General features: G+C 71.4%; 20 protein-coding genes and 1 pseudogene (1 of these 21 running past the window's edge). 7 read left to right on the top strand and 14 right to left on the bottom strand.

The features are described 5' to 3' along the window. The coding region (locus J2Z30_RS25130; protein ID WP_245388436.1) for a polyketide synthase at nt 1–1,403 on the bottom strand (1,403 nt) is incomplete at its 3' end. Between the two features lie 310 nt (nt 1,404–1,713). Next, entirely contained in the window at nt 1,714–2,271 is a 558-nt protein-coding gene (locus tag J2Z30_RS25135; RefSeq protein WP_044580008.1) for a pyridoxamine 5'-phosphate oxidase family protein, read from the bottom strand. Between the two features lie 383 nt (nt 2,272–2,654). On the opposite strand from J2Z30_RS25135, the gene J2Z30_RS25140 reads away from it, so the two are divergent. Continuing rightward, nucleotides 2,655–14,456, top strand: a complete 11,802-nt coding sequence (locus tag J2Z30_RS25140) for a type I polyketide synthase (RefSeq protein WP_044580009.1) — start codon at nt 2,655–2,657, stop codon at nt 14,454–14,456. Between the two features lie 53 nt (nt 14,457–14,509). Next, complete coding sequence (locus tag J2Z30_RS25145; protein ID WP_044580010.1) at nt 14,510–18,583, top strand: type I polyketide synthase; 4,074 nt, start codon at nt 14,510–14,512, stop codon at nt 18,581–18,583. A 192-nt stretch (nt 18,584–18,775) separates the two neighbouring features. Here J2Z30_RS25145 and J2Z30_RS51780 read toward each other — a convergent pair. The 3 genes and pseudogenes from J2Z30_RS51780 to J2Z30_RS25155 form a co-directional block, all read right to left on the bottom strand. Beyond that, nucleotides 18,776–18,904, bottom strand: a pseudogene (locus J2Z30_RS51780) (MmyB family transcriptional regulator); the annotation flags it as partial. Nucleotides 18,905–18,962: 58 nt separating this feature from the next. Further along, nucleotides 18,963–19,085 carry a hypothetical protein gene (locus tag J2Z30_RS51030; RefSeq protein ID WP_281062760.1) on the bottom strand — a complete coding sequence of 41 codons (123 nt, stop codon included), beginning with the start codon at nt 19,083–19,085 and terminating at the stop codon, nt 18,963–18,965. 189 nt (nt 19,086–19,274) lie between these two features. Continuing rightward, nucleotides 19,275–20,108 carry an SDR family oxidoreductase gene (locus J2Z30_RS25155; protein ID WP_044580011.1) on the bottom strand — a complete coding sequence of 278 codons (834 nt, stop codon included), beginning with the start codon at nt 20,106–20,108 and terminating at the stop codon, nt 19,275–19,277. A gap of 381 nt (nt 20,109–20,489) precedes the next feature. On the opposite strand from J2Z30_RS25155, the gene J2Z30_RS25160 reads away from it, so the two are divergent. The 3 genes from J2Z30_RS25160 to J2Z30_RS25170 are packed head-to-tail and all read left to right on the top strand — an operon-like array spanning nt 20,490 to nt 23,156. After that, a complete protein-coding gene (locus J2Z30_RS25160; protein ID WP_044580012.1) occupies nt 20,490–21,671 on the top strand; it encodes an LLM class flavin-dependent oxidoreductase in 1,182 nt (393 codons plus the stop codon). A 10-nt stretch (nt 21,672–21,681) separates the two neighbouring features. Then, a complete protein-coding gene (locus tag J2Z30_RS25165; protein ID WP_044580013.1) occupies nt 21,682–21,933 on the top strand; it encodes a hypothetical protein in 252 nt (83 codons plus the stop codon). Beyond that, nucleotides 21,930–23,156, top strand: a complete 1,227-nt coding sequence (locus J2Z30_RS25170) for a cytochrome P450 (RefSeq protein ID WP_078957143.1) — start codon at nt 21,930–21,932, stop codon at nt 23,154–23,156. Before J2Z30_RS25165 ends, J2Z30_RS25170 begins: the two co-directional genes overlap by 4 nt. 466 nt (nt 23,157–23,622) lie before the next feature. Here the strand turns inward: J2Z30_RS25170 and J2Z30_RS25175 are convergent, their stop codons facing one another. The 4 genes from J2Z30_RS25175 to J2Z30_RS25190 form a co-directional block, all read right to left on the bottom strand. After that, a complete protein-coding gene (locus J2Z30_RS25175; RefSeq protein ID WP_245388428.1) occupies nt 23,623–24,000 on the bottom strand; it encodes a group II intron reverse transcriptase/maturase in 378 nt (125 codons plus the stop codon). A gap of 3 nt (nt 24,001–24,003) precedes the next feature. Beyond that, a complete protein-coding gene (locus tag J2Z30_RS25180) occupies nt 24,004–26,805 on the bottom strand; it encodes an AAA family ATPase (protein ID WP_044580016.1) in 2,802 nt (933 codons plus the stop codon). Between the two features lie 932 nt (nt 26,806–27,737). Further along, complete coding sequence (locus tag J2Z30_RS25185) at nt 27,738–28,007, bottom strand: hypothetical protein (protein ID WP_209468830.1); 270 nt, start codon at nt 28,005–28,007, stop codon at nt 27,738–27,740. Nucleotides 28,008–28,154: 147 nt separating this feature from the next. Further along, the gene (locus J2Z30_RS25190) at nt 28,155–28,748 is read right to left on the bottom strand and encodes a TetR/AcrR family transcriptional regulator (RefSeq protein WP_044580017.1); all 594 of its coding nucleotides are present in this window, start codon (nt 28,746–28,748) and stop codon (nt 28,155–28,157) included. Nucleotides 28,749–28,879: 131 nt separating this feature from the next. Here J2Z30_RS25190 and J2Z30_RS25195 point away from each other — a divergent pair, with 131 nt between their 5' ends. After that, a complete protein-coding gene (locus tag J2Z30_RS25195) occupies nt 28,880–30,070 on the top strand; it encodes a cytochrome P450 (protein WP_044580018.1) in 1,191 nt (396 codons plus the stop codon). 5 nt (nt 30,071–30,075) lie between these two features. Continuing rightward, nucleotides 30,076–30,291, top strand: a complete 216-nt coding sequence (locus J2Z30_RS25200; RefSeq protein ID WP_037953950.1) for a ferredoxin — start codon at nt 30,076–30,078, stop codon at nt 30,289–30,291. Nucleotides 30,292–30,313: 22 nt separating this feature from the next. Here the strand turns inward: J2Z30_RS25200 and J2Z30_RS25205 are convergent, their stop codons facing one another. The 5 genes from J2Z30_RS25205 to J2Z30_RS25225 form a co-directional block, all read right to left on the bottom strand. Next, complete coding sequence (locus tag J2Z30_RS25205; RefSeq protein WP_044580019.1) at nt 30,314–31,177, bottom strand: SAM-dependent methyltransferase; 864 nt, start codon at nt 31,175–31,177, stop codon at nt 30,314–30,316. Nucleotides 31,178–31,326: 149 nt separating this feature from the next. Further along, nucleotides 31,327–31,530: an MbtH family protein gene (locus J2Z30_RS25210; protein WP_044580020.1), complete on the bottom strand. Its 204-nt coding sequence runs from the start codon at nt 31,528–31,530 to the stop codon at nt 31,327–31,329. A gap of 116 nt (nt 31,531–31,646) precedes the next feature. Then, nucleotides 31,647–32,897 (bottom strand): MFS transporter, encoded by a 1,251-nt coding sequence (locus tag J2Z30_RS25215; RefSeq protein ID WP_044580021.1) that lies wholly within the window; start codon nt 32,895–32,897, stop codon nt 31,647–31,649. Then, the gene (locus J2Z30_RS25220) at nt 32,894–52,924 is read right to left on the bottom strand and encodes a non-ribosomal peptide synthase/polyketide synthase (RefSeq protein ID WP_044580022.1); all 20,031 of its coding nucleotides are present in this window, start codon (nt 52,922–52,924) and stop codon (nt 32,894–32,896) included. Before J2Z30_RS25220 ends, J2Z30_RS25215 begins: the two co-directional genes overlap by 4 nt. A gap of 11 nt (nt 52,925–52,935) precedes the next feature. Continuing rightward, nucleotides 52,936–57,671, bottom strand: partial view of a non-ribosomal peptide synthetase gene (locus J2Z30_RS25225; protein WP_044580023.1) — the final stretch only. Its footprint extends 14,080 nt past the window's final position; 4,736 of the gene's 18,816 nt are visible here — the last part of the coding sequence; its start codon lies beyond the right edge, outside the window — the gene reads right to left on this strand; its stop codon occupies nt 52,936–52,938.

Here is a 57,671-nt window from a genome sequence, read left to right on the forward strand (position 1 = left end):
GCCACATCCGGCCGCTCCACCACATGCGACCGCAAACGAGCAGCCTGACCACACAACGACCCCGACCCACGAGCCGACAACACAAACGGCAACACAAACGGCAACACCGCGGGTGACCGCCCGGAGTCCGCCTCACCGGTCTCAGGTTTCCGGCCCGAGGCGATCGGGCCGGATGGCGCATCACTGATGACCAGGTGACAGTTCGTGCCACCCATTCCGAAGGAACTGACGCCGGCAATCAACGGGCGATCGGGCGCTTCCCACGGACCGAGGCTCTGCTGAACTCGAAGATTGAGCTCGTCCAGCGCGATATCCGGGTTCGCCAGCTCGAAGTTGAGACTGGCAGGGAGTTCGCGGTGGCGAATCGACATCGCCACCTTGATCAGGCCGGCGATCCCCGCGGCCGCCCCCAGATGCCCCACATTCGTTTTGACCGATCCGACGAGCAGCGGTTGCGTTCGCGGGCGGGCAGAGCCCACGGCAGCGCCGAGGGCGGACGCTTCTACAGGGTCACCGGCGGGCGTCCCCGTTCCGTGCAGCTCCACGTATTGAAGTTCCGTGGCGCTGATTCGAGCGCGCTCATGAGCCCGGCGTAGGACGTCTCGTTGTGCGACCTCATTGGGCTGGGTCAGGGCGCGACCGCTGCCGCCATGATTTACCGCGCTCCCGAGAATCACGCATTGCACGGTGTCACCATCGGCGAGGGCGCTGTCGAGCCTCTTGAGCACCACCAGACCGCCACCTTCGCCTGGCACATAACCATTCGCGCGAGCGTCGAAGGTGTAGCAACGACCGTCGGGTGACAGTGGCCCCCAACGGTCTGCGATGTCCAAGGACTCCGGCAGCAGATTGAGCTGCACACCGCCCGCGACAACGAGGTCCGACTCACCGGTGAGCAGACTCTGGCAGGCCATATGGACGGCGACCAGCGATGACGATTGACCGCTGTCGATGCTCACACTGGGCCCATGTACATCCAGGAAGTGAGAAAGTCGGTTGGCAATGACCGCACGTTCGATGCCGGGGTAGGTGTGCTGCGACGCTGCGGTAGCACCGTTTCGGTGTACAAGATGAGCGTAGTCGTCGGCGAAGGCACCCACGAAGACACCGAGCCGGCCGCCGCGAATGCTGTCCGGCACGATCCCCGCGTCCTCTAGCGCCTCCCACCCCAGCTCCAATACGAGTCGCTGCTGTGGATCGGCGGACGCCGCCTCTCGGGCGGAGATACCGAAAAACTCGGCGTCGAACTCGTCGACGGCGTCGAGAAATCCACCCCATGGGGGCGCGACTGTCCCATCCGAGGCACCACGTCCAGGCGGGCCATCGGTGATCGCATGACGTCCCGCGGCCAGAAGTCGCCACAGTTGCTGAGGCCCGTCAGCGCCGGGGAAACGGCACGACATACCAACCACCGCAACGTCGCCACTTTGGGCCCGGACATCCACCTGGATCGTCCCCTTCCGCGTTAGCAAATTGCGTCTTCTGGGCCACGGCAGCTAGTGCCAGAAAATCAAGTTGAAGTTGCCAGAGGCCCGCCGGTGCGAGGGTCTGACACAACTAACACGCCGTGATTCCCATCGGCTGGGCCGCTACTGCGTCGAGTACCTCACGCAATTCGGCGACGGCGAGGCCCAGCTGCACAACCACCGTCGAGTACCGGATACGTCATGCCCCGCATCCAGGTGCACAGTGCAGGCGACGAACTCTCGAACCCTATCGGCCGGTTTGTTGCGTAGCCATTCCAGTTTCCTGGGACCGAGGGAAGTCCCATCTCGTCGCGGACTCCCATCCGGCAATACCCGCCCAGCCGTAGACCCGCTCGGGAGTCAGCCGAAACACCGGCGCGCTCTGGCCGAAACGCGTGTGGACACGATCCTCACTGATCGAGAGTTCCCAGTCGTACTTCACCCCTACGCCTTCGGCGAGCACGCTGATGTCGTCGACCCCGATCACTCGGGAGCAACTGCCCTCGACCATCACCACGTCTTCGCCGACCTGCAAATTCACAGAGGCCCGCGGGTTGACCTCCAGGAATCCACCGCAGCGGTTCTGGCTCGAGAACCAGAAATTGTCCTGCCGCCAGATACCCCACAGGGGCCTGCTGTGCGGGTCACCGTCCGGGCTGGTGGTGACCAGCCAGTACGTGGGCGCCGATTCGAGCAAATTCTCCGCCCAGCTCCATGGTTTTGTCGGCCCCGGCGCGGTTTGATTGAATATGAATGCCGACGTCCCCGTCGGCTCCTGTGTGTTCTTCAACACCTCGGCAGTCATGTTGCCGTCCCTTCGCTCGTCTGCTGTGGGCGACCAGCGAGACGTACCCGTCCAGCTTTCGCGGTCCATGCTTCCAGCGCGACTGCGACACCGACACCCCACAAAGATCGCGCGGCTGAGGTCGTTCCACTGGCATGGCGACTAGGGGAGTTAGGGGGTGCCCGCGCTGACGTCGTCAGACCATGGTTGTTCACGCGACCGGCCAGGGGCAGTTTTGATCGTGCCCCACCCAAGCCTTCCTTCGGCGCAAGCCTTTCGCCGGGCTGTCGGCCTCAGCAGACGCCTGCCATGTGTCCAGGGCACGTCACGTCCGGGGTACGTCGGGCCCCACTCCGGGGTCCCCCGGACCACTGGAACAGATAGAGACAGATGGGGTTGCTCCTATGGAGAACGAGGACAAGCTTCGCCAGTATCTCAAGTTGGTCACGAGCGACCTCTACCAGGCTCGCAAGAAGATCACTGAGATGGAGGCGCAGAACACTGAGCCGATCGCCATCGTCTCGATGGCCTGCCGTTTGCCCGGCGACGTCTGGTCGCCGGAGGACCTCTGGGAGCTGGTCGCAGGCGGAACCGACGCGATCGGCGACTCGCCGACCGACCGGGGCTGGGACATGGACAGCATCTACGACCCGGAGCCCGGCAAGCCCGGCAAGACGTACACCCGCGAGGGCGGCTTCATGTCCGGCCTGGCCGACTTCGATGCGGGCTTCTTTGGCATCTCCCCACGCGAAGCCCTGGCCATGGACCCGCAGCAGCGAATCGTCCTCGAGGCCGCGTGGGAGTCGTTCGAACGTGCCGGCATCGACCCGGAGACCCTCCGCGGCACCAAGACAGGCGTGTTCATCGGCTCGAACACCCATGACTACGTGCCGTTGACCGTCACCGCGCCCCGCGAGGTCGACGGCTATCTGCTGCTGGGCAACGCGCCCAGTGTGCTCTCTGGTCGCGTCGCGTACGTGTTCGGCTTCGAGGGCCCCGCTGTCACCGTCGACACCGCCTGTTCCTCTTCGTTGGTCGCGCTGGACTATGCCGTTCGGGCCTTGCGCCGCGGCGAGTCCACGATGGCCCTGGTCGGCGGCGTCGCGTCGATGTGCTCGCCACTTGTCATGGTCGACTTCAGTCGACAGCGTGGGATCGCGCCCAACGGCCGGTGCAAGGCGTACGCGGAAACCGCGGACGGCACCGGCTGGTCGGAGGGGGTCAGCCTGATCCTGCTCGAGCGGCTCTCCGACGCGCAGGCCAACGGCCACCCGGTGCTTGCCGTCATCCGTGGTTCAGCGATCAACCAGGACGGCGCCTCCAATGGCCTGACTGCTCCTAACGGCCCCGCCCAACAACGGGTCATCCAGGCGGCGCTGACCGACGGCCAGGTTCCGATGGAGCAGGTCGACCTGCTCGAGGGGCACGGCACCGGCACCCGGCTGGGCGACCCGATCGAGGCACAGGCCCTTCTCGCCACCTACGGTCGCAAGAAGACGGACGGCGAGCCACTGTGGCTGGGCTCGCTCAAGTCGAACGTGGGTCACACCCAGGCGGCCGCAGGCGTCGCCGGCGTGATCAAGGCAGTGATGGCCATTCGCCATGGCGTCCTCCCCAAGACGCTGCACGTGGATGAGCCGACGCACGAAGTGGACTGGTCGGCCGGTGGGGTCAAGGTGTTGACCGAGCACCGCCCCTGGCCGGAGAACGAGTGGCCGCGCCGGGCAGGTGTGTCGTCGTTCGGCATGAGCGGTACCAACGCGCACGTCATCCTCGAGCAGGCGCCCGCGCTGGAGGCGGTCGAGGCCGAGTTGGTGAGCGCACAGCCGACCGCCTTGCCTTTCCTGCTCTCCGCCCGTACTCCGCAGGCCCTGGCCGGTCAGGCGACGCGGCTCCGTGACTGGCTCGCCGACGAGGACGTCGCCCTGCTCGACGTGGCAAAGTCGCTCGCGCTGCACCGCGTAACGTTCGAGCATCGCGCCGCCGTGGTCGCGGGCGACAAGGAGGAACTGCTCGCCCAGCTCGACCTGCTGGCCGGCGGCGGCAGCGGTGCTACGGCGGTCGTCGGCACCGAGTGCCGCGGTCTTACCGCGGTGATGTTCCCTGGACAAGGCCCGCAGCGCATCGGCATGGGCGCCCAGCTCGCGGCCGCGTTCCCCGTCTTCGCTACGGCGTACTCGGAGGTGCTGGGGTGGCTTGACCCCGAGCTGCCGCAGATCATAGCCGGGGGCGGCCCGACGTTGGATCGGCCCGAGTACGCGCATCCCGCGCTGTTCGCGATCGAGGTGGCGCTCTACCGCCTGGTCGAGTCGTGGGGTCTGCGGCCCGACTATCTGCTCGGTCAGTCCTGCGGGGACATCGCGGCGGCGCACATCGCGGGTGTGCTGTCGCTCGAGGACGCGGCCACCATGGTCACCGCGCGGGCACGGCTGATCCAGACCACGCCCGCCGGCGTGATGGCCACGGTCGCCGCCGGCGCCGACGTGGTGGAGCCGGTCATCGCCGACATCGAGGGCGTCTCGCTCGCCGGTATCAGCAGCCCGAGCGCGGTCACCCTCTCGGGGCTGGAGGGCCCGATCGAGGCGGCTGTGGCGCGACTGTCCGAGCTCGGGTACTCGACCCGTACGCTGCGGGTTGGCGTCGCGGGCCACTCCGCCACGATGGAGCCGATCCAGGCTCAGTTCCGGGCCGTGGTGGAGACCTTGACCTATTCGGCCCCGACCATCCCCATGGTGGTGCCCGCCGAGGAGCTGTGCACCCCTGAGTTCTGGGTGCGGCAGATGCGCGACACGGTGGACCTCGTCGGCGGCGTGGCTCGGCTGCGCGAGCGCGGCGTCACCCGATTCATCGAACTGTCGCCCGCCGCGTCGATGACCAGCCATGTACGCGAATGCTACGGCGACGAGTCGGTGGTGGTCACGCCGTCCCTCCGCACTCGGCGCGACGAAGTGGAATGCGTCGCCGTGGCGATGGCCACCCTGCACACCGCCGGCGTTGGGGTGGACTGGGCAGCCTTCTTCGCCGGCACCGGCGCGCAACGCGTCGACCTGCCCACCTACGCGTTCGAGCACGAACGCTTCTGGCTCGAGACCAGCCACGTCGGAGGGCACGACCTCAGCTCGATCGGCCTGCGCTCGGTGGACGCCCCGCTACTGGGTGCCGGCGTCTCACTCGCCAACGACGGCGGCTTCCTGTGCACCGGCCGGCTGTCGCTCTCCACCCAGCCCTGGCTTGCCGACCACGCCCTGTTCGACCGCATCCTGCTGCCCAGCACCGCATTCGTCGAGTTCGCGCTGCGCGCGGCGGACCAGGTCGGCTGTGAGCTGGTCGAGGACCTGACCATCGAGGCCCCGCTGCTGCTGGAGCGCGGCGGCGTGGCGCTGCAGATCGTGGTCGGCGAGCCGGAGGAGTCCACCGGCCGACGGTCGATCACCATCTGGTCGCAGCAGCAGGACCCGGACTCACCCGACACCGACGCAGCCTGGACACGGCACGCCAGCGGCTTTGTCTCAGGGACCGCTGGGGTGAGCCGCGACGACCCTGAGATGGCCGAGTGGCCACCCGCCGGTGTCGAGGAAGTCGAGCTCAGTGATCTTTACGAGACCTTCGCCGCGGCTGGGTACGGCTACGGGCCGGTGTTCCGCGGCCTGAAGGCCGCCTGGCTGCGTGACGGGGAAGTCTTCGCCGAGGTGGCTCTGCCCGAGCACGTGGGCGACGCCGGCGCGTACGGCATGCACCCTGCCCTGCTGGACGCCGCTCTGCACGCGATCGCGGTTACCGGCACCACCCAGGGCGTCATCCCATTCGTGTGGGCGGGCGTCCGGCTGTACGCCGTCGGTGCTTCCGCGCTGCGCGTACGACTGACTCCTGTGGGGACCGACACAGTAGCGCTGCTGGTCGCCGACGGAACCGGCCGCTCGGTACTGTCCGTCGACTCGCTGACCCTGCGGTCCGCCACCGCGAAGCAGATCGCCGAGAGTGCCCCCCAGGCCCACGACTCCCTCTACGAGATCGAGTGGATCTCCGCGGGTGAGGTCGAGGCCTCGTCGCCCACCGGCTGGGCGAACCTGGGCGGCGGAGCGCCCGCGATAGGCACGGCGTATGACGGCTTCGCCGCGCTGCGGGCCGCCCTCGACGCCGGGGCCGAGATGCCCACTCTGGTGCTGGCCGCTCCCGGTCACGACCACAACCACGACGTAGCCGCGAACGTGCACTCAGGTGTCAACCAGATGCTCGAGCTGGTGCGCCACTGGCTGGCCGACGAACGGCTGGCCACCTCACGGCTGGTCCTGGTCACCCGTGGCGCGTTGGCCACGTACGACGGTGAGCACGTCCGTGACCTGATCGGCGCGGCCCTGCACGGCCTGTTCCGCTCGGCGCGTGCCGAGAACCCAGGCCGGCTCGTCCAGGTTGACCTCGCGCCCGGCGAGCCCGACTCGGCCGTGGTGGCGGCGCTCGGCGCCGGGGAGGACGAGATCGCTGTACGCGCGGGCACGATCCTGGTGCCGCGCCTGGTCAAGGTCTCCTCCTCGACGACTCTCGCCGTGCCGGCGGAGTCGGCTGCCTGGCGCCTGTCTGCCCCCCACCCCGGCACTTTCGACGGGCTCGCCTTGGTCGAGTCACCGGAGGCGGTCGCCCCCTTGGCCGAGGGTGGGGTGCGGGTGGCCGTCCGAGCCGCCGGCCTGAACTTCCGGGACGTCATGTCCACCCTTGGACTGGTCCGCGGTCAAGAAGTGCTCGGCGGCGAGGCGGCCGGCGTGGTGACCGAGGTCGGCCCAGGAGTCGTCGGTCTCAAGCCCGGGGACCGGGTGATGGGCCTGTTCTTCGGGCCGTTCGGGCCCGTGGCCGTAGCCGACCATCGGATGGTGGTACCGATCCCGGACGGGTGGTCGTACCTGCAGGCCGCGACAGTCCCGATCACCTACTTGACCGCGTACTTCGGGCTCGTCGACGTGGCCGACCTGCAACCCGGCGAGTCTGTGCTCATCCACGCCGCCGCCGGTGGCGTCGGTATAGCGGCCGTGCAGCTGGCTGCCCATCTGGGCGCCGAGATCTTCGCCACCGCCAGCCCCGCCAAATGGGCGGCCGTTCGCGAGCTCGGCATCCGCCGCGAACGCATCTCCAACTCCCGCACCGCACAGTTCGAATCCGATCTGCTCGACGCCACCGACGGCCGCGGCGTCGACGTGGTCCTCAACTCGCTCACCAACGAGCTCGTGGATGCCTCGCTACGACTGCTGCCGCGCGGCGGCCGGTTCGTCGAGATGGGCAAGACCGACATCCGCGACGCCGACTGGGCGGCCGACACGTTCCCCGGTGTGCGCTATCAGGCTTTCGACCTGCTCGGGGTGGCGCCGGAACGGGTGCACGAGATGTTGGTCGAGCTGCTGGAACTGTTCGACCGTGACGCTCTGACCCTGCCGCCGACAACCACCTGGGACGTCCGCCGGGCTCCGGATGCGTTGAGGTTCCTCAGCCAGGCTCGGCAGATCGGCAAGATCGCCCTGACCATCCCGGTGCCCACTGATCCAGCCGGGACCGTGCTTCTGACCGGCGCCTCCGGCACACTGGGCGGCCTGGTCGCCCGGCACTTGGTCGCCGAGCACGGCGTACGCAACCTCGTGCTGGCCAGCCGGCGCGGCCCGGATGCGCCCGGCGCCACCGAGTTCGCCACTGAGCTGACCGAGCTCGGCGCCTCGGTGACGACTGTTGCCTGTGACGTCTCCAACCGCGAATCGCTGCTTGGGGTGCTGGCCGCGATCCCCGCCGAACATCCGCTGACCGCGGTTGTGCACATCGCGGGCGTCAGCGACGACGGCGTCATCGGCTCGCTGACGACCGAGCAGGTCGACAATGTGTTGCGTCCCAAGGTGGACGCCGGTTGGCTCCTTCACGAGCTGACCAAGGACCTCGACCTCTCTGCCTTCGTGCTGTTCTCCTCTGCCGTCGGGGCATTCGGCGCGCCGGGCCAGGCCAATTACGCCGCCGCCAATGCGTTCCTGGACGCTCTTGCCCGACACCGCCGCGCGTTGGGGCTGCCCGCCGTCTCGCTCGACTGGGGTCTCTGGGCCGCCGCGAGCCACATGACGACCTCCCTGCAGGAGGCCGACTGGGAACGGATGGCACGCGCCGGTATCAAGGCGATATCTGACGAGGAAGGTCTGGCCCTCTTCGACGCGGCCCTCACCGTCGGCGCCCCGGTGGTGCTACCGGTCCGGCTCAACCTGGCCGCGTTCCGCGGCGAGGTGCCGCCCCTGCTGCGCAATCAGGTCTCCGGGCGGGTGCGACGTACCGTCGTCGCGAGTGGCGGCGATGCCAGCTCGTGGACCCGCCGTCTGCTTGCCCGGACGCCGGCCGCCCGGCATCGGATTGTGCTGGATGCTGTCGCCGCCGAGACCGCGGCCGTGCTCGGGCACACGTCGGCGTCGAGTCTCTCGCCGGACCGGACCTTCAAGGACATCGGCTTTGATTCGCTGGCCTCGGTGGAGCTCCGAAATCGGATCACCGCGTTCACCGGCCTGCGGCTGCCGGCAACGGTGGTCTTCGACTATTCGGACCTCACTTCGCTGGCCGAATACGTGCTTGGCGAGGTGGTCGGCGCCAGCTCCTCCGCGCCGGCGGCACCCGCGATCGTCACGGCGGACACCGGCGGCGACGCGGTCGCCATCGTCGGCATGGCGTGCCGCTACGGCGGCGGGGTCGACTCGCCGGAGGCGTTGTGGGCGATGGTCGAGGAGGGCCGGGACGCCGCCACGGAGTTCCCGTCCGACCGCGGCTGGAACCTGGCCGAGCTCTTCGATCCCGAGCCCGGCCGGTTGGGCACGACCAACGCCCGAGCGGCCGGCTTCCTGTCCGGGGCAACTGAATTCGATCCCGAGTTCTTCGGCATTTCACCACGTGAAGCCACCGCGATGGACCCGCAGCAGCGGCTGTTGCTCGAGTCGGCGTGGGAGGCGTTCGAACGTGCTGGTATCGACCCGTCGGCGCTGCGCGGCACGAAGACCGGCGTGTTCGTCGGCCTCAGCGCCCACGACTACAGCAACTTGCTCGCGCGCGAATCGCGCGGTCTGGACGGCCACCTGCTGACCGGTACGGCGGCCAGCGTGGCCTCGGGCCGCATTTCCTACGAGTTCGGTCTGGAGGGATCCGCGGTCACGGTCGACACCGCCTGCTCGTCCTCGCTGACCACGGTGCACATGGCGGCGCAGGCGCTGCGGACCGGTGAGTGCAACCTCGCGCTGGCCGGCGGTGTGGCCGTGATGTCCACACCGGTGGTGTTCCAGGAGTTCGCGCTGCAGGGCGGCCTCTCCCCGGACGGCCGCTGCCGGGCGTTCGGCGCGGACGCGGACGGCACCGGCTGGGCTGAGGGCGTCGGACTGCTCGTGCTGGAGCGCTTGTCGGACGCCCGCCGCAACGGCCACCAGGTCCTCGCGGTGGTCAAGGGCTCCGCGGTGAACCAGGACGGCGCCTCCAACGGGTTGACTGCGCCCAACGGCCGCTCGCAACAGCGTGTGATCCGAGAGGCGCTGGCCAATGCCGGCGTCTCAGCTGCCGATGTGGACGTCGTGGAGGGACACGGCACCGGCACCAAGCTCGGCGACCCGATCGAGGTGCAGGCACTACTGGCGACGTACGGGCCAGAGCACACCGAGGAAAGCCCGCTCTGGCTTGGCTCCTTGAAATCGAATCTGGGCCACGCGCAGGCGGCGGCCGGCGTGGCCGGGGTGATCAAGATGGTCCAAGCGCTGCGACATGGCCTACTGCCCCGGACATTGAACGCCGACGAGCCCACCCCGCACGTGGACTGGTCGGACGGCGCGGTGAAGCTGCTGACCGCGGCACGGCAGTGGCCGATGCGCAACCAGCCCCGGCGCGGCGCCGTCTCCGCGTTCGGAATCAGCGGCACCAACGTGCACGTGGTGCTGGAGCAGGCACCGGAGCTCGAACAGCCGCCCGCTCCGCCCGCGCCCGATCGGATGCTCGCGCAATCCGTCAAGCCGTTCGTCATCTCAGCACGCGGCGCGGCGGCGCTGCGGGGTCAGGCAGCCAGGCTCAGCGCCTACCTTGCCGAGCACTCGGAGGTGGACCTCGACGCGCTCGGCCGCTCGCTCAGCGGTCGAGCCACAATGGAGCATCGCGCCGTGGTGCTCGCCGAGGACATGGGCACGCTGACCGCGGGGCTCACGGCGATCGCCGCCGACACGGCGGAGTCGAACGCGGACGTCGTGCTGGGCAACGGCGGTGACGTGGACCGGCCGGTCTTCGTCTTCGCAGGTCAGGGTGGCCAGTGGCGTGGTATGGCCGTCGACCTGTGGAGTACCAGCCCGCTGTTCGCCGCGGCCATGACCGAGTGCGACGCTGCGCTGGCCCCGCACGTCGACTGGAACGGCGCCACCCTGTTGGACGTCCTCACCGGCACTCCGGGCGCGCCGAGCCTGGACCGGGTGGACGCGGTGCAGCCCGCGCTGTTCGCGGTGATGGTGTCACTGGCCCGGCTGTGGCGGTCGCTCGGGGTCGAGCCGGCCGCGGTGGTCGGTCACTCCCAGGGCGAGATCGCGGCGGCCGTGGTGGCCGGTGTCCTCACTCTCGCCGACGGCGCCCACATCGCCGGGTTGCGCTCGCGCTTGATCGCCGGCCTGACCGAGCGCGGCGGCATGGGCTGGATCGGCCTGCCGGTCGCCCAGGTCCAGGAACGGCTCGCCGACTACTCGGGGCTCGGTGTCGCCGCGGTCAATGGGCCGCGGTCGGTGGTCATCTCCGGCCCCGCCGACGAACTGCAGAGCATATGCGCAGCGCTCGCGGCCGAGGAGGTCCCGGTGCGCAAGCTCCTGGTCGATTACGCGTCGCACTCGCACGGGGTGGAGGAGCTCCAGGCCGAACTCATCGACGCGCTGGCCGGCGTCGCGCCTTCTGAGGCAGAAGTGCCGTTCTACTCCACGGTCACCGGCGAGCGGGTCGACGGCGTCGAGCTGAACGCCGACTACTGGTACCGCAATCTCCGAGAGACGGTGCGGTTCAGCGCAGCCGTCGAGGCCCTCCTCGACGACGAGCACAGCTGCTTCGTGGAGCTCAGCGCGCACCCGGCGCTCGTCGACGCGGTCGAGGCGGTTGCCCAGGCCCGAAGCGCCGATGTCACCGCGTTGTGGTCGTTGCGGCGGGACGGCGGTGACGTCGAGTTCACCCGCTCGCTGGCCCAGGCCTTCGTGCACGGGGCATCGGTACGCTGGGGGACGGCGTTTCCCCCCGGCGCGCGAATCGACCTGCCCACGTACGCGTTCCAACACCGCCGGTTGTGGGTCGAGGCCGCCGGCGCGACGACCGCGAGCGCCGCCGACCTCGGGCTGATGTCCGCCGATCACCCCCTGTTGGGCGCCGCCGTGGAACACGCCGGCGATGACCAGGTGCTGTTCACCGGCAGGTGGTCGCTGGCGACCCAGCCGTGGCTGGCCGACCACGTCGTGCTCGGCACCCTGCTGCTGCCTGGAGCCGCCTTCGTCGAGCTGATCACCCACGCCGGGCGGCACGTCGACTGCGCCCGCTTGGAAGAGCTGGCCTTCCGGGCGCCGCTGGTGCTCTCAGAGAAGTCGGGTGTGGCCGTGCAAGTCGCGGTCGGCGCCGCCGACTCCACCGGTCGGCGTTCGGTCACGGTGCACTCGCAGCGCACCGAATCCGGCACCGGCAGTAAGTGGATCCTGCACGCGGAAGGCACGCTCGCCCCTGTCGGTACCGGCCCGGTGCCGGGCAATCTGACGGCCTGGCCGCCAACCGGTGCGCAGGCGGTCGACGTGACCGACATTTATGCTCGACTCGCCGAGCGCGGATACACCTACGGGCCTGCCTTCGCCGGGATCCGTGCGCTGTGGCGGGACGGCGAGGACATGTACGGCGAGGTCGCGCTGCCGAGCATCGTCCACGCCGAGGCGGGGCGGTTCGGCCTGCACCCGGCGCTGCTGGACGCCGCCCTGCAGGTGCCGGTCACCGGACTGATCGACAGCGAGAGCGAGGCAGTGATGCCGTTCTCCTGGAGCGGCATCACTGTGCACGCCCAAGGAGCAAGCTCGCTGCGGGTCGCTTTCCGACGCAAGGGCCCTGACTCCGCCACGATGCTGCTCACCGACGACGCGGGCCGGCCTGTCGCCTCATTCGACTCCATCGTCGCGAGGCCGGTCAGCCGTGAACAGCTGCGGATCGCCGTGGATACCGCGACCGACACGAACGTCGATGACGAGCACTACCGCGTGGAGTGGCGCACGCTGCCCAGCGGCACGCACCCGCCGATCGGCGGTACCTGGCTGGCGGTGGTGGCCGAGGGGCAACCGGCCGACAGCTGGGCCGCGGAAACCGTGCGCCGTCTCGCTGCCCACGCACCCAGCCTGGTGACCTGGGCCGTACCGTGCGGGCACCTCGACCGGGCGGCGCTGGCCCAGCGGCTGCGCGAGCTCGCGACGAACGGCACGAACCCGGTCGGGGTGCTGTCGCTGTTGGCCGAGAACGAGACCCCCTGCGACGACTCGGCGGCGCTGCCACAAGGGCTCGCGGGCACGGTCGTGCTCACCCAGGCCCTGCTCGACGCCGAACTCGACGTCCCGCTCTGGGCGGTGACCCGGGGTGCGGTGGCGGCCGGTCCCCAGGACCGCATCGGCTCGCCCACCCAGGCGCTGGTCTGGGGTTTCGGGCGGGTCGCCGGCCTCGAACACCCCCGGCTCTGGGGTGGCCTGATCGACCTGCCGGAGACGGTGGACGACCACGCGATAGCCGAACTGGCCGGTGTGCTCGCGGGCAGTGGCGAGAACGAGGTCGCCGTACGATCGCAGGCCGTCCTGGCCCGCCGTCTGGTCAGGGCGACGATGCCCGAGCAGGAGCCGACCCACTGGCGGCCGAGCGGTACTGTGCTCGTGACGGGTGGCACGGGTGGCCTCGGTGCCGAGATGGCCCGCTGGCTCGCCGACCGCGGTGCCGAACACCTGGTGCTCGCCAGCCGCAGCGGCGCCGACGCGGCCGGTGCGCAGCGCTTGGTCGAGGAACTGGCCGCCAAGGGCGTGTCGGTCTCGGTGATGGCCTGCGACGTCACGGACCGGGCCGCCGTGGTCGAACTACTGGCCTCCGTTCCCGCCGAGCGCCCGCTGACCGCGCTCGTGCACGCCGCCGCCAGCCTCGATGGCGGGCCGATCGCCGACATGACGCCGGCCGAGTTCGGCGACATCTTGGCTGCCAAGGTGCTTGGCGCGGCGCACCTCGACGAGCTGGTCGACCACGACAGCATCCAGACGGTGCTGCTGTTCGGCTCCATCTCGGCGACCTGGGGCGTCGGCAACCAGTCCGCGTATGCGGCTGCCAACGCCTACCTCGACGCCCTGGCCCGGGAGCGGCACGACCGCGGCGGCCACACCGTCTCGGTGGCGTGGGGCCCGTGGGAGGCCGGCATGCTGACCCACGACAAGGAGATGGCCAACTCGCTGCGCCGCGGCGGTCTGCCCCTGCTGCCGGTGGACTCCGGACTGGCGACCCTGGACCGAATCGTCGCCGAGGACGAACCGTGCCCAGTGGTGGCACGAGTCGAATGGGCCCGGTTCCATCCCCGATTCACCTCGCTGAGGCCCAGCCCGCTGCTGGCCGACCTGCCGGATGTGCGCGCGCTGTCGACGGCGGAGTCCCCGATCTCGGCCACCCGCGGCGCGGCCCTGATCGAGAAGCTCACCGCACTGCCCGAGGAGGATCGGGAACCGGCGGTGCTCGACCTGATCTGCTCGCACGTCGCGGCGGTGCTCGGCTACGACTCCGCGGAGCAGGTCGATCGCAAGCGGGCTTTCAAGGATGTCGGCTTCGACTCGTTGATCGCCGTCCAGCTGCGCAACCGGCTCAATGCGGCAACCGGGTTGCGGCTGCCGGTGACGCTCGTGTTCGACTACCCGAATCCGACGAGCCTCGCATCGTTCCTGCGCTCCGAGGTGGCCACCAGTGTGCCGTCGCCGACGGACGCAGCACTCGCCGAGTTCGACCGGCTGGAGGCGTCGCTGTCCTCGATACCGTCCGAGGACACGGAAGTACGCGACGTGCTCGTCAGCCGGGCGCGAGAGCTGCTCAGCCGGCTCTCGGGCCCGGCGCCGGCCGCGAACGCCGAGGGCGACGTGGCGACGCTGACAGCGGCCTCCGACGACGAACTGTTCAGCTTCATCAACACGCAGCTCGGCCGCCCGGACGAGTGATCCGCGCCCCCGCGGCGAACGTGCTGTTGTGTCAGTGAGAGGTCGAGGAGCAGATGGACAACGAGGACAAGCTACGGCGCTACCTGAAGTTGGTCACTGCAGACCTCATGGAGGCCCGCAAGCGGTCGGAGGAGCTCGAGCGGCGGGCCGGCGAGCCGATCGCGATCGTCGGCATGGCCTGCCGCTATCCGGGCGGAGTGCGCTCACCAGAAGATCTCTGGGAGCTGGCGGTCACCGGGCGGGACGCGATCACCCCGTTCCCGCGTGATCGGGGTTGGGACCTCGACTCGCTCTACGATCCAGACCCGGAACACCCGGGCACCAGCTACACCCAGCAGGGCGGCTTCCTGGCCGACGTCGCGGACTTCGACGCGCAGTTCTGGGGCATCTCGCCGCGCGAGGCCATCGCGATGGACCCACAGCAGCGACTGCTGCTGGAGACGTCGTGGCAAGCCCTCGAAAAGGCTCGAATCGATCCGCACTCGCTGCACGGCAGCGAGACCGGGGTGTTCGTGGGCCCGAGTGTGACCGACTATGCCGCCCTGCTGGCGCGCTACCCGACCGGGTTCGAGGGGCTCCTGCTCAGTGGCCTGGCCGGGGCCATCATCTCGGGCCGGCTTTCCTACCTCCTGGGGCTGGAGGGGCCGGCGGTGACCGTCGACACCGGTTGTTCCTCGTCGCTCACCGCCCTGCATCTCGCGGCGGGCGCGCTGCGGGCCGGAGACTGCTCACTCGCCCTGGTCGGTGGCGTTTCCGTGCTGGTCACGCCAGGCTCGTTCGTCGAGTTCAGCACCCAACGCGGGCTTGCCCCGGACGGCCGGTGCAAGTCGTTCGGCGACGCCGCGGACGGTACGTCCTGGGCCGAGGGCGTCGGCATGGTGGTGGTCGAGCGGCTTTCCGACGCCCGCCGCCACCGGCACCCGGTCCTGGCGGTGCTGCGCGGCTCGGCGATCAACCAGGACGGGGCATCGAACGGGCTGACCGCACCGAGTGGCCCGTCCCAGCAGCGGGTGATCCGGCATGCGCTGGCCGCGGCCGGGCTCACCTCCTCCGACGTCGACGCCGTCGAGGCACACGGCACCGGCACGACGCTGGGCGACCCGATCGAGGCCCAGGCGCTGCTGGCCACGTACGGGCGTGACAGGCGGCCTGGTCGTCCGCTGTTCCTGGGCTCGCTGAAGTCCAACCTGGGCCACAGCCAGTCCGCCGCCGGAGTCGGTGGTCTGATCAAGACGGTGATGTCGCTGCGGCACGGCATGTTGGCACCCACGCTGCACGCCGACCCGCCGTCCACCGAGGTCGACTGGACGGCCGGCGACATCGAACTCCTGCAGGAGTCGCGGTCATGGCCGGAGACGGAGGACCGGCCCCGGCGGGCGGCCGTTTCCGCCTTCGGCATCGGCGGCACCAACGCGCACGTCATTCTCGAGGCGGTGCCCGAAGAGGACGCCGGACGGGAAGGCGATGGCGTCGCGCACCGCACGCTCGCGGCCGTTCCCTGGTTGGTCTCCGGACGCACCGCGTCCGCCATGCGCGCCCAGGCCGCGCGGCTGGCCGCTTTCCTGACGAACCGAACCGAGCCGGCCGACCCCACCGACATCGGATACTCACTGGCCACCACTCGCGCCGCCCTGGAGCACCGCGGCGTAGTCGTGTCCACCGATCGGGATGGCCTGCTCGCCGGGCTCGACGCACTCGCTCAGGGCACACCGGACGCCGCGGTCACGACAGGCGCCACGGCACGCGGACGGCTGGCCTTCCTGTTCACCGGCCAGGGGGCGCAGAAGCTGGGCATGGGCCGTGAGTTGTATGCGGAGCAACCCGTCTTCGCCGAGGCGTTCGATGCTGTCTGCGCGCATCTGGACGGTCCGATCGGCCGTTCGCTGCGTGACCTGACCTTCGCCGAGGACGACACGCTGGGCCTGCTCGACCGCACCGGATTCGCCCAGCCGGCCCTCTTCGCTGTCGAGAGCGCCCTGTTCCGGCTCGTCGAATCATGGGGTGTACGCCCAGATTTCGTCGCGGGGCATTCCATCGGCGAGGTCACTGCCGCGCACGTGGCCGGGATACTGTCGCTCGAGGACGCTTGCGCGTTGGTCGCCGCGCGGGCCCGGCTTATGCAGAGCATGCCGCCCGGCGGCGCGATGGTCGCCGTACGTGCGGCCGAAGAAGACATCCTGCCGATGCTGGATCAGCTGGCCGGCCTCGTGTCCGTCGCCGCTGTGAACGGTCCCACCTCGGTGGTGCTCTCCGGCGACAAGAAGACGCTCACCACACTGATGGAGAGATTGGCCGACAAGGGTCTCCGCTCGCGCGAACTGCGGGTGAGCCACGCTTTCCATTCACCACAGATCGACCCGATTCTGGCCGACTTCCGGTCGGCGATCGAGGGCATGTCGTACGCCGCGCCGCGCATCCCGATCGTGCCGCTCGCACCGGGCGATGCGGACCGGGGCGAGCGGATGCGTTCGGCGGACTACTGGGTCGCCCAGGCCCGTGCAGCGGTGCGGTTCCGCGACGGCGTGGTGCGCCTGAGCGAGGCCGGTGTCACCACCTTCCTGGAGCTTGGGCCGGGCGGGGTCCTCGCCGCCCTCGGCCGGGACTGCCTGCCGCCGGCCGGTCCGGACGTACCGGAGCGGGTCTTCGTGCCGACGCTGCGTCAGGGCCGGGCCGAGCCGGCCGCGCTGATGGACGCGGTGGCTGCCCTTTTCGTCCGCGGTGTGCCGGTCGACTGGCGCGCGGTGTACGCGGGCACCGGCGCAGCCCAGCTCGACCTGCCCACGTACGCCTTCCAGCGCCGCCGCTACTGGCTGGTCGATCACCTGCCGGCGGGCGCGAGCTTGCTGGCCAACCAGGGCGTCGTCGGCGGGACGGGCGCCCCGCCGCCGGACGCCGTGCTGGCCGAGGCGATCCCGGAGATACCCTCCGTACGTGGCAGGTTGGCCGATCGCCCGCGCCAGGAGTGGGCGGAGATCCTGCTCGCCGAGGTGCGTAACCAGGCGGCGCAGCTGATGGGCTACGACGCGCTCGAGGACGTGGACGCCCAGCGGGGCTTCGCCGAGCTGGGCTTCGACTCGCTGACCGCGGCCTGGATGACCGAGCGACTGGGGGCGGTCACCGGTCTGGAACTGTCCCGCACTCTGGTGATCGACTGGCCGACGCCGTACGCGGTCGCCACACACCTGGCCGACCGCTTCGCCGCGCTCGACGACCTCGAACCACCCCCGGCCGCCCCCGCCGCCACACCGGCGGGTCCGTCGCCGACGGGCGAGGGCCCGGCGACGCCGCCCGCGACCGAACCGCTGCCGGCGCTGTTCGCCCAGGCCTGCGCGCAGGGCCAGGTGCAGGACGGGTTGGAACTGTTGGCCGTCGCCGCCCGGCTGCGTGTGGGTACCGGCTCGCCGCCGATGCGGGAGCCAGTCAGTTTCTCCCAGGGGCTTGCGGGCCCGACTCTGGTCTGTATCCCGTCCGTGCTCGCGCCGTGCAATGTCTACCAATACGCGCGGATGGCCGGCGCGCTGCGCACGACGCACAACATGGCCGTGCTGCCGTTGACGGGCTACGCCGACCACGAGCCCCTTCCCCCGACCCGAACCGATCTGGTGGCCGCGGTCGCCGAGGCGGTCCGCTCCAGTGTGACCGGACCATACGTCCTCGTCGGCTACTCCTCCGGCGGCTGGATAGCGCACGCGGCAGCCGCCCGACTCAAGGAGCTGAACACCGCACCGGAGTCACTTGTGCTGCTGGACAGCCACCTGCCCGGGAGCACAGGTTTGGCCGAGATCCAGTTCGACCTGCTCGGCGAGGCGTACGCCGAATGGACCGCGACGCAACCGCTGCGCGGCGCCGAACTGACCGCGATGGCACACCACCTACAGCTGTTCAACGACTGGGCACCCACCGAAATCAGCGGCATATCGACACTGCTGCTGCGCGCCACCGAACGAATGGGCGGCCGGCCCCGCACAGGCGAGCACTGGCAGGCCCACTGGGGTCCCGACCACGACGCCATCGACGTGCCCGGCACGCACCTGAGCATGATCGACGATCACGCCGCGAGCACCGCCTCAGCAATCATCGGCTGGCTGGCTCGACGGCCCGCTCATCCCCAACATGCAGACACCTGAGCTGCGGTCGCGACCCACCGGCCTTGGTGATGGCCGAGCAGGTCTGCGGGGGTCGGCGATGTCGACGACCCACCGGGGTGGCGCGCCCCGCCCGGCATGGGTCCCCTGGTCAGCCAGGAACGTCTCTCGTGTCGACGCCGTCGTGCTGGATACGTCTGCGGAGAACCCGCGGTTCACCCGCGGGTTCTGCGTGATGAGCTCGCTGAGCAGCGGGTCGTCGGGATGGCGACCGGCGTCGAGACGTAGCATGGCCACCGTCTCCGCGGCCACGGTCTCCGCGGCCACGGTCGACCAGTCGCGGTAGAGCTCGCGGGCGTTCGGGACGGGTCGACCTGCTGCCGGGCCTGCTCGCGCCGGCGGGGTCGGCTTGTCAACGACATCAGGTCCTGCGGACCCGGCGCCGAGGGGCAGCGTCGTCGATGCCGACGAGCGCCGGATCGACGCGCTCACGGGCGGCTCGGAGGAACTCGACGAGCTCGCCGGCTCCGCGGGCGCGGGCCATCAGCGGTCGTCCTTCCGGTTCATCGGTGTCCCTGTGCGCGACAGCCGCCGACCGTCATGCTCGTTCAGACTGCCTGGGCAGTGGGCAGGTTCGTGGTCTCGGCGATGGTACGTGGCGCGGTAACGCGGCCAAGGTGCTCGCGGGGCCGAGCAGAGCCCGGCCCCGCGGCGCGCTGCGAAACGGGCAGGCTCAGTCGCGGTGCGCGGTGGCCAGCGACCTGCTGCGCCAGGGGGCGATGTGCTCCGCGACCATCGCGTTCTTGACCTCGAGACGCTCGTAAGCGTCGCTGCCCACCAGCAGGTGCGAAGGCAGCGTCTCGCCGTCGGTCACCTCGACGATCAGCGCCGCGCCCTTGACCGGATCCCCGGGCTGGGCGTGGTTGGCCGCGTCGATCCCATCGAGCACGTGGTGGGCGGGGGTGCCGTCGTAGGCTGCCAGCCGCGCCCCGGCGACCGACAGGGAGCTGGCGTCGAAGAGGTCGGTACGGAACGCCCCGGGCTCGACGACCATGCTCTGGATCCCGAGCGGACGCAGCTCGGCGTCGAGGGCTTCGCTGATGCCGGCGACCGCGAACTTCGAGGCGCTGTACAGGCTCACCCCGGGCTCGCCCTCGAACCCCGCCCGGGAGCCGATGTGCACGATCTTGCCGTTGCCGGCGGCACGCATAGTCGGCAGGACCGCTCGCGTCACATTGATCAAACCGAAGACATTGACGTCGAACAGCGACCTGGCCTCGGCGTCGGTGACCTCCTCCAGCGCACCCACCAGCACGCGACCCGCGTTGTTGACCAGCACGTCGATCGTGGCGAACCGGTCGAGGATCTGCGCGACGGCACGGTCGATCTGGGCCTGGTCGGTGACGTCGAGGGTGACCGGATGGCATCGCTCGGCGCCGCGCAGATCGTCGGGCAACGCGTCGACACGCCGGGCGCCGACGGCGACGTCGTGTCCCGCCTCCAGGGCGTGCCGGGCTATCTCAGCGCCCAGCCCTCGGGCGGCTCCGGTGATGAACCATGTCGCCATGACGGAAACGTCTCCTTCTGCAGGCATCGGTGCTCGCTCCCGGACCGTGGTCCGCTCGCTGGCGCCCATCCCTCCACATATTCACAGTCTCGGCCTCAGTTTCACGCGTATCGAGACCCCAGAGATGTCGGGTAAAAATTAGGGGGGTGCTTAGCGTCGAAGATGGTCTACCTTGGGCCGCAGTTCGCTTGCCGGAGGTAAATTCATGGCTAATGCCGACCACGCGCCAATCCTGATCCCTTTTCCGCCTGCGCCATCAATCTTTCATCCCTCGCCGGAGCTGAATGAGTTGCCAGTTCGTCGACCGGCAGTTCGTCGACCGGTCGTGGCGGGAGAGTCGCTCGCGCGAACCCCCGACGTCGAGTTCTTCGTGGTACTGGCGTGACTAGCCTGCGCTTCGGTGCGTTCCTGCCCCCGATCCACCCGCTGGGGGAGAGCCCGACGTGGTGGCTGCGCCACGACCTGGACCTGATGGCGCACCTCGACCGGCTGGGCTTCGACGAGGCGTGGATCGGGGAGCACCACTCGACCGGCCGGGACATCATCGCCTCGCCCGAGATCTTCATCGCGGCGGCCGCGGAGCGCACCACCCGGATCCGCCTCGGGACCGGCATGACCTCGATCCCGTACCACCATCCGCTGTGGGTGGCCGACCGGATGGTGATGCTCGACCACCTCACGCAGGGCCGGGTAATGCTCGGGGTCGGTCCCGGCTCCCTGCCCGCCGACGTCGCCATGATCGGCATGACCCCCACCGAGAGCCGCGAACTCCTCGAGACCCATCTCGACATCATCCAGCGGCTGCTGGCCGGTGAGTCGGTCACCACGACGGTCGGGAGCCACACACTGGTCGACGCGACGCTGCAGCTGCGCCCGTTCACCGAGCCGTGCTTCGAGATCGCGGTGGCCGCGACGTCGTCGCCGACCGGCGCGCGCCTGGCCGGCAGCCGCGGTGCGAGCCTGATCTCGCTCGGGGCGACCATGAGCCAGGACGGATTCGACGCGCTGGCATACCACTGGGGGATCGCCACCGAGCGCGCCGCCCACGCGGGACGGCCGGCGCCCGACCGGGCGACCTGGCGGCTGGTCACCAACGTGCACGTCGCCGAGACCCGGGAGCAGGCATACCGCGACGTCGAGTTCGGGCTGCAGGACTGGTTGAGGCACCTGAACGACAACGCGGCCGTGCCCGGGTTCGCGCTGCCCGACGGCAGCACGCGGGAGCTGATCGAGTTCGTCAACGACTCGGGCCTGGGCGCGATCGGCACGGCCGACGACGTCCGCCGCCAGATCCAGCGCATGGTCGACCAGTCCGGCGGGTTCGGCACCGTGCTGCTGCTGGCGCACGACTGGGCCGACCCGACGGCGGCGTGGCGCTCGTGGGAGCTCATCGCCCGTCAGGTCGCCCCGCACTTCCAGGGACCGGGGAAGACCCACGCCCAGTCGTCCCACGACGCCCGGAGCCGGATTCTCGCGCGGCACGAGGAGGCGAGCATCGCGGCCGGCGCGGCGCTCGAGCACATGAACCGCAAGTACGCCGACGAGGTGGCCGGGGGGTCCTGACCGTGCCGTCGTGACACGCCTGTCCGTGGTGTGCGCCATGACCAGGGTCAGTCAACAGGAGGGTGCGGCCATGGACGCCGGCCTTGAAGTGAGCTGCCCGATGTGCGGAGGTCTCATCGAGGCGACTGACAAAGATGAGCTCATCCGCTTGTCCCAGCTACATACGCTTGATGCCCACCGCTACAACGTTCCCGCTGAACACGTTTTGGCCGCAATGACGCCCGGCGATATCGATCCCGGCCAGGGAGAGGACGTGCAATGAACTCTGCAGTGGCGGAATGTCCCGCCGTGGACTTCAACATGCTTGATCCGGACTTCGCGCAGGACCCCTATGAGACCATGGATGCATGGCGAGCTCTGGGCCCGGTTGTCTATAACTCTCATCACGATCAGTATATGATTACGTCACATCACAACTGCGTGCGAGTGCTTGGTGACGTTCGCCATTTCAACTCCGCAAAAGTGCTCTCGGAGATGGAGAAAGCATTCGGCGGACCGACTTTTCTTGGCACTGATGGTCCCCGGCATCAGACGGTCCGCGAAATCTGGGCGCCAGGATTTGAGCGCAAGGCTGTCGAGGCCGACTGGGCGGCGCAGATACAGCGAGTTGTGGACGTATACGTGGATCAATTCGTTGAACGCCTTCGATCCGGCGAATCTATCGACGCTCTCGCGGAGATGACGCGGATTATCCCCACTATTGTTACTGCCAAATTGCTGGGCGTCGAAGAGGGCGTGTATAAGGACTTTATCGAATGGAGTGACGCAACGGCGGCGGTTCTTGGCGCACGGCTGGACCCGACTCCGAGAGGTCGAGAGATTGTCACTGAGGGCGCTGCGGCGGCAGCTGCTTTGAACTCGTACATCGGCGGCCTCATCAAAAAGCAACGTGCGCTGGGGGTGTCCGATGGAACGCTTATGGCCCAGATGGTATTCGACGATTTCGCGCCGTCCATGCCTGATCGGGAAATATTGGCAAATGGGACGATGCTGACGGTTGCGGCGAATGAGAGTACGGCGCAGATGATGGCGATGGCCTTGTATGCGCTGGGACGCCATCCTGACCAACGTCGCGCGCTGGTCGCCGACAGGTCGCTTGTTCCGGCTGCACTCGAGGAGGTCCACCGCTGGTTGACTCTCACGCAGTTGGTTTTGCGCCATGCATGTAGCGACGAGTCGCAGGTCGAGGGTTTTACGATCCCCGAAGGTTCCGCGGTCGTGTCTCTTCTGGGTTGCGCGAATCGCGATCCCGCTCGCTGGGACAACCCACACTCCTTCGACATCTTCCGTGTCCGTAAAGCACATCTTGGCTTTGGTTTTGGGCCTCACATTTGCCTTGGAATTCATCTGGCTCGAATAGAGATGAGCATTTGGTTGAATCGGCTGTTGGACAAGTTGCCGGAGTACGAGCTCGCGGGCGATATCGAATTTGGCTCCGACTTCACGCTGCGCGGCCTTCGGGGGGTCCCGATCAAAGCGGCATGATTGATCTTCAGAGAGCGGCAACCTGTCTCATTGGTTGGCGAGGTGCACCTACTTCTAGTACTCCAGCAGGACTTTGATGCTTGACCTGGGGAAACGCCGAGCGGTGGGGGAGTAGCGGCCGGTCGGCGGTCACGGGCGGGTTCCGTGCGCCCACCCCTCGAACGAGTGCCCCCGCCGCCGGTAGTGGCAGCGGCGGGCGACGGCTTGGCGTCGTCGCCGCCAGCCTGGTGAGCTCGATGGCCTCGGTATTCTCGCCGGTTCCGCCCCCTTTTCGGGCCCGCTTTCCGGGAATCCGGCTCTCCGGTGACTACTGCGTGAGTTGGAGCCGGTCGATCAGTTCCCGACGGGGGTAGGTGAGCCGGCCCGGGTGGCGGTCGGTGATGACCGCATGCTTTTGCCGTCGCAGCGGAATGCCGCCGAACCTGGCGACCAGTGGTCTGCTGCCTTTCCCACGCTCAACGATGGCTTAGAAGCACGTGCGCGCCTTGTGCTTGGCCGCGATCCTACGGACCGACGTGTGGTGCTTGGCGGCCGGCGTTTTGAGCATGGAGGTCAGCATGACCCACCGCACCCGGTGTGGTCGTCGGACATCACCGGCGAGCAAGTAGTACTGGACGACGCCTCGGTACTCGGCTCCGTAGATCCGAACGATGTCGTGGTCGCTAAAGTTGATCACTTGGGAGCGGCGCGCAGGTTTACCGCGCTTGGAGTAGAGGGCGATCTTGGCCTTGATCACCCCCTCCCCGGCGGCGGGGGCACTCGTTCGAGGGGTGGGCGTACGGGGCCCGCCCGTGGCCGCCGACCGGCCGCTACGCTCCCACCGCTCGGCGTTTCCCCAGGTCAAGCATTAAAGTCCTGCTGGAGTACTAGCGGAGGCCTCGCCGTGAGCCGGGCGCGGGAGGGCCGGTTGGGGCCCGAGCCGGGCCAGCAGCTGCACCCGTGAGCTGACACCCAGTTTGCGGTAGATCCGGGTCAGGTGCTGCTCTATCGTGCTGGTGGTGAGGTAGAGCCTGCCGGCGATCTCCCGGTTGGTCAGGCCCTTTTCTGCGAACTTGACGACTCTGCGCTCCGCATCGCTGAGCATGAGCATGTCGACTTCCGTCTCCTCCGGCACGTCCAGCGCGTCCGGCGCGCCGACCCGCCGAGCGGGCTGTTCCGCGAAGAACGCCTGCCTGAGACTGTTGGCCTTGCGTGCCGCTGACCGCGCCCGGCCGGCCTCACCGAGTTGGGTGTACGCATCGTGCAGGGCGACGAGCGCACTCGCCAACTCAAACTTGTCCCCGCTTCGGTGCAGGACGTCCACAGCATCGCGCAGCACCGGTGGCCGGAGGGGCAGTTCGCGGGTCGCCGCCAGCAGCCGCAAGGTGCGCCCGCGCACCCGCAGGTGGCCGTCTTGGCCGATCCGGCGTAGCTGCTCGCGAGCATAGCGTGCGGCCACCTCGCGGTCCCCGAGCTGCAGGTGAGCGGCGGCCATCTCGGTGCGCCAGGGCAACGCCTCGGTCTGCGCCATCCCCCACCGGTCGAGCAGGTCACCGACGGCCTGGAAATCGTCGATAGCCACCTGCGCGAGCCCGCGCTCAACGTAGTGACGGCCGCGCGCCAACAGATAGAACAAGCCGAACGGCGTCTCGAACATCACGTCCGGTACTGGCAGGGCGAGCGTGCGCGCCGCTTCATCGTGTTTGCCCTGCAGTGTTTGCGCCGTCAGCAAGGTGCTCAACGGCACACCGGCCAGCACGCCCAATTCGGCGACCGGGATGAGTTCGAGCGCGGCGACGGCCCGGGTGGCCGCGATGCTGAGCGAGCCCCTGCGCAAGGCAATTTCCGCCGCGATCGCGCAAAACAGCGCATGCCAAGTGGGCGCCTGGAGTTCGAGGCAGGTCAGCATCAGTCCCCGGCACCGCCGTTCCGCTTCCTCCAATCGCTCGGCGTAAACCATCGTCAGCAACGCGAGAATGACCGGCAACAGATTGATCTCGGTCAGCGGCTGTTGCCAAAGCGCCTCGTCCGCTTGGACCAAGCGTTCCGCGGTTGCCCCCTGGTGGTGGGTGCTCCGAAAGTGTTCGAGCAAGCGATAACCGATAGCGCCCGGAGGCATGATCGGCGTGCCGTTCGTCCTGCTCTCGCCGGCCGCTCGACGGAAGATGCCCGGATACATGTCGGCCAGCCACATCTGCATCATCTCGAACTCCCATGAGGGCTGGGAGTCCGGCGGCAAGTCGGCCGCCAGCCGGGAGAGCACGGAGCAAACATCGGCCACCCGCCCCTGGACCGACATGATGATGATGGGCATCGTCGCGTGCCGGCCCCGAAGCCGACCGCTCAGCATCGCGTCGGTCAGCTCGGACAGACGGCCGACCGAGGCTCCCAGATCGACCCGCCACTCCGCCCGCAGCAGCAAGGCCAGAATCTCCACCCTGCGCCGGGCATCGGTGTCTACCTGGTACGCCAGCCGCAGCAGCTCTGTGGCCCGCTGCGGGTAGCCCTCCTCCAGCGCCTGCTGCGCCCCCTCGACCAGGTTCGGTACGGCCGACGGGTCGTCGAGACGGCCGGAGGCGACGAAGTGGTCCGCGATTGTCAAGGAGTCCGCGCCGCAGGCCTTGAGCAGATCCGCTGCGCGCCAGCGCAGCTCGGATCGGTCAGCGGCTGAGAAGGTGTTGAGCACGGCGCTGGCGATGATCGGGTGCCGCATCCGGCCGGCTTCCACCAGACCGATCTGGGCCAGCACACGCATTGCTACGGCGACCCGGTCCGGTTCGGCGCCGACGAGCCGGCCGAGCAACGCGAACCGCGACGGCTCGCCTATCACCGAGATCGCACCCGCGACCCGCAGCGTTACCGGATCGCACCGGCGCAGGACGAGCTGGACTGCCCGCTCGAGCTCGGGCCCTGTGTCCAGCTCGGCCGGCGGGCCATCGCCGCCAGTGGCAGCCCAACTGTCCTCCAGCAACGCGTGCAGGAGCAGCGGATTACCACCGGTGAGCTGGTGTGCCTTCGCGGCCAGTTCCGTCGCACCGGACTCGGGGAGTCGCTCGGTCATCAGCTCAGCGACGCCGCTCGACGAAAGCGGAGTCAGCAGCAGCCGCCGGAAGTAGGCCTGCTGGTAGAGCTCGGCGCAGAGCAGCCGGGAGTTGCTCGGGGACATTTCGCTATCGTCGCGCCAGCCAAGGACGATCAGGATTCGGGCGAGCCCGGCACGGCGGATCAGATAGATGAGCCAGTCCTGGGAGAACGCGTCGAGGTACTGCGTGTCGTCAATGGCGATCACCACTGAGCTCTGGCCGGCCAGCTCCAGTACCGCCGTCGCCAGCCCGTCCAGCACCCGAGAACGACTCACCCCGTCGGATGCCGCATCGGCAAGCAGCTGATGGTCGAGCAGATCGCCGACGATCACCGCCGTATCGCGGTCAAAGACCTCACCGGCAAGCAATTGGCGCACGATGCCCAGGGAAAGCGAACATTCGGTCGGCGCCCCACTGGCGCGGAGCAGTCGCGCCCCGGCGCCACGGGCCCGGTCGCCGAACTCATCGATCAGCGCTGTCTTGCCGGTCCCGACAACCCCCTGGAGCGCGACAACGCGCACGCCCTCGGTGGCGGACTCGGCAAAAGCTGCAGTCAACTCAGCGAGTTCAGACTCTCGTTCGATCATGCACGATCCCTCTGTCTTACTGTCTTGCGGAGCGGTTCATTACGAGGGCGTTGCGCGTACTCCTGGTCCATACGGTCCCGCGCCTGCCACAGCCGGACGAGGTCATCCAGATTCACCGCCCCAGCGTCACGCGTCACCCCAGACGGCCTTCAGGTCCTTCACAGGGGAGTCGAGATGGCACTCATCTGTGCGGCCATTTCCTTGGCCTCGGGAACCTGCCGGACCGGTTCATGAACTCCACGAGCGCGGCCTCATTCTCCGGATCCACCTCGAATGGGATAACCATCGTCAGCGGATCCTTGCTCGGCATCTGCCCGATACTCCTTTGGTTCTATCAGTTCGATCTGGCGCGGCGCGTATTCTGAATGTGTCCCGACCAAAACCTATAGAAGACTGGTAGACATTCGCTTGACGTTACGTCCACACAGAATTTACGCACCACAAGACAACGCCAGAGTCGCAACACTGGAGTGGAGGCCGACGGGTCTCACGAAGCGTTCTCCGCGCCTTGTGGCACGGGAGCTGTCCGGCGCTACACGCACCTGGACCGCGTCCTGCTGCCGCTGGCTGCACACGCCGTCGCAGCACGCCTGCGCGAGCTGGAGGCATGCGCCGCGCAAGTGGAGGACCTGACGGAGGCCCGTGCCATCGCCGCCGAGGTGTCCGCCGTCCAGACCGAGGCGGCGGACGAGGCGGGTGTCGACCGGCGGGCCGGCGGGTGACCGGCGAGAGTGGGTACTCGACCACCGTAGTGCCGTACGCTATCTCCCCGCGACCGATTGCCTGTTCCAGAATCCACAGCGCAGAACGGTCTTTGCTACTTTCCGTGGGATTGTAGAATTCCAGCTTGGCGACAATGTCACACTGCTCGTCCGTCAGGGGAATCAGCGGGGTTCCCATAAGGCCCCTGCGAATTTGCCTTGCCCGTTCGATCAGAGATTGATCAGCACGCCTGTGGAGCATGGGCCGAGTCTGGCACGGCACCGGTCGAGGCGGCTCAATCGCGGCTCAAGCGCGTTGCGACAAAAGCTTGGCGGACAAAAAGAAAGGGGCTGTTCAACCGTCCAGGACGGACCCGGGCGAGGTGGGCGGCCGAGGTGGATGCGCATCGCCTCGGCGGCCAGTTCGATCCCGCTGCTGAGGTGGACGAGGTGGTGCATGAAGCCCCCGCCGCCGATGCGCGCGCCCATCTCCACCAGCACCGGCCGCACCCCGCGCAGCCCCGGACCGACCTCTGCCCAACCGATCAATAGCAACGGTCCGACCGCATCAAAATCGCAACGCCAACGTCCACACATTCCCGCACCACGGGTTGGTGTTTTGGGTCAAGCCCCCTCCGACCTGGTCTCCTACCGCCTGCCGTCCGCCGCCGGAAGGCCGTCCAGGAGGGTGCCGAGCGCGGACGTGACCAGCGCGCACACCTCGTTCGGATCCGCGTCCGCCAGCGGCTCCTTGCCCACCAGCACCCGCATCATCCCTATGCCGAGCAGCCAGGACAGGGCCAGATCCGCCCGTAGTTCGTGGTTGTCGGCGCTGGACAGGGAGGCCAGCACCCGCGCGTAGTCGTCGCTGATGGCGCGCACCGCCGTACCGATCTCGTCGCCGCTGTCCACCGAGCGCAGCAGCGTGGCCAGCGCGCGGCTGCCCGGTTCCCTGCCACCGTGGCCCAGCAGCCCGCGCAGGGCGGCCTCCAGCAGCTCATGGGGCGGGGTGGTGCGCAGCTGCTCCTCCCCGTTGTGCGCGATCACCTCGCCGAACAGCGCTCTTTTCGAGCCGAAGTAGCGGAACAGCAGCGCCTGGTTGACCCCCGCGCGATCGGCGATGTCCCGGACCGTCGCCCGTTCATAGCCCCGCTCGGCGAACAGCGCCGCCGCGGCCTCCAGCAGCCGCCGACGTGTGTTCCGCGCGTCCCGGCGCTGCCCCTCGGACACGGTCGTCCCCATCACGACACCCCTCTCGTCTGCCTCCGGCGATTCCCTTCGGCCCGTCAGATCAACGGCGCAAAGGGGCCGTTGACCGTACCAGCCGCCGCCTCCTAGCTTTGTAAGCACGTGCTTACGCAAGGGAGATCACGGTGACCACAGCGGAGACCACACCCATCGACTATCCCTTCAACTCCGCCGAGGGGCTCGCGCTCAGCGAGGCGTACGACCAGGCCAGGAACCACACCGGATTACTCCGGGTGCGCTTGCCGTACGGTGAGCCCGCCTGGCTGGCCACGCGGTACGCCGACGCCCGGCTGGTGCTCGGGGACCGGCGCTTCAGCCGGGCCGCGGCGCTCCACCACGACGAGCCACGGCAGTCCGAGGGCCGGCGCGACAGCGGCATCCTGACCATGGACCCGCCCGACCACACCCGGCTGCGCACTCTCGTCGCCAGGGCGTTCACCGTCCACCAAGTGGAGAAACTCCGCTCGTGGGTCCGGCAGTTGACCCATGACCTGCTCGACGACCTCGAGGCCGCGGGGCCACCCGCCGATCTCGTGGACCGCTATGCCCTGCCCATTCCGGTCGGGGTCATCTGCGCCATGCTCGGCGTCCCGGAGGAGGACCGGCCCAAGTTCCGCACCTGGAGCGACGCCGCGCTCTCCACCAGCTCCCTGAGCGCCGAGGACCTCAGCCGCAACACCGATGAGCTGCGCGCCTATATGGCCGGGCTGATCGAGGAGCATCGCGTCAGCCCGCGGGACGACATCATGACCTCGCTGATCGAGGCGAGGGACGCGGGCGACCGGCTGTCCGAGCTCGAGCTCGTCGATCTGTGCGTGGGCATCCTGGTGGCCGGGCACGAGACCACGGCCACCCAGATCCCCAACTTCGTGCTGACGCTGCTGGACCACCCGGACGAACTGCGCCGGCTGCGCGAGGAGCCCGCACTGCTGCACGGCGCCGTCGAGGAGCTGCTGCGCTTCGTCCCGCTGGGCATGGCCGCGTCCTTCCCCCGCTACGCCACGGAGGACGTCGAGGTGGGCGGCACATTGGTGCGCGCCGGGGAGCCCGTGCTCGTCGCCGTCGGCTCGGCCAACCGCGACGCGCTGCGCTTCGATGAGCCGGGCACTCTGAAAGTCGCCCGCCCCGCCACCCAGCACCTCGGCTTCGGTCACGGTGTGCACCACTGCCTGGGCGCGCCCCTGGCCCGGCTGGAGCTCCAGGAGGCGCTCGGCGCGCTGATCGCCCGCTTCCCGAATCTGCGGCTGGTGGGGGACGTGGAGTGGAAGGGCAAGATGCTGGTCCGCGGGCCCCGCGTCATGCCCATCGGGTGGTGAGCCGGATGACCTGGAAGGCGGAGGTCGATGGCGGCCGGTGCATGGCGTCCGGCATGTGTGCCGGCATCGCCCCCGACCTGTTCGCCCTCGACGAGGAGCACGCCCGGCCGCGACGCGAGGAGGTCCCGGAGGAGGAGCGGGTGCTGGACGCGGCGGACTCCTGTCCCGCGCTGGCGATCACCATCCGCGACGGCACCACGACCGTCGGACCGCGTCCCTGAACCCTGTCCGGGAGACCCCGCGTCAGGACTTCTGCGCGACGCCCGCCCAGAAGGACACCTCTTCGTCGGTCACATCGCCGGTCTCCACATGGGAGTCCCTTTCGGCCAGGTCGGCCCGCCAGCGGTGCGGCACCTCCAGGCCCGGTTCGACCAGCTCCAGACCGGTGAAGAAGCGCTCCACCTCGTCCCTGGTGCGGATTTTCCCCTGGATGCCGCCGCTGTGGTAGATCTGCACGGTCTTCTGGGTGGCCTCGGGGTCGAAGTCCGGGGTGATGTGGCTCAGCACCAGGAAGGAGCCGGGGGCGAGCGCGTCGACCAGCCGCTGGACGAGGTCGTACGGGGCCCACTCGTCGGGGACGAAGTGCAGGAGCGAGACCAGGCTCAGCGCGACCGGCTGGGACAGGTCCAGCACCTCGGTGAGGTCGGGCGAGGCGAGGACGGCCTCGGGCTCGGTGATGTCCCCGTGCACATAGGCGGTGCGGCCCTCGGGGTGGCTCGTGAGCAGGGCCTGGGCATGGGCGAGCACGATGGGGTCGTTGTCCACGTAGACGACCCGGGACTCCGGGGCGATCCCCTGGGCCACCTCGTGCAGATTCGGCCGGGTGGGAATGCCGGTGCCGATGTCGAGGAACTGGCGGATGCCCCGCTCGTCGGCGAGGAACCGGATCGCGCGGTGCATCCAGGCCCGGTTGGTCCGGGCGGCGATCATGACACCCGGCCACAGGGTGAGCACCTTGGCCGCGGCCTCACGGTCGGCGACGTAGTTGTCCTTGCCGCCCAGGAAGTAGTCGTACATCCGGGCGCTGTGCGGTCGCCCCTGGTTGAGGGGGGTGTTGGGGGGCTCCGGCCCGCTTCCGGTCTGGGATGCTACCCCTTGCGCGGTCACGTGGTGTTCTCCTCCGTATCCGGGCGCGATCCCTCACGCCGCGGCCGACTGTTCAAAGGATGGTAACCGCGTGACCGTACGGGGAAGTTGAGGGGCCCGGTGCGGCCGGCGCCATCACGCGCCGGCCGCGCCGCGTTACGAGGCCCGGGTCAGGAGGCGGCGTTGTCCATGCGTTCGCGCAGGCTGCGCGGCCGCATATCGGTCCACACCTCGTCGACGTACGCGGAGCACTCGTCCTTGGTGCCCTCCTTGCCGACGGTGTGCCAGCCCTCGGGCACCTCGAGGTCGGCGGGCCACAGCGAGTACTGGTCCTCGTCGTTGCGCAGCACCTGGTAGCGGGCGGTGTCGTCCATGGTCGGTCTCTCCTGTCGGTGATCGGTCAGGTCGGTCAGATCGGTCAGGTCGGTCAGGTCGGTCAGGTGGGTCAGATCGGTCAGGTCGGGAATGGTCGGGAAGCGCCGGACGGCGGTCAGTCGGTCGGCCGCCCGGCCTCATGGCGGCGGGACAGCGTGCGCAGGGTCGGGCTGACGGTGGCGAGGACGGCCGCGGTGGACATCCCCGCCGAGCAGAGCAGGATCGCCCGGTCGCCCGGCAGGGCCTGGGCGAGCGATCCGCCCAGCGCGGGGCCCGCCGCGCCCGCGGCACCGCAGGCCAGGACGAGTGTGCTGGTGAGCCTGCCGCGCAGCTCGTCCGGGGTGCGCAACAGTTGGTCGGTCATGATGGCGGTGTTCGCCGTCGGCGGGAACAGCGCCATCAGGGCGAACAGCACCCCGATGAGATAGCCGCTGTCCATCAGCACGGTGACCGGGGCGAGCACGGCCAGAGCCCAGAACACCGCGATGATGCCGCCGTACGGGCCCAGCCGCCGGTGCAGTACGGGCGCCAGCAGCGCACCCGCCACCCCGCCCACCCCGAGCATGGCCGCCATCACGCCGACCTCCCCGGAGGGCACCCCCCGGGACTCGGCGAGCACGATGACGACGAGGTAGAAGGCGCTGAAGAACAGGTTGAGCACCACCGCGCACACCACCGTGACCCGGATTCGCCGCTCCCCCCACACCCACCGCAGCCCGTCCAGCGCCTCCCGGCCCAGCGGGCCCATCCCGACGGCGGGCCGCTCGCGCCGGGGCAGCCGGACGAAGAGCAGCGCGACGAAGGAGAGCGTATGTGTCACGGCGTCCACCAGGAAGGGCACGAACCGCCCCACGGCGAACAGGAACCCGCCGGTCGCGGTGCCCGCCAGCTGCCCCATCGAGGCCCGTGCCGTGTTCATCGCCACCGCCGTGGGCAGATGCTCGTCCGCCACCAGGGCGGGCAGCGACGAGCTCTCGGCCGGTTCGAAGAGCGCCGCGCTCGCCCCGAACACCGCCGCCACGACGACCATGTGCCAGACGGTGGCCGCGCCCGCCCACACGGCGGCCACCAGGCTGATGGCGGAGACCGCCTGGGCCGCCTCACAGCCCAGCATGATGGCCTTGCGGTCGTAGCGGTCCACCAGGACACCCGCCGGGAGCCCGGTCACCATCTGTGCGGCGGCGATGGTGCCCATGACCAGACCGGAGGCGGCGCCCGAGCCGGTGAGCGCGAGGACCAGCAGCGGAAACGCGATCAGCGCCGTGTGGAAGCCGAACTCCGAGAGTGCCTGACTGCCCCACAGCAGCCGGTAGTCCCGGTTGCGCGACAGCGGAACCGGCGGCGACACCGGCGGGGCGGCGGTCATACGGAGCCCCGGCAGTCCACGGCGATCCGGCGCAGCGCCTCCGCGAAGTCCCCGGCCACCGCCTCCACGGTCGCCCTCTCGTGCACATCGGGGCGGTAGCGCCAGGTGAAGCCGAGCCGGGCGTCCTGCACCGCGCCCACCACCTCCAGCAGATGGGAGCCGCCCTCGCGCGGATCGTGGTCCTGGCCGAACGAGCCGTGCTCGGCGTGGACCAGACCGCCCTGGGACTCGGCCGAACGGGCGTCCCACTGGCCGAGGTAGTTGAACACGATCTGCGGCCCGGCGCCGTGCCGGGACAGCCGCTCGCGCAGCTCGGGTGGGCCGAAGGCGCGCAGCGCCCCGAAGCCGAAGCCGTTGCCGGGGACGGTCCGCAGCCGCCGCCGCACCGACTTGACCAGCCCCCGCCAGTCGGCCGCCCCGCCGTCGGGGAGGTCCGGCAGCTCGAAGGAGACCGGATACATGGTGGTGAACCAGCCCACCGTACGGGAGAGATCGACACCGTCCAGGACGTCCTCGCGCCCATGGCCCTCCAGCTCCACCGACACCCGCTCCTGGCCCGTCCAGCGGGACAGCGCCACCGCGAGGGCGGCGAGCAGCACATCGTTGATGCGGGTGCGATAGGCGGTGGGCGCCGAGCGCAGCAGCGCCTCGGTGTCCCGCTCGTCGAGCTCGACCGGCACCGTACCGATCTCGGGCCCCGGCGTGGCCACCTGATGGTCGACCGGCAGCGGCCGGGCGTCGAGAACCTCGCACCAGTGGTCGGCCTCATGGTCCAGGCCGCCCTCGGACACATGCTCCGCGAGCCGCCGCGCCCAGTCGCGGAAGGCGGTGGTCCTGGTGCCGAGGTCCACCGGTTCGCCCCGCACCCCCTGCTGATAGGCGATGTCCAGGTCGTCCAGCAGGATCCGCCAGGACACCCCGTCGATGACCAGATGGTGCGCGGTCAGGAAGAGGAACGGCCGCCGGGCCTCGCCGAAGCGGAAAAGCGCGGCCCGCAGCAGCGGCCCGCGGCCCAGGTCGAAGCCAGCGTGGAGCGCGTCGGCCGCCTTCTCCATCGCAGCGTCCGCCTCCCGCGCCGGCAGACCGGACAGGTCATGGCGGTCCAGGACGGCGCCGTCGCCATCCGGTTCCGGGACGTGGCCGTGCCACTCGCCGCCGTCCTCGGTGAACCGGGTGCGCAGCGCGTCATGGTGGACCAGGAGCGCCGCCAGCGCCCCCTCCAGCGCCTTCTCGTCCGGCTCCTGGTGCAGCTCCAGCAGTGTGGACTGGTTGAAGTGGCGCGGATTCACGGTGTGGGTGGCGAAGAACCAGCGCTGGATCGGGGTGAGCGGAAGCGACCCGGTCCCCGGCTCCGCACGGCCCTCGTCCCGTTCGGCGGTGGCCACGGTGGCGAGCCCCGCCACCGTCTGATGGGTGAACAGGTCCTTGGTGGTGAGCCGCAGACCGGCCTGCCGGGCGCGGGAGACCACCTGGATGCTGAGGATGGAATCCCCGCCGAGCTCGAAGAAGTTGTCCTCCACACCCACACGTTCCAGACCGAGCACATCGGCCCAGATGTCCGCGATCCGGCGCTCCATCGGGGTGCGCGGGGCGACATGGCGCGCCCCGGAGGCGATGGGCACCGGATCCGGATCGGGCAGCGCCCGGCGGTCCACCTTGCCGTTGGCGTTAAGCGGAAGGGCGTCCAGGGTGGCGAACGCCGACGGCACCATATGGGACGGCAGGGTCCGCCCCAGGACGTCGCGCAGCGAGGCGGCGGTCGGCGAGGTACCCGGCGCCGGGACGACATAGCCCACCAGGCGCTTCCCGCCGGAGGGCTGCTCCGGAGTCGGGGCGGTCTCCCGTACGGCGACCACCGCTTCCCGTACCTCCGGGCTGCGCCGCAGCGCGCTCTCCACCTCGCCGGGTTCGATCCGGAAGCCACGGACCTTGACCTGGTCGTCGGCGCGGCCCAGGAACGCGAGCTCGCCGTCGCCGGTCCACCGCACCACGTCGCCGGTGCGGTACATCCGCCCGCCCGCCGGGCCGAACGGATCGGCCACGAACCGTGCGGCGGTCAGCCCCGGACGGCCCAGATAGCCCCGCGCCAGCCCCGTGCCCGCCACATACAGCTCCCCGGCCACGCCCACCGGTACCGGGCGCAGCGCCTCGTCCAGTACGTAGACCCGGGTGTTCGGGATCGGCCGGCCGATCGGCGGCACCCCCGACCCGGCGGTCAGCGCCCCGGACCAGGTACTCACCACCGTGGCCTCGGTCGGGCCGTAGGAGTTGACCATTCGCCGCCCCGGCGCCCAGCGGTCCACCAGTTCGGCGGAGCAGGCGTCGGCGCCGACGATCAGGGTCCGCAGATCCGGCAGCCCCGTCCGCCGATCCGCCTCCGGCACGGTGGCCAGCGCGGCCGGCGGGATCAGCGCATGGGTGATCCGCTGTCCGCCGAGCACCTCGGCCAGCCGCTCGCCCAGCAGCGGGCCCTCGTCACCGATCACCAGCGCCGCGCCACGGGGCAGCGAGACACACAGCTCCAGGACGGAGGCGTCGAAGCTGGGGGAGGAGAACTGCAGCACCCGGTCCCCGGCCCGTACGTCGTAGTGCGCGGCCGCGGCGGCCGAGAAACCGGCCAGCCCGGCATGGGTGACCACGACCGCCTTGGGCACACCGGTGGAGCCGGAGGTGTAGATGACATACGCCGGATGGTCCGGCGTCAGGCCACGGCGTGGGGGTGGCGCGGCGGGGCCCGCCTCGGCCCACACCGAGGCCGCGTCGTCGAGCACCACCGAGGGCGCGGCGTCGCGCAGCATGAACGCCACCCGCTCCTTCGGATAGCCGGGGTCGACCGGCAGGAACGCACCGCCCGCCTTCGCCACGGCCAGCTGCGCCACCAGCATCTCCACCGAACGCGGCAGCACCAGCGCCACCAGCCGCTCCGGCCCCACGCCCCGGCCGATCAGCCGGTGCGCCAGCCGGTTCGCGGCCACCTCCAGCTCGGCGAAGGTGAGATCGCCCTTCCCGTACCGCACGGCCGTGGCATCCGGCGAGACGGCCACCTGCCGTTCGAACAGCTCGCGCAGCGTGGCCCGCTCCACCTCCAGGCGGGTGTCGTTCCACTCGACCAGGGTGCGCCGCAGCTCGGCCGGGGTGGTCAGGGGCAGCGCGCCCACCGGCAGTTCCGGATCCGCGGCGATCCCGGCGAGCAGCGCCCGCAGGGCCGTGCCCATCCGCTCCACGGTCGGGGCGTCGAACAGATCGGTGCTGTAGCCGATCAGAGCGCGCAGCACACCCTCCTCGGCCTCGGCGAACTCGAAGGTGAGGTCGAAGGCGGCGGTCTGCGTGTCGAGTTCCACGTCCGCCAGCTCCAGACCGGGCAGCTCCAGTGCCCGGCCCGGGGCGTTCTGCAGCACCACCATCGCCTGGAACAGCGGTGTCCGGCTGGTGTCCCGCACCGGCCGCACCTCGTCCACCACCCGTTCGAACGGCACCGCCTGATGGGCGAAGGCGTCCAGGACGGTGCCGCGCACCTCGGCCAGGAAGTCGCCGAAGCGGGCGTGCGGATCGACGGTGGAGCGCAGCACCAGGGTGTTGACGAAGAAGCCGATCAGCCGCTCCACCTCGGGGCGCTCCCGCCCCGAGGTGACGGTACCCACGGCGATGTCCCGCCCGCCCGACAGCCGGGCCAGCAGGATCTGGGCCGCCGCCACCAGCGTCATGAACAGGGTGGTGCCCCGCGTCTGCCCGAACTCCTTGAGGCGCGAGCTCACCCCGGCGGGCACCGTGAACTCCACGGTGGCGCCGTGCTTCGTCCGCACCGCCGGGCGGGGCCGGTCGGTGGGCACCTCCAGCGGCGGCACTTCGGCCAACTGCCGTGTCCAGTAGGCAAGTTCCTCATCCGCTCGGGGAGCGGTGAGTTCGGTGCGCTGCCAGGCGGCGAAGTCCGCGTAACTCACCGGGAGCGGGGGCAGCGCCGCGGGCTCACCGCTCAGCGCCGCCCGGTACAGCTCCCGCAGATCGCCGATGAGCACACCGGTGGACCAGCCGTCCGTGATGATGTGATGCAGTGTCAGGCTCAGCACGTGTTCCTGGGCACCGAGCCGGATCAGCCCGGTCCGCAGCAGCGGGCCGCGCCGCAGATCGAACGGGCGCGCCCGTTCGTACGCCAGCAGCTCCCGCAGCTCCGCCTCCCGTTCGGCGGCGGGGAGAAGGGACAGGTCGTACGGGTCGAGCCGGATCTCCCGTGGGGCGTGCACGATCTGCACCCCGCGGCCGTCCACCGCGTCGAAGGTGGTCCGCAGCGACTCGTGCCGGGCCACCAGCGCGGTCAGCGCCGCGCTGAGCGCGTCCACATCGAGGGCTCCCCGCATCCGCAGCGCCAGCGGGGTGATGTACTCGGCGCTGTCGGGGGCGAAGGAGTCCAGGAACCACAGCCGCTGCTGCGGATACGACAGCGGGAGCTCGCCGTCCCGGGCCACCGGTGTGATCGGGGCGGGCCGGTCCGCGCCACGGCCGTCCGCGCCATCGAGCGCCTCGGCCAGGGCGGCGACGGTCGGATGGGTGAACACCAGACGGGGCGACGGCGCCACCCCGAGCACCTCCCGCAGCCGTGAGGTGAGCCGGATGGAGAGGATCGAGTCGCCGCCGAGTTCGAAGAAGTTGTCCCCGGCGCCGACCCGCTCCACCTCCAGCACCTCGGCCCAGACCGCCGCCACGGCCCGTTCGGCCCCCTCGCGCGGCGCCCGGTAGGGCGTGCGGCGGGTGTCCGGGCCCGGCGCGGGCAGCGCCGCGCGGTCCAGCTTCCCGGTGGGGCCGAGCGGCAGCGCCTCCAGCGGGACAATGGCCGACGGCACCATGTAGCCCGGCAGCCGCTCGGCCGCGTACGCCCGCAGCGGGTCACCCTCCACCGGGGTGTCACCGGCGGCCACCACATAGGCCACCAGCCGCTTGCCACCGGGACCGTCCTCCCGGGCCACCACCGCGACATCCGCCACCTCCGGATGCCCGGCCAGCACCCCCTCCACCTCGCCCGGCTCGATCCGGAAGCCACGGACCTTGACCTGGTCATCGGCGCGGCCGAGGAACTCCACCGTGCCGTCCGGGCGTCGCCGCGCCAGATCGCCGGTGCGGTACATCCGCTCCCCGGCGGGCCCGTACGGATCGGGGAGGAACGCCGCCGCGGTCGGACCGGGGCGGCCGAGGTAGCCGCGTGCCACCCCCTCCCCGGCGACGAAGAGCTCGCCGACCACACCCGGCGGCACGATCCGCATCCTGGAGTCCAGGACGTGGACCCGCATGTTGTCCAGCGGTCGGCCGATCGGCACCACCTCGGGCACCTCGTCGGCGCGGGACATCGGGAAGTACGTGGCGAAGGTGGTGGTCTCGGTCGGCCCGTAGCCGTCCACCACGGTCAGCCCGGGGCAGCGCTCCAGCACCCGGCGCACCGAGGCCGCGGGCACCACATCGCCGCCGGTCCACACCTCGCGCAGGCCCGTGAAGCAGTCCGGCGCGTCCCCGGCCAGCAGCCGGAACAGCCCGGCGGTCAGCCAGAGCCCCGTCACCCCCTGCTCGGCCACCAGCCGGCGCACCGCGGGGGCGTCCAGCTCGCCCGGTGCCACCACCACCCGGCCACCGTTCAGCAGCGGCACCCACATCTCGTAGGTGGCGGCGTCGAACGCCACCGGCGAGTGCAGCGGCACCCGCTCATGGCCGCCACCGGCGAAAGCACGGTCCAGGGCGAGCGCCGCCACATCGCGATGGCGCACCCCCACGGCCTTCGGCACACCGGTCGACCCGGAGGTGAACATCACATACGCCAGCTGGTCCCGGTGCACCGGCACCGCGGCCGCCACCGGCTCGCCCTCCCGGGCGGCGGCCACCTCCTCCGGCGTCAGCACGACCGCGGCGCCCGCCTGGTCCAGCAGCGTGCGCCGCCGGTCGCGCGGGGCGCGGGCGTCCACCGGTACGTACACCCCACCGGCCCTGACCACCGCGAGCTGGGCCACGACCAGTTCCACCGACCGGTCCATGAGCAGCGCCACCCGGTCCTCGGGACGCACCCCGGACCGCAGCAGATGTCCGGCCAACCGGCCCGCCCACTCGTCGAGTTGGGCGTAGCCGAGCGAGGTGGTGCCGTCGGTGACGGCGACGGCGTCCGGGCAGAGGCGCACCCGCTCGGCGAACAGCTCCACCGGCGAACCCTCCGGCAGCGGCCGGGCGGTGGCATTCCACTCGCCGGCCGCCCGCAGGCGCTCCGCCTCCGTCAGCAGCGGCAGCTCGTCCGGCGACCGCCCGGCGCCATCCGCGATCCCGGTGAGCAGCGTCTCCAGATGGGCCGCCGCCCGCTCCACCGTGGCCGCGTCGAACAGCGCCGGGTCGTAGGCGAGGTCGAAGCCCAGCCGGTCGCCGAGATAGGCGCGCAGACACAGCGGGAAACTGGTGGAGTCCTCGGCCCGCACCTCCCGCACCCGGATCCCGGCACCGGCCGCCGACGCCTCGTCGAAGGGGTAGTTCTCGAACACCATCATGCTGTCGAAGAGCGCCTCACCGGCCGGCACCGCGCTGAGGGCCTGGATCCGGGGGAGGGCGATGAAGTCGAAGCGGCGGGACTCGCTCTGCTGCTCCTGGAGCTCCCGCAGCCATGCCACGACCTCACGGCCGCCCTCGGCCACGGCCCGGGTGGGGACCGTGTTGATGAACATGCCGACCATCGTCTCCACGCCCGGCAGCCCCTCCGGACGGCCCGAGACGGTGGTGCCGAACACCACGTCGGGCACACCGGCGTACCGCGACAGCAGCAGTGCCCACGCGCCCTGCACCACCGTGTTGACCGTCAGCCCGCCGCCGCGCGCGGTCTCCCGCAACCGGGCGGACACCTCCTCGGTCAGCTCCAGCCGGGTCAGCGCGGTCGAGGTGGTGCGATGCGCCTCCCGGGGCGGCCGGTCGTACGGCAGCGGTGTGCGGGCGCCGAACCCCGACAGCACCTCGCGCCAATGCCGCTCCGCGCGTTCCCGGTCCTGCTCACGCAACCAGCGCAGGAAGTCCCGGAAGGCCCGGCGGGCGGGCGGCCGGGGCGGGCGCCCGGCCACGAGGGACGCGTAGGTCTCGCACACCTCGGCGAAGATCTGGCCGGTGCTCCAGCCGTCGAGCATCAGATGGTGCGAGGTCCACACCAGCATGACCTCGTCATCGGGCAGCCCGGCCACCGCGATCCGGCTCAGCGGGGCCGAGGTCAGTTCCATCCCGGCCGCGCGGTCCCCGGCCAGCAGCCGCCGCAGGGCCTCCTCCCGCGCGGACGGCGTCAACTCCCGCCAGTCCAGCCGGACGGTGGGCAGGTCGGCCCGGCGGTGAACGACCTGGACGGGCTCGGCGAGCCCCTCCCAGCGGACCGAGCTGCGCAGGACCGGCGTACGGTCCACCACCCGCTGCCAGGCGGCCGCGAAGGCGTCCGGGTCGGCGATCCCGCCGATCCGGATGGCGATCTGGTCGAAGTAGGCGCCACCGGTGGCAGCGCCGTCCACGAGGCCATGGAACAGCATGCCCGCCTGGAGCGGGGTCAGCGGATACACGTCCTCCACCGCGCCGCCGTCACCGGCGATCAGATCCACCTGCCGCCGGCCGAGCCGGGCGAGCGGGAAGTCGGACGGGGTGCGCCCGCCCGCGCCGGGCTCGGCGCAGTGCGCGACGATCTCCTTCAGCGCGGCCAGACAGCCGTCCGCGACCCGGCGCACGGTGGCCTCGTCGTACATCCGCGCCGGATAGCTCCAGCCCAGCTCGAGACGGCCGTCCTGGACCGCCCCGGTGACCTCCAGCAGACCCGGGCGGGTCTCCCCGGGCGCGGCGTCCTGGCCGGTCACGGGGAGCGCGGCGCGGTACAGGGACGGGGACCTTTCGTCGGCCGCGGCCACGTCCCACTGGCCGTGGTAGTTGAAGACGATCTGCGGCGACGGACCACCCCGCAGCTCCCCGGCCGGGGAGTCCTCGGGGGCCAGATGGCACAGCGCCCCGTGGCCGAGCCCATGGTGCGGAACGGCGCGCAGCTGCTCCTTGACGGACCGGAGGGTGTCACGCCACCCCGCCCCGGCGTCGACGGTCAGCGCGAGCGGGTACTCGGCGGTGAACCAGCCGACCGTACGGGAGAGGTCCAGATCCTCGAAGAGATCCTCGCGGCCGTGTCCCTCCACGCCGATCAGCACCGTGTCCCCGCCGGTCCAGCGCGCCAGGCTCCGGCCGAGCGCGGCGAGCAGTACGTCGTTGATCCGCGTCCGGTAGACGCCGGGGACCCGGCGCAGCAGCGCCTCGGTCTCGGCGCGGCCGAGGACCGTGGTCACCGTGGCCGCCGTCTCATGGGTGTTGGGGCCCTCGCGGTCGACGGGGAGCGCGGCGGGCGCGGAGCGCGCCACGCCCGTCCAGTACGCCAGGTCGCCGTCGAGCCCGCCGGAGCGCACATGGTCCGCCAGCCGGGTGGCCCAATGGGTGAAGGCGCTGCTCGCCGGGGGCAGGGTGGCAGCGCCACCGGCGGCGGCGCCACGGTAGGCGGTCTCCAGATCGCCGAGCAGGATCCGCCAGGAGACGCCGTCCACCACCAGATGGTGGGCGGTGAGCAGCAACTCCGGCGGCCGTCCGGGCCCGAAGGTGAACAGCAGCGCCCGCAGCACGGCCCCCTCGGCGATGTCCAGCCCCGTCTGGGCCGCGACCGTCGCCTCCCGTACGGCTTCGGCGCGTGCCGCGTCGTCCCGACCGGACAGGTCGTGCCGCTCCAGGACACCGCCGGGGGCGGTGGGCAGGACCTCCTGGCGCCACTGCCCGTCGACGACCAGGAAGCGGGTGCGCAGCGCGGCGTGGTGCGCCACCAGGGCGTCCACCGCCTGCCGCAGGGCGGCCTCGTCGAGGTCGCCGGTGAGCTCCAGCCGGTGGCCCATGGTGAAGTGGTGCCGGTCGCCGGGTCGCCGCCCGTCCAGGTACCAGTGCTGGATGGGCGTCAGCGGCGCCGGTCCGGCCGCCGCCCCGGCCGTCTCGGCGAGTGGCTGCCGCCGGGCCGTCTCGACGCTCAGCGCGAGCTCCGCGATGGTCTGGTGGCGGAAGACGTCCTTGGAGGTGAGCGTCAGCCCGGCCTGGCGGGCGCGGGAGACGATCTGGATGCTGAGGATCGAATCGCCGCCCAGGGCGAAGAAGTTGTCCTCCACCCCCACCGCGGGCACGCCCAGCACCTCGGCCCACACGCCCGCCAGCACCGTCTCGGCGGGGGTCCGGGGCGCCACATACGGCGAGCCCTGCTCGGGGCGGTCCGGGGGAGCGGGCAGCGCGCGCCGGTCCACCTTGCCGCTGTCGGTGCGGGGCATCCGGTCCAGCGTCACGAAGGCGGCCGGGACCATGTAGTCGGGCAGGGTGCGCTTGAGCAGGGCACGCAGCTCCACCGGATCGGGGGAGTCGGTCGAGTCGTCGGAACAGGCCACCAGATAGGCCACCAGCCGCCGGTGACCGGTGTCCTCGCGGGCCACGACCACCGCCTCCCGGACCGCCGGATGGCCCAGCAGCGCGGCCTCGATCTCGCCGGGCTCGATCCGGAACCCGCGGATCTTGAGCTGTTCGTCCGCGCGGCCGAGGAACTCCAGCGTCCCGTCCGCCGTCCAGCGCGCCCGGTCGCCGGTGCGGTACATCCGGCTGCCGGGAGGGCCGTACGGGTCGGCGACGAAATGGCCCGCGGTGAGCCCCGGGCGGCGCAGATAGCCGCGGGCGACCTGCGCCCCGGCCAGATGGAGCTCACCGGGGACGCCGGGCGGCACCGGCCGCAGCGTGCCGTCCAGGACGTACGCCCGCAGATTGCGGCCGGGCCGCCCGATGAGCGGACGGTCGCCGAGACCGGCCAGGTCGCCGTAAACCGCGTCCACGGCGCATTCGGTGGGCCCGTAGAAGTTGTACGCGGCCACGCCCGGCACCGCGCGCAGCTCCCGCCACAGCGCCGCCCCGAGGGCCTCGCCGCCCACCATGACGATCCGGGGGCGGTGGCGGTCCCCGGCGAACAGCCCGGCCGCCATCAGCTCATGGAGGTACGACGGGGTGACGTCGAGGAAGTCCAGGCCACGGTCCTCGACCAGGGCCACGAGGGCGGCCGGGTCGAGCCGTACCGCGTCGTCCACCAAGTGCACCTCCTGGCCCGAGGCCAGGAACACCGCGCCCTCCCAGGAGGTGTCGAAGGAGAACGCGGCGGTCAGCGCCGAGCGCAGCGGGCGGCCCGCCTCGGCCTGGTGCGGTGCGATGAGCCCGGCCCGGTGGTCGAGGCAGAGGTTGACCAGCTGACGGTGCTCGACGGCGACACCCTTGGGGCGGCCGGTGGACCCCGAGGTGTAGGTGATGTACGCGGTGTGCGCGGGCCGCAGCGGGGACAGCAGGTCCGCGTCGGTGGGATCGGTGTCCGGCAGCCGGTCCAGGGGCGCGTCCCTCAGGGCACCGGGGGTGAGGACGACCTCGGGCGCCGCGTCCTCCAGCAGGAACCGCGCGCGCGTCGCGGGCAGCCCGGGGTCCACGTACAGCTGCGTACCGCCCGCCTTGAGGACCGCGAGCAGGGCCACCATCAGCTCGGCGGTGCGCGGAAGCCTGACCGCGACCACCTTCTCCGGGCCCACGCCCTGGGCGATCAGATGGTGGGCCAGCCGGTTGGCGGCCGCGTTCAGCCCCGCGAAGTCGTAGGTGGCGTCGGAGGCCACCAACGCGGTGGCGCCCGGGGTGCGGGCGGCCTGTTCCTCGAAGAGCCGGGGGAAGGTGGTGTCCGGCACGGCGAGCGCGGTGTCGTTCCACTCCTCCAGCACCGTCCGCCGCTCCCCGGCGGTCAGCAGCGGCAGTTCGCCCACCCGGAGCCCGGGGTCCTCCGCCACCGCCTCCAGCAGCAGCCGCAGCTGACGGGCCATCCGCTCCACGGTGGCCGCGTCGAACAGATCGGTGTTGTACTCCACGAAGCCGGTCAGGCCGCCGGGGCCCGCCACGAAGTCGAAGCCCAGGTCGAAACCGGCGGTCCGGCCCGGGACCCGTACCGCCTCCACGGTGAGACCGGGCAGGTCGGGCACCTCGGCACCCAGGTTGTGCAGCGCCACCATGACCTGGAAGAGCGGGGTGCGGCTGGTGTCCCGCTCCGGCTGGAGCGCGTCCACGATCCGCTCGAACGGCACGTCCTGGTGGGCGAAGGCGTCCAGCGCGGTGCCCCGCACCCGGGTGAGCAGCTCCTCGAACGAGTCGTCGGCGTCCACCCGGGTGCGCAGTACCAGCGTGTTCACGAACATCCCGACCAAGTGCTCCAGCTCGGGCCGCTCCCGTCCCGAGGTCACGGTGCCCACCGCGATGTCCTGCTGCCCCGACCAGCGGGCCAGCAGCACCTGGCAGGTGGCGAGGAGCGTCATGAAGAGGGTGGAGTCGCGCCGCCGCCCGGCCGCGCGCAGCCGCTCCACCAGCGCGGCGGGCAGGGTGAACTCCAGCAGCGCCCCGCATCTGGTCTGCACGGCCGGCCGGGGACGGTCGGTCGGCAGCTCCAGCGGCGCCAGATCCGCCAGCCGCGCCCGCCAGTACTCCAGCTGCGGCTCCATCCGCGCCGCGCCGCCGAGCGGATCGCGCTGCCACGCCGCGTAGTCGGCGTAGCCCAGCGGCAGCGGGGCGAGCGCGGGCCGCCGTGCCATGACCGCCGCGCCGTACAGCTCGCTCAGATCGGCGCTGATGACGGCCGTGGACCAGCCGTCCGTGACGATGTGGTGCATCGTCAGGGTGAGGACGTGCTCCTCGTCGTCCAGCCGGATCAGGGACGCCCGCAGCAGCGGCCCGGTGCGCAGCTCGAAGGGGGTGGCGCCCTCCCGCTCCAGCAGCCGCTCCAGCTCCCGCTCGCGCGTCGCCACGGGACGGGCCGCGAGGTCGTACACCGGCAGTGCCACCGGATACGGATCGTGCACCCGCTGCACCCCGCGGCCGTCCACCTCGGCGAAGGTGGTGCGCAGCGGCTCGTGCCGGGCCACCAGGGCGTCCAGGGCGGTGCGCAGCGCGGTGGTGTCCAGGCGGCCGCGCAGCCGCAGCGCGAACGGTGTCACATACTCCGTGCCACCGCCGTCGAAGGAGTCCAGGAACCACAACCGCGCCTGCGGATACGACAGCGGCAGCTCGCCGTCCCGTGGCACGGCCGGGATGGCGTCCGCCGCCCCGCCGTCTTCCGCCGCCCCACCGTCATCCGGAGTACCGCCCGTCTCCGGCTCGCTCAGCGCGGCGGCGAGCTCGGCCACGGTGGTGTGGGTGAACAGCGCGCGCGGGGTGACCTCGGTGCCGAAGGCCGTCCGCAGCCGGGAGGCCACCCGGATGGCCAGGATCGAATCGCCGCCCAGGGCGAAGAAGTCGTCGGTCGCCCCGGCCTCCTCGACCGGGAGCACCTCGGCCCACACCCGCGCCACCGTGCGCTCGGCCTCGGTGCGCGGGGCGATCCGCTCGGCGCTCGCCGCGAAGCCGTCGAGGCCGGGCGCGGGCAGTCCGCGCCGGTCCAGCTTGCCGTTTGCGGTCAGCGGCAGCGCGTCCAGCGCCACGAACGCCGCCGGGATCATCTGTGCGGGCAGCGACCGCTGAAGGAACTCCCGCAACTCACCGGCCCGCGGTGGCGCGGCCGAACCGGCGGCCACCACATAGGCCACCAGCCGCCGCGCCCCGGGCTGGTCCTCCCACACGGTCACCACCGCGTCGCCGACCCCCGGATGGGCGGTCAGGGCGGCCTCGATCTCCCCGGGCTCGATCCGGAAACCACGGATCTTCACCTGGCCGTCGGCGCGGCCCAGGTACTCCAGCTCGCCGTCCGCGCTCCACCGGGCCCGGTCGCCGGTGCGGTACATCCGGCTCCCGGCGGGCCCGTACGGATCGGCCATGAAACGGGACGCGGTCAGGCCCGGACGGCGCAGATAGCCCCGGGCGAGCCCGGCCCCCGCCACATACAGTTCGCCCACCGCCCCCGGTGGCACCGGCGCCAGCGCCTCGTCCAGCACATACACCCGCAGATCGGGGATGCCGGTGCCGATGGCGCTCGCCGCGACGGACGGAGCCGCGCGGTCGAGCGGGGCGTAGGTGACATGCACGGTGGTCTCGGTGATCCCGTACATGTTGACCAGCACCGGCGAGGTGTCCGGATGCCGTGCGTACCAGCCCGCCAGCCGCCGCGCGTCGAGCGCCTCACCGCCGAACACCACCCGGCGCAGGGCGAGTTGGGCTCCGGGGTGCTCCTCGTCGGCGCGCATCAGCCCCTGGAAGGCGGACGGCGTCTGGCTGAGCACCGTCACCCGCTCCTCCGCCAGCAGCCGCAGGAACTCCTCGGGGGAGCGGGAGACGGCGTACGGGACCACCACGAGCCGGCCGCCGTGCAGCAGCGGCCCCCAGATCTCCCAGACGGAGAAGTCGAAGGCGTAGCTGTGGAACAGCGTCCACACATCGCTCGCGTCGTAAGAGAACCAATCCCGTGTCCGGGAGAACAGCCGGACCACATTGGAGTGCGGGATCACCACTCCCTTGGGCACGCCCGTGGACCCGGAGGTGTAGATGGCGTAGGCGGGGCTCTCCGGCAGCGGCCCGGAACCGGCCGGGAGGGCGGCGGACCGGCGCTCCAGATCGGCGATCAGGGCGGGGTCGTCCAGGCACAGCCGGGTCACGGCGCCGTGTTCGGCGGCGTCCTCGTCCTCGGCGAGCCGCGTCTGAAGGTCGGTGGTGGTCAGCAGGGCCACCGGTTCGGCGTCGGCGAGCATCCGGGCGATCCGGCCGGACGGCTGGTCCGGGTCGAGGGGCAGATAGGCCGCACCCGTCTTCAGCACCGCCACGATCGCCACGATCATCTCCGGCGAACGGGGCAGCGCCAGCGCCACATACCGCTCCCGCCCGGCACCCTCGGCGATCAGCCGATGCGCCAACCGGCCCGCCCGCGCGTCGAGTTCGGCGTACGACAGCGAAACCCCGGCACACGAGACGGCGATGGCCCCGGGGGCGCGGGCGGCCTGCTCCTCGAACAGGTCCACCAGCGTCCGCTCCGGCGCCTCAGGAGCCGCGCCGCCACCCCACTCCACCAGGATCCGCCGCCGCTCCTCCGCGGTGGTCCACGGAAGCGCCCGCAGTGGGCGGTCGGGGTCGGCCGCGATCGCGGTGAGCAGCAGACACAGCCGGTCGGCGAGCGCGGCCGCGGTCCGGGCGTCGAACAGCCCCGGGTCATAGCCGAGGTCGAAGCCCAGCCGGTCGGAGAGACGGGCCCGCAGACTCAGGCCGAAGTTGGTGGCGTCGATCGAGCGGACCTCGACGATCCGCAGGCCCGCCTCGCGCGCCGAGGAGTCGTCAAAGGGGTAGTTCTCGAAGGCCACCATCGAATCGAAGAGCGGCGTCCCGGCCGGAATCTCGCTCCAGCCCGCCACCTGCGCCAGCGAGACGGATTCATGCCGCCGGGACGCGGACTGCGCCATCTGGAGGTCCCGCAGCCAGTCCCCGGTGTTCCGGGCGGTGTCCACCCGCACCCGGGTCGGCAGGGTGTTGATGAACATCCCGACCATCGACTCGACCCCGGCCAGCTCCGCCGGACGGCCCGAGACGGTGGTGCCGAAGACCACGTCGTCCTCGCCGCCGTACCGGGACAGCAGCAGCGCCCAGGCGCCCTGCACGATCGTGTTGACGGTCAGGCCGCCGCTGCGGGCCGTACGGCGCAGCTCCTCCGACACCCCGGGGGTGAGCGACACCGCCACGGTCGCCGAGGACCGCGCCCGGTGGGACTCCACGGCCTTGCGGTCGGCGGGGAGCGGGGTCGGGGCGGTGAAACCGGCGAGCACATCCCGCCAGTGGCGCTCGGCCTCGTGCCCGTCCCGCCCGTCCAGCCACTGCAGATAGTCGCGGAACGGGCGGCGGGCGGGAAGCGCCGGAGTACGGCCCCGGGCCGCCGCGGTGTACCGCTCGCACACCTCGGTGAACACCTGCGCCAGGCTCCAGCCGTCCAGGACCAGATGGTGCGAGGTCCACATCAGCGCCACCCGGGTGTCGGTCAGCCGGGCGACGGCCAGCCGCATCAGCGGCGGCGCGGCCAGATCGATGCCCAGGGCCAGGTCCTCGGCCCGGAACCGCTCCAGTTCGGCCTCGCGCCGCTCCTCCGGCAGCCCGCGCCAGTCCAGCTGGGTCACGGGCACCTCGGCCCGGTGGCGGACGATCTGCAGCGGCCGCTCGACGCCCTCCCAGACGACGCCGGTGCGGAGCACCGGTGTGCCGTCCACCGTCTGCTGCCAGGCGCGGGCGAACGCCTCCGGGTCGCCCACCCCGTCCAGGATCAGCGTGGCCTGGTCGAGGTAGACGTCCTCCGCGCCGCCGACCAGCCGGTGGAAGAGCATGCCCTCCTGAAGCGGGGTCAGCGGATAGACGTCCTCGACCAGGCCGCCGTCGCCCACCAGCCGGTCGACGGCGGCCTGGTCCAGCCGGGCCAGCGGGAAGTCGGAGGGGGTCCGGCCACCCGCGTCCGGTCCGTCGCAGTGCGCCACGATCTCCCGCAGCGCCGTGAGCATCCCGTCCGCGAGCCCCCGCACCGTGGCCACGTCGTGGACCCGGTCGGAGTACAGCCAGGTCAGCTCCAGCTCACCGTCCGCCACCACGGCGGACACATCGAGCGGATACACCGACGGCTCGTCGGCGGCCAGATCCCGCCCCAGGCTCTCCCCGGTGAGCGTGAACGCGCCGCCGTCCCCGCCCGAGTCCCACTGGCCGTGGTAGTTGAAGCAGATGCCCGGCGGCGGCGCGTCGGCGAGCGCCCGCGCGGGGGAGCCCGGTGCGCTCAGATACGCCAGCGCCTCATGGCTCAGCCCCCGGTGCGGCACCGCGCGCAGCTGCTCCTTCACCGACTTCAGCACCGCGCCCCAGCCGTCCCCGGGCAGCGTCAGCGCCACCGGGTACTGGGTGGTGAACCAGCCCACGGTCCGGGACAGATCGACGGCCGCGTCCAGCTCCTCCCGGCCATGGCCCTCCATGGCCACCAGCACGCGGCCCTCACCCGTCCACCCGGCGAGCACCCGCCCCAGCGCGCCGAGGAGGACATCGTTGATCTGCGTCCGGTACGCCCCGGGCACCCGGCGCAGCAGCCCGTCGGTGACCTCGCGGTCGAGCGTCACGCGCACGGTGTGGGTGGACCCGGCGGTGGCCGTGCCGGGACGGTCCGCCGGGAGGTCCGCGCCGCCCGCCCGCCGTACGCCCTCCCAGTACGGCAGATCGCCGTCCAGCCCGCCCTCCCGCACCCGCTCGCCCAGTCGATGGGCCCAGGTGGTGAAGGGGGTGGAGGCGGGCTCCAGGCGCACCGGCTCCCCGGCGGCGGCCTGCCGGTAGGCGCTCTCCAGATCGCCCAGCAGAATGCGCCACGAGACGCTGTCCACGGCCAGGTGGTGCGCGGTGAGGAACAGCCGCGGCCGGGTCCCCGCGCCGCGCCGCAGCAGGGCACCCCGCAGCAACGCCCCCGTGGTCAGGTCGAGTTCGGCGCGGGCGGCCCCGGCGGCGGCCTCGGCCGCGGCCGTCTCCTCCGCGCCGCCGAACCCGGACAGATCGTGGCGGCGCAGCACCGGCCCGCCCGGCGCGCCGCCCGCGAGCTGCCGCCACTCGCCGTCGTCGCCCTGGACGAACCGGGTGCGCAGGGCCGGGTGGTGCGCGACCACGGCGTCCAGGGCGGCCTCCAGGGCGCCCTCGGCCAAGTCGGGCGGCAGATCGAGGACCATCGACATGGTGAAGTGGCGCAGCGGGCCATGGGTGGCGAAGAACCAGTGCTGGATCGGGGTGAGCGGCGCCGGTCCCGCCACCTCCGCCGGTTCGTCCCCGGCGGCTTCGGGCGCGGTGCGCGGCGTCACGGCGGCGGCCAGCTCGGCGATGGTCTGGTGCAGGAAGACATCCCGCGAGGTGAGCGCGAGCCCCGCCTGGCGCGCCCGGGAGACGATCTGGATGCTGAGGATCGAATCGCCGCCCAGCTCGAAGAAGTTGTCGTTCACCCCCACCGTCCGGGCGCCCAGCACCTCGGCCCAGATCCGCGCCAGCTCCCGCTCCGCCTCGGTGCGCGGCGCGGTGGCGTCCCGCTCCGGCCGGTCCGCGTCCAGTCGCGGCGTGGGCAGCGCCCGGCGGTCCAGCTTGCCGCTGGTGTTGAGCGGCATGGCGTCGAGGGCGACGAAGACGCCGGGGACCATATGGCCGGGCAGGGTGCGCCCGAGCGCCGCGCGCAACTCGCCGGGGGCGGGCGGCTCACCGCTGGGCGCGGGCACGTAGTAGGCGGCCAGCCGGGTGTGGCCGCGGTCGTCGGTCACCGCGACGACGGCCGCCTCGGCGACGCCCGGCAGATTGAGCAACGCCGCCTCGATCTCGCCCGGTTCGATCCGGTGGCCCCGGACCTTCACCTGGTCGTCGGCCCGGCCGAGGTAGTCCAGCTCCCCGTCCGCGGTCCAGCGGGCCAGGTCACCGGTGCGGTACATCCGGCTCCCGGCGGGCCCGTACGGATCGGCCACGAAGCGGGAGGCGGTCAGCCCCGGACGGCCCCGGTACCCCCGGGCCACCTGCGCACCCGCCAGATACAGCTCACCCGCCACCCCCACCGGCAGCGGCTGGAGCCGGGAGTCGAGCACATGGGCGCGCAGATTGCCCAGCGGGCGGCCCACCACCGGGCGCCCCGCGCCACCGATCCGGGCCGCGAGCGCGTCGATGGTGCACTCGGTCGGACCGTAGAAGTTGTACGCCGCCGTCCCCGGCGTGTCCGCCAGCCGCCGCCACAGCGACGGACCGATGGCCTCGCCGCCCAGCATCAGCACCCGCGGGCGGTGCCGGGGGTGGTCCAGCAGCCCGGCCGGGAGGAGCTGCCGCAGATACGAGGGGGTGAGGTCGAGGAAGTCGATGCGCCGCTCGGCGACGCGCGCCACGAGCGCGGCCGGGTCGAGCCGGGTTGCCTCGTCGATGAGGTGCAGTTCATGGCCGTCGGCCAGCAGCAGCAACCCCTCCAGTGAGGTGTCGAAGGAGAACGACGCGGTCAGCGCCGCGCGCAGCGGGCCGCCGCCCGCCTCGGCCACAAAGCCCTCGCGGTGGCCGACGAGCAGATTGACCAGCGACCGGTGCTCCACGGCCACCCCCTTGGGGCGGCCGGTGGAGCCCGAGGTGTACAGGACGTAGGCGGCGCTGTCGGGGTGGAGTACGGCGGTCCGGTCCGCGGCCGTGGGGTTCGCCACCGGCAGCGTGGCCGGGACGGCGCGCAGGGCGGCCTCGTCGAGCACCAGTGCGGGCCGGGCGTCGGACAGGAGGAACGCGAGGCGCTCGGCCGGGAGTTCGGGATCGAGGGGCAGATAGACCCCGCCCGCCTTGAGCACACCCAGGATCGCCACGATCATGTCGGAGGTCCGGGGCAGCTTCACCGCGACGACGCGCTCCGGGCCGATGCCCTGGGCGATCAGATGGTGCGCCAGCCGGTTGGCGGCCGCGTTCAGCTCCGCGAAGTCGTAGGTGGCGTCGCAGGCCACCAGGGCCGTGGCCTCCGGCGTACGGGCCGCCGCCGCCTCGAACACCGCGGGAAACGTGGCCGGTTCGACCGCGAGCGCCGGGCCGTGCCCGGCGGCCGTCATCCGCCGCCGCTCCCCGTCCGTGAGCAGGGGCAGCTCGCGCACCGGCCGGTCCGGTTCGGCCGCCACCCCGTCCAGCAGCACCAGCAGATGTCCCGCCATCCGCTCGGCGGTCGCCTGATCGAACAGCTCGGTGCTGTACTCCAGCAGCCCCCGCAACTCCTCCCCGTCCTCGACGAATTCGACGCTGAGGTCGAAGGTGGCCGACCGGCGGGGCACGGCCACGCTCGTCGCCGTGAGCCCGGACAGCCGGGGCGCGCTCCCCGGGGCGCTGTGCAGCAGCACCATCACGTCGAACAGCGGATTGCGGCCCGCCTCCCGGCGCGCCCCCACGGCCTCCACCAGCCGCTGGTACGGCGCCTCGTCATGGGCGAAGGCGTCCAGCACCGTGGCCCCGGCGTCGGCCAGCAGCGCGCGGAAGGAACGGGCCGTGTCCACCGCGGAGCGCAGCACCACCGTGTTGACGAAGAAGCCGACGGCGCGCTCGAGTTCGGTACGGCCACGGCCAGAGGTGACGGTGCCGATGGCGATGTCGTCCTGCCCCGACCAGCGGGCGAACAGCCCCTGGCAGGCGGCGACCAGCGCCGTGAACAGCGTGGTCCGCTCGCGCGCCGCGAGTGCCCGCAGCCGGTCCGCGGTGGCGCGGCCCACCGTGAACTCGTGGATCGCCCCCGCCGAGGTGGGCGCGGCGGGCCGGGGCCGGTCGATCGGCAGCTCCAGCGGGACGACGCCGTCCAGCCGCTCCTTCCAGTAGCCGAGCTGGCGGTCCAGGGCGGCCCCCGAGAGCCGCTCCCGCTGCCATACGGCGAAGTCCGGGTACTGCACCGGCACCGGGGGCAGCGGGTCCGCGCCGGGCCCCGCGTCGTAGAGCGCGCACAGCTCGTCCTGCAGCACCCCCATCGACCAGCCGTCGGTGACGATGTGATGGGCCGTGAGCAGCAGTACGTGCGCGTCCTCGGCCAGCCGGATCAGCAGCACCCGCAGCGCCGGACCCCTCCGCAGCTCGAACGGCCGGGCGTACTCGGCCAGCAGCAGCCGGTCCAGTGCCTCGGTGTCTCCGCCCTCACCGGTGAGGTCGGCTACCGGCAGCGGGACGGGCACGGCCGGGCACACCACCTGGGCGGGCCGGCCGTCGAGGTCGTCGAACGTGGTCCGCAGCGCCTCATGGCGCTCCACCAGGGCATCCAGCGCCCGGGAGAGCGCGGCCACGTCCAGCGCGCCGGTCAGCCGCAGCGCCAGCGCGCTGTTGTATCCCGCCTCCTCCGGCTGGAGGGTGTGCAGGAACCACAGCCGCTCCTGGGCGAAGGACAGCGGCAGCGGCCGCGCGCGGTCCGCGCGGGGGATGGCCTCGGCGCGCCCGGCCCTGCCCGCGAGGCGGCGGCGCAGCGCCTCCCGCAGCTCCTCGGGCAGGGCGGCGGCGCGATCCTTCCTCGAAGACGTCATGTCGTCCTTCCTCACCGGTCGTCGTGGTCGCTGCCGCCGGAAGCGGCGTCTTCGAGTTCGCGCAGGATGTGCTCCTCGACCAGGTCGGCGAGGGCGGAGACGGTGCGCGCGGTCAGAATGTCCCGCGGGGTCAGATCGACGGCGAACGCCTCCTTGGCGCGGGAGGCGATCAGCAGACTGCGGACCGAGTCACCGCCCAGGGCGAAGAACTCGTCCTCCGCGCCGACCGGCGACACCTCCAGCACCTCCGACCAGATCTCCGCGATGACCTCCTCGGTGGGGGTGCGCGGGGCGATGTGGGCGGCCGGTGCGGCGGCGGTGGTGGCGGGGCCGGGCGCGGGCAGCGCCGCACGGTCGGTCTTGCCGTTCTCGGTGAGCGGCAGCCGGTCCAGCACGGCGAACGCCGACGGGACCATCGGGCCCGGGAGCGTCCGGCCCAGATGGGTGCGCAGCTCGGTGTCGGCCGGGGCGCCGGCCCCGGGCGCGAGGACCAGATGGGCCACCAGCCGGCGCACCCCGGGCTCGTCCTCCCGCACCGTCACCACGGCCTCCGCGACGGCGGGGTGGCCGCACAGCGCGGTCTCCACCTCACCGGCCTCGATGCGATGGCCGTGCAGCTTGAGCTGGTGGTCGCCGCGCCCCAGATGGTGCAGGCGGCCTTCGGCGTCGTAGCGGGCGAGGTCGCCGGTGCGGTACATCCGGGAGCCGGGCGGCCCGAACGGGTCGGCGACGAAGCGGGCGGCGGTCAGCCCGGCGCGGCCCAGATAGCCGCGGGCGAGCGACGGGCCGCTGACCCACAGCTCGCCGGCCACCCCCACCGGCACCGGGCGCAGCCGCGCGTCGAGCAGATGGACCCGGGTGTTGGGGATGGGCCGCCCGATCGGCGGCGGGGCGCCGTCGGGGGCGAGCGGCTCGGACCAGGTGGCCACCACGGTGGTCTCGGTCGGCCCGTACGCGTTGATCACGCGGTGGTGCGGCGCCCAGCGGGCGGCGAGTTCCGCGCCGCAGGCGTCCCCGCCCACGATCAGCGTGCGCAGATCGGGCAGCTCCAGCTCGGTGCCCGGGGGCAGCGTCGCGAGGGCGGCGGGCGGGATGAGGGTGTGGGTGATCCGCTGCCGCCGCAGGACGTCCGCGAGGTGGCCGCCCAGCAGCGGGCCGGGCTCGGGCACCACCAGCGTGGCCCCGGACGGCAGCGCCATGCACAGCTCCAGGACGGAGGCGTCGAACCCCGGTGAGGAGAACCCCAGCACCCGGTCGCTCGGCCGCACCTGGAAGTGCTCGGCCTCGGCGGCGGCTAACCCGGCGATGCCGCGGTGGGTGACGACCACGCCCTTGGGGGTCCCGGTGGACCCGGAGGTGTAGATCACATACGCGGGGTCGTCCGGGTGGGCGGCGGCGAGCCGGTCCTCGTCCGTGGGGCGGTGCGCCGGGCCGTCCGGCGCCTGGACCTCGGCGGCCCGCTCGATCACCAGATGCGGGGCGGAGTCCTTGAGCATCAGCTCGACGCGCTCGGCCGGGTAGTCGGGGTCGATGGGCAGATAGGCGCCCCCGGCCTTGGCCACCGCGAGCCGGGCGACGACGGACTCCACCGAGCGGGGCAGTACCAGCGCGACGATCCGGCCGGGGCCCACACCCCGCCCGATGAGGTGATGGGCCAGGCGGTTGGCCCAGCCGTCCAGCTCCGCGTAGGTCAGCCGGACGCCGGGGGAGTCCACCGCACTCGCATCGGGCCGGCGGTCCGCCGCCGTCTCGACGAGCTCGGCCCAGGTCGCCCGGGGCACCTGCCGGGCGGTGTCGTTCCAGTCCACCAGGAGGCGGTGGCGTTCGGCGGCCGGGAGGATGTCGATCCGGTCCAGCGGCAGCTCGTCGGGGGCCGTGGCCAGCGCGCCGAGGAGATGGGTGAGCCGGTCGGCCAGCGCCCCGGCGGTGGACTCCTCGAACAGCCGTGGGTCGTAGCCGAGTTCCACGGACAGTTCGGATCCGGGCGAGACCACCACGGTCAGCGCGTAGTTGGTGGACTCCAGGGCGTTCAGATCGCGCACCCGCAGTCCGTGCTCGGCCGCGGCCGAGCTGTTGATGGGGTAGTTCTCGAACACCACCAGGCTCTCGAAGAGGTCCACCCCGGCGGGCAGTTCGCTCCAGCCCCGCAGCTGGGCCGGCGGCACATGGCCGAAGCCGCGCGCGTCCGCCTGCTCGGCCTGGAGCTCGCGCAGCCAGGCGGCGGCACCGGCGGCGCCCGCCACCGCGCACCGCACCGGGAGGGTGTTGATGAAGATGCCGGTGATGTCGTCCGCGCCGGGCAGCTCCGCCGGCCGCCCGGAGACCGTCGTCCCGAAACAGACGTCCGACTCACCGCTCAAGCGAGATACGAGCAACGCCCAAGCGCCCTGCACGATCGTATTCAGCGTGAGCCGGTGCCGCCGTGCGAAGTCCTGGAGGGCGGCGGTGTCCCGCTCACCGAGCCGGTGCGACAGCCAGCGCGAGGACCGGGTGGCGAGCTCCGGCGTCGGCCTGCGGTCATAGGGGAGGGGAGTGGGAGAGGTGAATCCTTCCAGGGCCTGCCGCCAGTGCGCCTCGGCGCGCGTGCGGTCCTGACGGGCGAGCCAGGCCACATAGTCGGTGAACGGCCTGCGGGCCGGCAGCCTCGGCTGCTCGCCGGCGGCCAGGGCGGCATGGGCCGCGAAGACATCGCCCAGCACCTGGAAGACGCTCCAGCCGTCCAGCAGCACATGGTGGAAGGTCCACAGCACCCGCACCTCACCGGGCGAGAGCCGGGCCAGGGTGATGCGGAGCAGCGGGGCCGCGGTGAGATCGATCCCGCGGGCGCGGTCCCGGTCCAGCAGCCGCTCCAGCTCGGCCGTGCACTCGTCCTCCGTGAGGCCGCTCCAGTCGAGTTCCTCGACCGGTACGGCCGCGGTGCGGCGCACGATCATCAGCGGCTCGGGCACATCGTGCATCACCACCGCGCCGCGCAGCACCGGGGTGCGGTCCACGACATGCTGCCAGGCGGCGGCCAGCACTCCGGAGTCGCCGACCCCGTCCAGGACGAACGTCGCCTGTTCCACATAGAGCCCTTGGCCCCGCTGGGCCAGGGCATGGAAGACCAGCCCGGACTGGGTCGGGGTCAGCGGATGGATATCGGCCACGTCCCGGCCGTCGCCCACCAGCCGATCGACGGTCTCCTGGTCAAGCCCGGCCAGCGGGAAGTCCGACGGCGTCCGACCGCCCGCGTCCGGGCGGGTGCACAGTCGGACGATCGCCCGCAGCTCCTCGGCCATCTCCTCGGCGAGCCGGCGCACCGTTGCGCGTTGGTGCAGTGACCGGGAGTAGGACCAGCTGAGTTCGAGCCGCCGGTCCGCCACCCGGCCGATCACATCGAGCAGATGCGGCCGGGGCGCCTCCGGGCTCATATCGCCCTCCAGCCCACCGGCCAGAGCGTGCAGCAGACCACCCGCCGGGGGCTCCCAGTCCTGCTGCCCGAGGTAGTTGAAGCTGATCTTCGGGGCGGCGGGGAGGCCGGAGGCGGCCGCGCCGGACAGATGGCGCAGCGCGCCGTGGCCCAGGCCGTTCCCGGGGACCGCCCGCAGCCGCTCCTTGACGGCCTTCAGCGTCCGCTCCAGCCCTGAGGAGGCGGGGGCCTCCAGCACCACGGGGAACATGCTGGTGAACCAGCCGACCGTACGGGACAGATCGACCCCGTCGAAGATCTCCTCCCGGCCGTGGCCCTCCAGGGCCACCGCCACCGTGTCCCGGCCGGTCCAGCGGGCCAGCACCCGGCCCAGGGCGCACAGCAGCACGTCGTTGACCCGGGTCCGGTACGCGCCCGGCACCTCCTGCAGCAGCAGCCGGGTCTCCTCGGCGTCGAGCCGGACGGTCACCTCCTCCGCCGAGGCGGCGGTGTTGGGGCCCTCGCCGTCCGTGGGGAGGTCGGTGCCGCCGTGGGAGGCCGCCCAGTGGTCGCGCTCGGCGTCGAAGCCCCCGGCGGCGGTGTGCTCGGTCAGGCGCAGCGCCCAGGTGCGGAACGACGTGGTCTTGGAGCCCGGTTCGGGCGTACGGCCCGCCACGATCTGCCGGTAGGCGGCGTCCAGATCCTCCAGCACGATGCGCCAGGAGACGGCGTCCACCACCAAGTGGTGGGCCGTCAGCAGCAGTACGGGCCGTATCCCCTCGCCCCGGGTGAAGAGCACGGCGCGCAGCAGCGGCCCCCGGGCCAGGTCGAACCCGGCCCGGATCCGCCCCGCCGTCTCCCGCATCGCCGCGTCCCGCCGCTCCGGCGCCACGGCGGACAGATCGTGGACGTCCCAAGCCGGCTGCGCTTCCGGCGGGGCGTTGTGCTGACGCACGGCGCCGTCCTCGGTCCGCTCGAAGCGCAGCCGCAGGGCGTCATGGTGGGTCAGCACCGTGGACAGGGCGGTGCGCAGCGCGCTCTCGTCCACCGACGCGGTCAGCTCGGCCGAGACCGACTGGGTGAAGTGCCCTGCCGTGGCGCCGAGTTGGTCGAAGAGCCAGTGCTGGATCGGGGTCAGCGGCACCTCGCCGACCACCGGACCCCGCTCGGTCGCGGTCGTGGTCGCCGTGGCCTCCCGCGCGGCCGCCGCCAGGTCCGCCACGGTCTGGTGGACGAAGAGATGGCGCGGGGTCAGCTCGATACCGGCGCGCCGGGCGGCGGAGACGATCTGGATGCTGAGGATGGAATCGCCGCCGAGGGCGAAGTAGTTGTCCTCCACGCCGATCCGCTCCACGCCGA

Source organism: Streptomyces iranensis, assembly GCF_017874715.1.
In the GTDB taxonomy this organism is placed as follows: Bacteria; Actinomycetota; Actinomycetes; order Streptomycetales; family Streptomycetaceae; genus Streptomyces; species Streptomyces iranensis.

Bases quoted from the DNA above. Each gene is read 5' to 3' on its own strand.
- J2Z30_RS25135 (WP_044580008.1), bottom strand. From the start codon at position 2,271: ATGACTGCCGAGGTGTTGAAGAACACACAGGAGCCGACGGGGACGTCG.
- J2Z30_RS25140 (WP_044580009.1), top strand. From the start codon at position 2,655: ATGGAGAACGAGGACAAGCTTCGCCAGTATCTCAAGTTGGTCACGAGC.
- J2Z30_RS25145 (WP_044580010.1), top strand. From the start codon at position 14,510: ATGGACAACGAGGACAAGCTACGGCGCTACCTGAAGTTGGTCACTGCA.
- J2Z30_RS51030 (WP_281062760.1), bottom strand. From the start codon at position 19,085: ATGGCCCGCGCCCGCGGAGCCGGCGAGCTCGTCGAGTTCCTCCGAGCC.
- J2Z30_RS25155 (WP_044580011.1), bottom strand. From the start codon at position 20,108: ATGGCGACATGGTTCATCACCGGAGCCGCCCGAGGGCTGGGCGCTGAG.
- J2Z30_RS25170 (WP_078957143.1), top strand. From the start codon at position 21,930: ATGAACTCTGCAGTGGCGGAATGTCCCGCCGTGGACTTCAACATGCTT.
- J2Z30_RS25180 (WP_044580016.1), bottom strand. From the start codon at position 26,805: ATGATCGAACGAGAGTCTGAACTCGCTGAGTTGACTGCAGCTTTTGCC.
- J2Z30_RS25190 (WP_044580017.1), bottom strand. From the start codon at position 28,748: ATGGGGACGACCGTGTCCGAGGGGCAGCGCCGGGACGCGCGGAACACA.
- J2Z30_RS25200 (WP_037953950.1), top strand. From the start codon at position 30,076: ATGACCTGGAAGGCGGAGGTCGATGGCGGCCGGTGCATGGCGTCCGGC.
- J2Z30_RS25210 (WP_044580020.1), bottom strand. From the start codon at position 31,530: ATGGACGACACCGCCCGCTACCAGGTGCTGCGCAACGACGAGGACCAG.
- J2Z30_RS25215 (WP_044580021.1), bottom strand. From the start codon at position 32,897: ATGACCGCCGCCCCGCCGGTGTCGCCGCCGGTTCCGCTGTCGCGCAAC.
- J2Z30_RS25220 (WP_044580022.1), bottom strand. From the start codon at position 52,924: ATGACGTCTTCGAGGAAGGATCGCGCCGCCGCCCTGCCCGAGGAGCTG.